Raw genomic sequence first — 52,611 nt, forward strand, 5'->3', positions numbered from 1 at the left:
TCAATGAACTTGCCTTTACGAGCACCCAGGTTCATCAAAACACCCAGAGTAAAGAAACCCGCTACAGCATGTACAACGCCAGAAGCACCGACATCGTGATAACCGAATTCGGTTAACAACCAGCCATCTGGATGCCACCCCCATGCGCCTGCCATAATCCAGACAACACCACCTAGGAAAATAGTCAGTATCAGAAATGCACTGACCCTTATCCTTTCAATAACCGCCCCGGAGAGTATTGACCCGGTTGTGGCCCCGAATAAGGCAAATGCTGCCCAGAAAATCCCAGTCCCCATATCCTGAACATCAGGACCCATGCTGGCAGCCCATGGTAAAGCAGCCGCTGCTTCAATCGGTACAAAACCATTAGGAAATGCGTTATAAATCCACCAGCCAAACAAATAAAAGGCTGGAATAATCAATGCGATAGCAAGAATATTCTTGATACCGGCAGCGAGTGCGTTTTTACTTCGTGAAGCGCCCATTTCATAGGCCAGAAAGCCTGCATGTATCATTAACATGATGGCAGTACACCACCAGTAAAAAACTTCTACATTCATGGCCTGATGCATTTCGAATACAGCTTGCTGGGCATCTAACGCTGCCTGCAAGGATTCTAGTGTTGGCGAGTTTTCCATCTTACTATCCTCATTTTAGTTAAAGTCATTTCCCGTTTACCCCTTTTCGGTCAACTTTGTTGTCCAGCAAAAAGCTGGTTTGAACGGCGCTGCTATCAAGGATCTTTTCAGTCGATCGATCCTTGATAGCAACACCAGAACACTGGAGCCTGCGAGCTTCACTCAGCAGATAAAGGCATTTGTGTGCTGCAGTAGCGTAGGAGAGCCCTGCTTGCCGCACGTTGGAGATACAATTTCGTCTGTCATCGGTCAGGCCACGTTTGGGCGACCAGGTCATATATAAGCCAAGACTGTCCGGTGAACTAAGACCGGGGCGTTCGCCAATCAGCATCAATACCGCCTTGGCATTCAATGCTTCACCGATATCATCACCAATGGCCACGCGGCCTTGTTTAACCAATGAGATCGGTGCCAGAGAAAAGTTCTCAATTCCGTCGATCAGGATTGGTAGCAAACAGGTAATAAAGGGCACGACATTTTGATGAATGGCGGTGGCTGACAAGCCGTCAGCAATGACCAGCGCCAGGTCATAAGGCGGTTTTGAGTAATAGGGTTTCAGGCTGGTAAAACTTGTCTCATCCAACTGTCGTCCATAATCAGGACGTTGCAGATAGGTCACCCGATCGATGGCCCGACTGTGTAATACCAATGGCGGTTGAAGATTGATTTGTGGAAAATCCTGCTGCAACTCGATTAGCTGCTGTTGCAAGGATTCGACATCAAGCTCGGTATGCACCGCATCACGAGCCTGGGCATGCGCCAGTTGAAATTCAAGAGATTCCCGTGTTGGCGTACTGACCCCGGCGCGACCAAGACCAATACGTGCCGCCGTAAACTGTCTGAGCTGACGCCATGGGTTATGCGTCACCATGTCATCATCAGCCTTGTATTCATCGGCTATCAATATGTCTTTATCCTCAACCACGGTAATACCTCACGGCTGAGCTGTTCAGTGAACCGGCGAAGGCTGGGGGTAAATGATTGGTCAGTTGAGCCAATCCTGCATTAGTCATGATCTGCATTTTTTCCAGCCATGCTTCAAATTCCGGAGCTGCACCCAAACCCAACACCCGGCGAGCATATAAAGCATCATGGAATGAGGTTGTTTGATAATTGAGCATGATGTCGTCTGAACCGGGTATGCCCATCACAAATGAGCAGCCGGCTGTACCGAGTAAGGTCAGCAGGTTATCCATATCATTCTGATCGGCTTCGGCATGATTGGTGTAGCAGACATCACAGCCCATCGGCAGACCTAATAACTTGCCACAGAAATGATCTTCCAGACCGGCACGAATGATTTCCTTACCATCAAACAGATATTCGGGACCGATAAAGCCGACCACAGTGTTGACCAGTAATGGGTCAAATTTACGGGCCACGGCATAGGCTCTGGCCTCACAGGTTTGCTGATCAAGACCATGATGTGCATTGGCAGAAAGGGAGCTGCCTTGTCCGGTTTCAAAATACATCACGTTCTGGCCAACTGTGCCTCGCTTGAGCGATAAGGCCGCTTGTTGGGCCTCAGCCAGGATCGCCAGATTAAAGCCAAAGCTGCTGTTGGTTTTTTCGGTTCCGCCAATTGATTGAAATACCAGATCGACCGGAGCACCGTTTTCAATACATTCCAATGTATTAGTGACATGGGTCAATACGCAGGATTGAGTTGGGATTTCATACAGGGAAATCACTTCATCCATCAACGACATTAATCGAGTGGCCTGAGCGACATTATCAGTTGCTGGATTAATACCGATAACTGCATCACCTGAACCATATAACAAGCCATCCAGCATGCTGGCCGCGATGCCATTGACATCATCGGTCGGGTGGTTAGGTTGTAGTCTGGTAGACAGGCGTTTAGGTAAGCCGATGGTGTTGCGAAATGCTGTTATCACTCGACATTTTTGGGCCACCAGAATCAAATCCTGGTTGCGCATGATTTTGCTGACGGCAGCAGCCATTTCCGGAGTAATGCCAGCACTGATTTGTTTCAGGACTTCGGTGCTTGCGGTATCGGTAAGTAACCAATTCCGAAAATCGCCTACCGTCAGATGAGAAATCACTGAAAATGCTTCTGCATCATGTTCATCAATAATCAAACGCGTAATTTCATCGTTTTCATAAGGTATTAACGTTTCATTGAGAAACGTTTTTAAAGGTACTTCAGCTAACAGCAACTGAGCGACTGCACGTTGTTCTGCTGATTCAGCAATAACTCCAGCCAATCGGTCTCCTGAGCGGGCAGGGGTCGCCTTCGCCATCAATTCAGCTAAGTCTGTGAATTGATAGGTTTTGCTGCCCAACTGATATCGATAGCTTTGGCCCATAAACTGCTTTAAATCCATATAGATGGAATAAGAATTGCACCTGAATAAACAAAGTTTACAAACTATGAATGCGATATCCATACCTGCCGAATATCGAAAATCGGCAAAATAATATTGGGTTTATATTCAGTTACTTACTTAGGCAGAGCCGGCATTATTATTAAAACAGGTAAAGCAGATGACAGATAATCTTGAAAATTTTGCACCTAAACAAAGCGGTACTGTATCTAAATGGTGCGTAATGGAAGCTTCAGATGCCGATGAGCAGGCTCATAATCTGAAAAACTGGCAACAACAATATGACCAGATAAGTAATGGACGCTTTTACGGCAAAATTGAAGAAGTATTGTTTGATTCAGTACATGCTTTTCGCGAACACACCAGTCAAACCGTAAGACAACAATGTAATGTTTGGCCTAATGCAATCTGGCTGGGGTTTTCAGCTGATCAAAAATCCTGCCGTATCAATGGTCATCAGGTGAGTAGTGATCATCTGATGATTCGGCCTGGCAATACCCAGTTTGAACTGGTTACACCAGAACAGTTTAATATTTTTGGCATTGTGATTAATCAAGCCACATTAAATGCTGTCGCTCGTAAACAGGGAATTGAATTGGACAACAGTTTGTTTTATTCGCCATTAAGATTCTGGCAGTCCGATAAACTGAATTCACTACGTTACTTGTTAAATGAGGTTTTGAAGCCACAACAAGACCATCTGATCAGGCAACATCAGGAAGATATTTTAATTATGGCGGTGCTGGAGATTCTGCAACAAAACGAGCAGCAGATTCATGAAAAACCAAGTTTTGTAAAACGCCGTGCTGTGGTAGATAAGGTCACAGCGTATCTCGACTCCCACCCTGATAAACCTCTCACAATTACGGATCTTTGTGATCTGGCACACGTCAGTCGTCGAACCCTGCAATACTGTTTTGAGGATGTACTGGGAATAAGCCCGCTTAAATGTATGCGGATTTCAAGGCTCAATGCGGTAAGACGGATTTTGCTAAACGGATTAGAGGACGATCAGACCATCTCGATGATTGCCCAGCAATGGGGCTTTTTTCATGCCGGGCAGTTTAGCCATGATTACACTAGTCTGTTTGGTGAGAATCCCTCAGTTACAGCAATGCGCCATCAACAAGATTCGGCGGAAAAACAGATTATTCAAAGCTGAAAGGGGTGAGTATTTAATCGTTAAGCAATGACAGCTTTCGCATAACTTTCAGTATCAATATCCACCGTTTCCAGCGTTATCGTAGTACTTTTTAATGAAAGCTTTTCCAACTGCCGTAATACCAGCTTGGTTAACTGTTGCTTCTGTTGTGTGGTGCGGCCGTGATGCAGACGGATAGTGACATGGATAAAATCGTTATAATCCTCCGCCAGTCGAAAATGCTCATAAGCCAGTGCTCGGGTTTTTATATGAGATGGCTCAAATAAAGCCGATTCCATTACGCCATGGTGAACGGCTTCCACCAATAAGGCTGGTGAGATATCCAGTGAGCTGGAAAATTCAATAATGCAATGTGGCACAGCAATCTATCTCAATAGCAGATAAATACATATCAGCACGGATATTGCTGACAAACCTAATGAAAGAAATAATAGATTTCGATACGTTTTAACCTGCTTTTTGGCTTCTTCAGCAGCGGTTTCAAAGCCGCTAATCGCTTGCTGCATATTTTCGGCCAGCACATGAATGGACTGAGCGTTCTGCGTTGCTGCTTTCTGCAGTTCTTCTATCTGTTTAACCAACACCGGATCGGCTTTGACCGCTTCGGGTTTGGCTGTAAATGCCGGAATTGCATAGGCTGCAACCTGAGCAACATAGGGCGCAACAGCTTTGATAATCGGTAGAAATTGAATGGCCATAAAAACTCTTTTTAGGGGTAAACAGTAAAATTTAATTTTGATATATACATAGCAAATAATTCAGGAACCACCAAGAGTAGCGACACCCTCAAAGCACCAAAACCGGCTGCAAAAGTCGAGATAATAAAGCTGACTCATGCGCAGACCAGGCTGCTTGAAATGGTAAAACAAAAAAACTTCAATATGGGGAAAGAGCATTTCCACTAACCCAGTTCGCTTCCGGGCAAGCCATCCACTAATTTGATAAGCTATCCGACTATTCTATATCTGTACAAAAAATTCATCGTTAATGAATTAAAATCCATCTAAATGTGACTTTGTCGATTTGCGTTGGTCTATTGACCTCCAGAGCAGAAGTAAAGCTCATAGCGAATCATATCCAAACCTGCTTTCAACCATTAGATCTCATACGAGGAGACATCGTGAACAAGGCACTCATTTCGGTTCTTGGTAATGATCAACCCGGCATTATGGCTGCGGTTGCCACCGTCATCACTGAACACGGCGGTAATATTGAAAACCTCAGCCAAACACTGCTTCAGTCGGTATTCGGCGCATTATTGATGGTTTCCATGCCAGAAGATGCTCAATGCAAGGAGTTACAACAGGCACTGCAGCAGATAGGGCAGAAAATGCGTTTGTCGATCCACGTGGATCCCTGGGATGAGCAACCCACACCTTGGCAGGAAAATCCGCCGGAAGTGCAACCCTACATTCTGACCGTAATCGGCCCGGATCGTCGTGGTCTGGTTGCTGAAGTATCCACCCAGCTGGCACGTCATGGGGTGAATATCACCAATATTCAGGCTATCTTCAAAGGAGGTAAGAATCCGATGGACAATCTGATGGTGTTTGAGGTTGATGTACCGCGTTCAACCGTCATGCAGGATTTGCGTGATGCACTCCATGAAGTCGGCCAGAGACTGGATATCGAAATTGATACGCAACATCGCAAGATTTTCGAATCCGTGAGCAACATCAGTAACTAAGGAACCTCTCATGCTCAACGAAAAAGACATTATTTCCACCCTGATGATGGTGCGCGAACAAAACCTGGATCTACGCACCGTAACTGTTGGCATCAACCTGACCGATTGTGTCAGTCATGATCTGGAAACATTTAAACGTAAAATTTACGACAAAATTACTCGTTACGCTGGCCAATTGGTCGCTTCCTGTAATCGCATTGAAAGACGTTACGGTATTGAAGTTGCCAATAAACGTATTTCCATTAGCCCCATTGGTGTTGTCGGTGCACCTTTCAGTTCTGAACAATTAGTTGAGGTTGCCGTTACGCTTGATAAAGCGGCCCATGAACTGGGTGTCGATTTTATCGGTGGTTTCACGGCATTGGTAGAGAAGGGCATGAGTAAAGGCGATCAGGCTTTGATTGAAGCGATTCCTCAGGCTCTGACGGAAACGCAACGAATCTGTTCATCAGTAAATGTTGCCAGTACCCGTGCCGGTATCAATATGGACGCCATCCTCAAGATGGGAGAAATCATCAAACAGGCAGCCGAACTCACAGCCGATGATGATGGCCTGGCTGCTGCGAAGCTCGTCGTATTTGCTAATATTCCTCAGGATGTGCCGTTTATGGCAGGTGCTTATTTAGGTATTGGTGAAGCAGATGCCGTCGTCAGTGTTGGTGTCAGTGGTCCTGGTGTGGTTAAAGCGGCTTTGGAAAAGGCCCTGGCCGAAGATGAAAATATGGATCTCAGTCGTGCGGCAGATGTTATCAAACAAACTGCTGCCAGATTAACTCGTGCCGGTGAACTGGTTGGCCGTGAAGTTGCCCAATTACTAAATCTGCCATTTGGTATTGTCGATCTGTCTCTGGCGCCAACACCGAATCGTAATGACAGCGTGGGCGAAATCTTTGAAGCGATTGGCTTACCTGCTTTTGGTGCACCAGGTAGTACCGCTTTTTTGTCGATGCTGAATGATGCCGTTAAAAAAGGTGGCGCCTTCGCAAGCTCACATGTCGGTGGTTTAAGTGGTGCATTTATCCCCGTGTGCGAAGATTTAACCATTGCTGAATCTGCTGCGAATGGCACTTTGAATCTGGAAAAACTTGAAGCCATGACCGCTGTCTGCTCAGTTGGTCTGGATATGGTGGCTATTCCTGGTGATACCACAGCGGAAATGATTTCAGCGATTATTGCTGATGAAATGGCAATTGGTGTCATCAACAAAAAAACCACAGCCGCGAGATTGATTCCAGCACCGGGCAAAAAAGCTGGTGATATTGTCCGTTTTGGTGGTCTATTGGGTGAAGGCCCGGTTATGGCTGTCAATATGGGTAGTCAGGAAAACCGCTTTGTTCGCTTAGGCGGCCGTATCCCGGCACCGATTCAAAGTCTGGTGAATTGATTCAATGCCCCACGTCAGCGATGTTGGCGTGGGCATTTTCCAAATCTTATTTGAATGAAAAAACTTGTTTTACAGTTCATCATCCATCAGTGGGATAAATCCCAACTCACAGAACATCATGAACAACAAAGACAGGCGCTACCTGATCGTTATCCTATTGGTAATGAGGCATTAGCATTATTTGATGATCGGGTGCTGTTGGAACAATTTGGCGATGACGTTTCCGGTAATCGTCTTCAATACCAGCTGCTCGACAATAACTTGTTAATTGATCGTTTTCGGTTCGACCTTCAAACCCAGATTGTTGAATTCAAACGACGATTAAAGGCTGATGAGCCACCGATATCACTTACTTCGATCGAAGCAGGCTGGATACAGTGTCAGTACAAGTGGCGCTACCGGATAGATGAAGGCGGTTATATTTACTGGCTTTATGAAAAGGTAATCGTAAATGTCTGCTTCACAGAAATAAACGAACCGGATATTTTTGTGGACTCATCTCCTTCCCAATGTTTTAACTTTCTGCTGACCTGAATCAGCAAGCTCCCACAAAAATCATAAAGCCAACTCGCTATCAGTTCATGCTTGAAGATGAGAGGAAGAGCACAGGTTTTATGAGACTAAATCTCTATAATCGCGTCAAATTTCTACGGGAAAAATTATTTTGATTCCTTGGAGTCAATATATATTACCGGTAAGGTAAAAGTCCCTGGTTTTAGTGAGAATTACCCCTTGTAATAGAAAGGTAATATGCCTAAGATGCCCCGGCATTTTGACATCATTAAAATCAATTAACAGTTCTGTTTAAAAATTTTTAATTGCATGTTCTGAATCAGAAAATCCTTGAAATTATTTCAAATTATTCACTAAGTAAAAAACAGACGGGGTATTGACCATCTATCTAATGACCACCTCTCCCAAACCAAGCCCAAAAGTCTATCGTGAATAGCTATCTAGCCGATAGCTCGCCGGTGGTCATAGTAAAGTTTTGTCTGCAATCAGAGCAGCAGATGGAAATACTCGACAGCACATCTTCCATAGTTGATATTTTTGGCCTTACCGCAACACAAATTATTGAGGATCCCTCCGCTGCCTGGATGAGCATTGATTCTGAGGACCGCGTCACAATTCTGCAAAAAATGGCTGATTCAGCCAAAACAATGCAACCTCTAAAATTGGTATGGCATGTGATGCACCCTCAGAAGGGTAAGGTATTAGTGGATTGCAAGGCCATGCCTGAACTAGATTCAGACAAAAAAACTGTGTGGCATGGATCTTTTCAGAATATCACCGACCTGAAACGCACAGAGCAGGAAAATAAAACTCATCTATGGTTTCTCGAATGTCTGGATCAGGTCAATCGAGCTATTCAGGGCACAAATGATCTTGAACAAATGATGAGTGATGTGCTTGAAGCTATTCGTAATTGTTTCGAATGTGATCGTGCATGGCTGATCTATCCTTGTGACCCTGATAGCGATTGGTGGAGTGTTCCGATGGAACAAACCCATCCTGATTACCCGGGGGGACGGGCAACAGGATTGGATTATCCTATGTCAGATGTTTTAGCTCAGGTAATGAGAGCTTATATGAAGTCGGAACAGCCAGTGGCTATGGTTCCTGATTTCGATAGCCCCGACACGTCCGAAATGATCAGGAAATACCAAGTCCGATCACAAATGGGTACAGCTCTCTACCCAAAAGTTGGCAAACCATGGATGTTTGGGCTACATCAGTGTGCCTATGCGAGAATCTGGACACAGGAAGAAAAGCGTTTATTCAGTGAAATAGGTCATCGTCTGTCTGATGGATTAACCAGTTTACTGATATATCGCGAGCAACGTGAGAGTGATGAGCGCTTTCGACAGGCATTTGAATTTGCTGCGATTGGAATGGGGGTGTTGTCCTTAAGTGGTCAATGGTTACGGGCTAACCATTCCCTTTATGAAATGGTCGGCTATTCCGAAACTGAACTATTACAAATGACCTTTCAGGAAATGACCCATCCTGATGATTTGCAAAACGGGCAAGCAGAGCTCAATCAACTGATTGCTGATCAAATTCCCTATATGCAGATTGAAAAACGCTACCGGCATCAAAACGGGCACTATTTCTGGGCTAGACTCACAACCAGTATTGTTAGAGATACAAACCACCAACCGTTGTATTTTGTTTCTCAGATAGAAGATATTGAAGAGAGTAAGAAATCTGAACAAAGTATTGCTTTGTTAAATTTTGCTATCAATCAGGTAAAAGAGTGCATTTATCTGCTGGATGGAAAAGGACGTATCCAATATGTAAACGATGAAACCTGTCATAACATGGGATATAGCTACGACGAATTATTAACTATGTCTGTTCCTGAGATTGATCCAGCCACATCTCAACAGAATTGGGATGAACATTGGCAAGAACTCAAGCGAGAAGGTTCAGTTCGTTTGGAAACCTTGCATAAAACAAAAAATGGCAGACTCATTCCAGTCGAGGTGAATGCCAACTATTTCGAATATGGCGGTATTGGCTACAACCTGGCATTGACTCATGATATTTCGGAAAGGAAAGCGGTTGAATATGCTTTGCGGGAGCAGGAAGAACGATTTCGTCAATTGACAGATAATATTGAAGAAGTCGTATGGCTGACAGATATTGCCATGGGGAAACTACTTTATATTAGCCCAGCCTATCAACATATTTGGGGGCGCAATTGTGAAAGTCTGTATGAAAATCCGGTTTCCTGGTTGGAAACGATCCATCCTCAAGACATAGATAACGTTCGGCAGGCACTTGCTCAGGGCAAGGTAACTGGTCAATACGATATTGATTTTCGAATTATTCGCCCTGATGGCACCATACGTCATATTCACCAGAAGGCCTTCCCCATACTGAATGAGGCTGGCGAACTGTATCGAATAGCCGGGACAGCACAAGATATAACCAAACGAAAAGAGCAGGAGGCACACATTGAATATCTTGCCTATCACGACTCATTAACCGCTTTACCAAACCGTTTATTGACAATGGATCGCCTGGAACAGGCCACAACACAAGCTATCCGCCATGAAAATGTACTGGCTGTTTTATTCCTGGATTTGGATCGCTTTAAAACCATTAACGATTCACTTGGCCATCAGTCGGGTGATTTGCTGTTGCAACAGGTCGGGTCACGCTTACTTGGTGTATTGCGGGAAGAGGACACTATTGGCCGTGTCGGGGGAGATGAGTTTCTGATACTGCTTTCAACGATTCATTCGCCTGACGATGCGGCACATGTCGCCAAAAAGCTTCTCGATGTATTGTCTCCACCGTTTATGGTAACGGGCCGTCAATTACATGTTAATGCCAGCATTGGTATCAGCATGTGCCCCCGTGATGCCGTAAATACCGAAACATTAGTGAAATATGCTGATACAGCCTTATATCTGGCGAAAGAGCAGGGTCGGGGTGTTTTCCGGTTTTTCAGCCCCGAACTGGATGATCGTGTTCATGCACGACTGCAATTGGAAAATGATTTACGCAGCGCAATGGATAAGAACCAGCTGTATTTGCATTACCAACCGTTAATGGATTTAGCGTCAGGAGAATGCATTGGTACAGAAGCGTTACTGAGATGGAATCACCCTGAAATCGGATTTATCTCGCCAGCAACGTTTATTCCTGTCGCAGAAGAAACAGGGCTCATCTTGCCCATTGGCGACTGGGTTCTCCGAACCGCCTGTCTTCAGGCCAAAAAATGGTTTGAGGCCGGTAAAACGAATTTTCGAATGGCAGTTAATTTATCACGGAGACAACTGGACTATGCCGGGTTAGCCACTGATATAAGACGCATTCTGGATGAGACAGGATGTCCGGCCCATTTATTGGAATTGGAGGTGACTGAGTCCAGTGCCATGCAGAGTCCCGAACAGGCGATTGTTATCTTAAATTCGCTTCATGAAATGGGCATTTGCCTGGCGCTTGATGATTATGGGACCGGCTATTCGAGTCTGGCCTATCTGAAACGTTTCCCATTCGATCGGCTCAAGATTGATCGGTCATTTATTGATGGGATCCCGGATGACGCTGATGACATGAGCATTGTGCAGACCACTATTATAATGGCACGACAGCTAAGACTCAGTGTCATTGCAGAGGGTGTTGAAACCCAGGCCCAGTGCGATTTTCTCAAGGAACATAAATGTGAGGAAATTCAAGGATATCTGTTCGCAAAACCGATGTCGGCTGAAGATGTCGAAAACCGTTTTGGATTTATCAAACCATCACTTAACTGATTTGTTTCACTGATTACCTGCATTGGGATCGGACTCTCTCTATCTCAGGCATTTTTAAATGCAACTATTTCCATCTCACTGTTGAGTTCAGGATTATTCGCACAATTATTCATCCGGCCATCAATAGTTGAAATCACATGATGTTTAGCGCAACCGGGCAAAGCCAATAAGTAAAAAGCCAAAAATCACTGGAGTAAATGCTTTCGACATAGCGAACGCCGTGATGATAAAAATAGACTCCTTATAATTACGACTATGCCAACAATCACGGGCTGTAAGAGCACTTTCCTGACTTTTAGGTGAAAAATTCTGTCCGATTATGGATAACTTCCCTGATAGATGAAACGAAATGGTTGATACGTTGTTGTCTGGCAACGCGTGAGAAGCTTGTCAGATGCCCGACAACACGTAAGAATATGTTATGGACAAACCTCTTCTTGATTCCTTTAGCGAATATGTAGACTTACTGCTCGACGCCATTTGTGCTGTAGATGAAGACAGCCGCATTATCTATGTCAGCAATGGATCACATCGCGTTTTTGGTTATCTGCCTGATGAATTGATTGGCAAAAGAATGCTGGATTTTCTGCATCCGGAAGATCATGACAAAACCGAGCAAAGCATTAATAGTGTCATGCAGGATAAGCAGATTCTGGATTTTGAGAACCGCTATATACGCAAAGACGGACAAGTCGTGCATCTGCTTTGGTCCACCAGCTGGTCTGAGCAACATAAAATGCGCTTGGGCGTTGCCCGTGATATCACCCGTATTAAAGCCGCTGAGGAAATGCAGAATTCGTTGATTGCGATATCAGACACTGCACACCGAACCAACGGTATCAAACAGATCTGTCAGCAAATCCTGTTTCATCTTGATTCTCATATTTCCATAGCAACCTTCGGCGTTGAAGTCTCGCCCATAAATGATACTAAATGGCACACTATCTTTGAGAGTGTAGGCGATTGTATGAGCATGTTGAAAAATGAGGTGAAGCTTCACATTGCCAATGATAATCAAATCGTTCTTGAAAAAATTGATGGCAAATTAATGTTGCTGGTGCCGCTGGTGTTTGACGAAGAGTTTCACGGAATTATTGGCCTGGCTTTAATGGAACAGGACTATTCACTGAATGAAAACGATAGAGCGTTATTAACCTTTACGGCATTACAGGTTGCCACTGCAATTGAGCGTCATCAACGATTTGAACGACTACAACATCTGGCTTTATATGATGCGTTAACCGGCTTGCCCAATCGGGAATTGTTTCAAGATAGGGTGCAACGATCATTATTAAGAGCCAAGCGTGAACAAACCCACTTTGCTCTGATGTATATGGATCTGGATAAATTCAAAGAGGCTAATGATACTTATGGCCACGCGGCCGGGGATCATCTGTTAAAGGAAGCAGCAGGACGTATTACCGATTGTGTGCGAGAAACCGATACCGTTGTAAGATTTGGTGGGGACGAATTTGTCGTGCTGTTGGATACAGTGGAAAATCGCCAAAATGTATTAGGAGTAGCCGAAAAAATCCGTTTGGCATTATCAGAGCCCTATGAATGGCAAGAGCATGAAATAGAACTATCGGTCAGTATTGGTATTGCGCTGTTTCCTGAGCAGGGAGAGCAGATTACCCAACTTATCGCCGCTGCCGATGAAGCCATGTATAAAGCCAAAAAGCGTGGTAAAAACTGTATTCGTTGAATTGAATCAGAATTTTTTCTTGTTCCCGCGTTCAGGTGTGAATATAAATCTGCTGGACTCTCTACCACAACGCCAACTCACCCAGATATCAACATTAATTTGTTGCAAGCCCTTAAAAATTAGACTATTTTCAACAAAAGACAAAATAATGTGTTTTTTAAACGAAGGGTGGGGGGAATGTTATGGCAGCTAAATTTGAAATCTATGCAGACAAAGCGGGCGAACATCGTTTCAGGCTCAAAGCCGGTAACGGTGAAATCATCTTAAGCAGTGAAGGTTATTCATCAAAATCATCATGTAATAACGGTATTGAATCTGTGAAAAGTAATGCACCAGACTCCAGCCGATACGAAAAGAAAGAATCAACAAGTGGTAAATTTTCATTCACATTAAAAGCTGCCAATCACCAGGTCATCGGCACTAGTCAAAGTTATCAGTCTGCTTCCGGCCGGGATAATGGCATTGCATCGGTCATGAAAAACGCTCCTGATGCCAAAGTGGAAGATCAAACACAATAATAATTAAAGGGCCTGCGGGCCCTTTTTTTTGTATTATTTTTATTTCTTATCTTGGTGCGCGGGAAGCAATTATCCTAGGCTTAGCGCATCAATGAAAAGTTGTAATGAGTTTTTGGGTAGTTATCCTATGATGCCCATCCAGCTAAGAACCGCAATGGCAGCGCCGATTATGACACCTAAGAAACCCAGAATTAAGTCACTGTATGGTTTGTCTTTTCTGGGGCCAGGGATCAATACAGATTCAGAGGGATTTTTCGGGTTGTAATAAATTTTGATATTACTATTAACTGGATGTTGATTGGCAAACTCTAGAGTTTCCGGGTACATCAACGTATAAAAGGTGGGTAATGTTCCAGTGTAGTTCTGGCCATTAATTTGATAGTTATATTCTACATTCAGCTTTTCAACTTCTTTTATTTCCCCACCTATATTTCGTGACCCCCAAAGCAACACATCAGTTAATTGCCCGGTAACACTTGGCCAACGTTGGCTTGCCAACGCTTTCTGATAATTGCTCAAAGAATGCTTTAACAAATAAATGCCAAACAGGGTTAACGCCAATCCTGCTAATAAAGCTATGTTCATTGTTATAACTCATTAATGTAAAACGTCATGCTCAGCCCGGATTTTTATTAAAAAGATCATAAGAAATCATAAAAAATATAAAGTTAATAATCATAAGAACTAATGATATAAAAACAGCATAAATCCTGAATTTTGACCATAACGCAATCATATAAATAGCAGTTAAAACAGGGTAAATCAAAAACAAATCTATTCTGATATTGCCGGAAGTTTTACTTTCCCAGTACCAATACAACAATGTAACAACTGCTGTGAGAGTAACACGCCATTTGATTGAGGTATCTGCATTAGTATTCATCAGCTTTTTTCCAGATTGTTCTTAATGTTTATTCAAAAATAAATACACCTTTGCAACCATTTATCTTTCATTGATTGATTTATTAGCTCTCAGTTAATCCTCAGCGAGGATTTAGGTTGCGTTACACCTTTCACAAACTCATCGTTTAACAACTAATTTGAAAGGTAGCAATCCTTTATGGTCTATGCAAATTTGCTAATCAACACGCTTTATGCAATTGATAATGATTTAGATTAAGTTTAATATGTTGAGCTTTTGATATTCGAACGGAGAAATTGATGCCACGGAAAAAGCTCACACAACAAATGTTGTTTTTGTTACCAACGCTATCCTTATCGGTCGGGGTAATGGCCGATGAAGATGCTGTTAAACTGGACGAACTGACCATCACTTCAACCCGCTCGGACACATTGCTAAAAGATTCTCCACAAGTCGTTACTGTTATTAGCCAAGATCAAATACAGCAACAAATGGAATTTTCCAGTGATACCTCTCAGGTGCTCAGCAGTTTGCTACCATCTTTTTCTCCCAGCCGACAAAAATTGAGCAGTGCAGGGGAAACCTTTCGCGGTCGATCTCCACTTTTCCTGATAGACGGTGTTCCACAGTCCAATCCATTAAGAGACTCACAACGCGATGGACATACTATTGATTTATCAATGGTTGAGCGTATTGAAGTGATTCATGGTGCGAGTGCTATTCACGGTTTAGGTGCCACCGGTGGCATTATCAATTTTATTACCAAGCGACCTACGGCTAATACACTAAAGCAGCGTATGTCGGTTTCGACCACCATGCCGACCAATAAAATTGATGCTGAAACCATGGGCTATCGGGCTGACTACAGCTTACTGGGAAGCCAGAATAATTGGGAATACAGTCTGGGCTTGAGTTATGAAACGCAAGGCCTGTATCTGGATGATGATGAAGACCCTATCGGCGTCGATAACACGCAGGGTGATCTGATGGATTCACGCAGTTACGATGTCTTTGCCAAACTCGGATATTGGTTTGATGATAACCAGAATCTGGAGTTGTCCATTAACCGTTTCCAGCTGGAAGGTAATAATAACTACACCAGTGTTGATGGCAATTTGGCCACCGGTACACCCACAACTTCCGTCAATGTGACCCCAATGGGCGATGCGCCGAGAAATCGGGTATTAACCACCAGCCTTACCTATAAAAACTTTGATCTGGCCGGAATGGAATTCACCGCCCAGGCTTATCGACAGGAATTTGAAGCATTATTTGGTGTGATTGATTCTCCAAGTTTTGTTGATCCGGTTCTGGCCCCAGAGGGATTTGACCAATCACAAAATGAATCCGATAAAAACGGTGCCAAATTTACCTTAATGAAAGATGGCTTATTTGATGACAAACTCAAACTGACAACTGGTATCGATATTCTTGAAGACACCACCGAACAGCGATTAATGCTGACCGATAGAAGTTATGTGCCAGAGACACAATTCAAAAATTACGCGCCCTTTATTCAAGCGCAATTCAAGCCAATGGAATCTGTTGTTTTCAACACCGGTTTGCGTTACGAAAAAGCCAAGTTAAATGTCGATACATATCAAACCGTGGCGAGCAGAAATGGTGTAACAGTGGAGGGCGGTAACCCTGAATTCAGTGAAACGTTATTTAATATAGGAACAGTAGTCCGCCCAACCTCATGGTTAAGTGTATTTGCTAATTACTCAGAAGGTTTTGGTATGCCCGATGTTGGTCGAGTATTACGTGGAATTAACACACCCGGATTGAATGTCGATAATTTCCTGGATTTACAACCGATAGTGACGGAAAACAGTGAAATTGGCTTGCGTATTGACTGGCAGCAAGTGGACTTTGAAATCAGCTATTACCAATCAGATTCAGATTTAGGTTCCAGACTGCAGCAGGTTGGTGATGACTTTTTCATCCAGCGTGAAGAAACTGAAATCAGTGGTGTAGAAACGACGTTGGGGTATCAGGTAAATAAAGCGAATCATCTCCAACTCAGCTATTCACATATTAATGGTAGATCGGATAGTGATGGCGACGGCCAGGTGGACAGAGACCTGACGGGTGCCGATATTCCGCCAAATCGTCTAATTGCCAGCTGGTCAGCAAACTGGACGCCTAAATTAAGCTCTTTTATCCAGGCTAGTCATAACTTTACTCGCCGGTTTGATGAGAACCCGGAATTGGATTTTGATAGTTACACATTGGTGGATGCATCATTCGGTTATAAATTACCCGCGGGTAAACTTAATCTGGCGTTTGCTAACCTGTTGAATAAAGATTACTTCACCTATTATTCCCAATCTGCACAGGCCAATCCAACCCGTTATTTTAAAGGTCGTGGCCGAACGGTAACGTTGGGTTACTCACTGGATTTTTAACAGCAGATTATGTTGGGCTTCTTGCCTCAGCGCCAACCTACCATAAACCCTCGTTCCCACGCTCCTGCGTGGGGACGAGCGTGTTTAAATTAAGTCCTTGATGTCCTTAGGATAAGGCAATAACACCTACTTTAAATATTCATATGAACCTATGAAACACGTTTTTCTCTACCCATATTAACTAACCCGCTTTAATTACAAGCCGATAGTGTAATTTACGTAGGCGGTAGCAGAGCCTGTACTTTGAAATGGCAATTGCTGATAGTAAAAGTCAGCTGAGATCCGTTGGTTAATGGCAGGGCTGAAATATGCACCAATGCTTGCCACTGGACGTGTTCGGCTAAGACTGTCATTAAAGTTCTCACTGGTTAAACCACTGACGCCCGTCGCTGTTAAGTCATCTACGGAGTGGGAAAGATCATGTTCAATACCCAAACTACCGGTGAGATTCACTTTTTCTGTCAGTTTCTGATTGAGCTTCATACCCACTAAAGCGACGGTTGAACGGTCTTCAAGAGCGGCATAGGTCAAAGGCGAAAAGATAGAACCTTCTTCTGTATAGGCATCCTGTTTGATTCGGGTATAACGCAAAGCGGCATATGGCCTGACTAAGGTTCTCGCTTCATTCACCAGGAAGCTGTAACTTAATTCACCCACATAGCTTTGGGTATTGATGGACGTGTCACCAACACCGGCTTCTGAGGTATTCATGATCTCGCGAGTAGTTGTTAAATTTTTATCCTGATAAGCATTGGCAATTTTAAATTGATAGCCCAAGTGGTCTGCATTTTGGTTCCAGACGATAAATATTCCCATCAGTGGATTTGCATTTGAAATATCCACACTGTCGACGGTATCAGTATTGAAATTGTGGTTTAAAAAGCCACCTAAGCGAAGGGTTGGTGTGGCTTTGTAGCCCACTACGATTACGGCAGAAGTCTCATGCGTGCTGGGATTATCCACATAGGTCTGTTGGCCACCCACAGAGACACAAAAACCTCTGGTATCAAACAAATCACAGTCGTAAGTATTCATGTTGGCAAAGTTTGTAGCAATAAGCTGCTGTGAAAATCCGCCGCGTAGGTCTGATGCTAGAGATTGAACAGAGGCTTGGGTATCAATAGCCGATGGACCGGCAAATTTAAATAATAAATCCCAGGCATTTAACAAGCTTTCATTTGCCACCAGACTGTAGTTAAAACGACCATAAGTACCAGTGGTGTCTGAAATATTGTTGAGGGTCGGAAAATCCTGCAAAACTTCCAGGTATCTTCCCTCAGATACAACAGAAGCATCCACCCCGGAAACAAGTGTTGTGCCCAAATTACCGTATATGTTGAACGCCATATTTCCATTGTTTGCAGCGGAAATTTGAATATTACCGGGTGCGAAACTTAAAGCTGAGAACTGACCATATTGCGTTGGACTTTTAATAATGATGTTGTAATTTTCAGGTAAGTTACCACGAATATTTAAGGGCCCAGTTGTATGCGAACCTTGAAAGTTATTAAGGATCTGTAATGAGGCACTTGCATTTCCGATGCTGGCAAATCCACCTTTAATACTGCCAATATTAGTTAAGGAGGTGATTGTTGATTGATTACTAATGCCGTATCTGACTACACCGGTGATTTGACCAAAGTTAACCACATCAACTTTCCCGCCTGATTTGTTCCATACACCCCATTGATTATTAGTATAAATTGATCCGTTATTGACAAGCTTGGCTGAAGTTGCTGTTTCCAAAATAACCACTGACCGGCCATTCACACCAAACGGCGCATCATTTGACACCGTTACCCCTGAAGCGATGGTGACATCGGTTCCGGTATCAAGCGTCAGTCCCTTCACATTGCCCCCATTACAACTGGCCGTCACTTCCAGGGTAGTTGTGACTGTCACGCCGCCATTACACAGGGCAAACGCAGGTAGAGTAAACAATACCAATAAGATGGAAATAATTAACTTCAACTCTGTTACTCCAGTGAGCTAGGCTTAATACTGCAAATTTTTTTGGTTGAGCAGCGGAAAGTAAAACTACGTTTTTTATTGAGATTACTAATCGCTTAGAGTCGAAGTAGATAAGTAACTTATTATTTCAATTGATTAAATTTATTTTGCTAAAGGCCTTTGGATTTCATTTTTGAACACTTCAATTACGGCACTCAGACCAAGCCTTTAGGAAGTTTTTAAAGGTTATCACTTTTTAAATAACGCGGTTAAATTGTTTATAAAGTATTACAAATTCATCATAAATAATAATTAAAAAAGAGAAAAATTCGTTTTGCAATTATCTTGTAACTCAAAAATATAATTAATGCATATAGAGAAAGATAAATATTAATAGCAATGTTTATATTTTTATCTTATAAATAGAAATCAAAGCAAATCCATTCGTCGAAGATAAATTTGAGTGATAGGGATAAAAACCATTCCTAAACTTTTCTGAACGATTTACACAATTACTGTCAAAACAGTAACTGACTAATCAATCAGAGGAGTTATTTTGTCGATTAAAGGTATGCGTCCACTGCTTTTTGGTGTGGTCACCATTTTATTAATCCCTGCTTGCTCAAGCGAGTCTCAACGAGCCAACCAAAATCTGACAGCACCAGCTGAAAGTGGAGTTTTACACGTTGCTACACGTAACGGTTCAACTACTTATTTTTTAGACCGTCATGAAAATCCGACCGGACCTGAATATGCATTAATAACAGAGTATGCTGCCGCTCGTGGCTGGGAAGTGGAGTGGACAATGTATGACTCAACCTCAGCGGTAATCAAAGCCCTCGACGATTCTTCAGTGCATCTGGCCGCAGCAGGCCTTACCCTTAACACACTTCGTAATGCAAAATACGCTAAGGGTCCAGCACATACCGAAGTGACCGAACAACTGGTTTGTCATCGGGAGCTGCGTCCATTACCTGATTCATACGATGCTTTAAGTGACTTTGAGATTGTGGTGACGGAAGATTCCAGTTACGTAGACACTCTCAAAGAAATTCATGCTGATCTTGCTGACATACAGTTTCGTGAAGACTCACGAACCAGTGAGTTGATTCTTACCGAAGTGGCAGAAAAAAACATCCCATGCACAGTGGCTGACGCCAATATCGTTAATATTATGCAACGGCATTTTCCTTATCTGGAAGTTGCCATGGATCTTACCGATGGCCGTAATCTCGGCTGGTATGCACCTAATAAATTCAGAGCCATTGCTGACGATGCTCATGAGTGGATGAACAGCCGTGAAGGTGATCAAGCCATTGGTCGGATGGAAAGTCGTTATTACAGCTACATCAGCGAGTTTGATTTTGTTGATTTACGTGCACTCAATCGTAGTATTGATAAACGCCTGAAACGTTATATCGATGAATTCGAAACAGCAGAAGAAAGCACTGGCATGCCTGCAGACCTGCTGGCCGCCCTGGCGTATCAGGAATCAAACTGGAATCCAAAAGCCGTATCCCCAACAGGAGTGCGGGGCATCATGATGCTTACCCAGGCAACAGCCGAAGAACTGGGCGTGGAAGACCGTACTGATCCGGAAGAAGCCATAGAAGCTGGCGCACGTTATCTTGCTGATCGTCATGAACGCTTACCTGAATCAATTCCCGAACCCGATCGAACTTACCTGGCACTTGCCAGCTACAACATTGGTCGAGGGCATTTATTAGACGCCCGGCAGCTGGCCCGGGAGTTAGGTAAAAACCCGGATTCCTGGTCAGATATGCGTGAGGTACTGCCACTGAAAGCAGACAAACGGTATTATCCCAGTACCCGTTATGGCTATGCTCGTGGCTATGAACCTGTTCATTATGTGCAACGTATTCGTAACTACCGTGACGTGATTAAGCCGGTCTTTACAGACTGAGTATCCACCATAAACTCTCGTTACCATGCTCTTGTGTGGGAATGTAATTGTTGGGCTTCGTGTCTCAGCGTCAACCTACCATGCACCTTGTTCCCATGCTCTTGTGTGGGAATGTAATTGTTGGGCTTTGTTCCTCAGCGCCAACCTTCCATACACCTTGTTCCTACGCTCCTAAATGGGAACGGACTTAAGCTGTAATTCTTACTGACGGAGTTGTAAAAAGTTCATTTTCTGAGAAGCTGAAAAGTTGGGCTGGATACCAACAATCACGACTAGTAACGGTCTCCGCGGTATATTTTCAACTGGCATTGTCCTTGCGTTTAATTCTGGTAGTTACCTTCAGCGCTTAAAACATAATTGTGATTAGCGCTCAACTTATCAGGAGGCCAAACCAATGCAAAATTCAGCAACAGAAAATAGAAAGTCCCTGGAAGGCAAAACAATTGCGTTTCTCGTCACTGACGGCTTTGAACAAGTGGAATTAACGACACCCTGGGAGCAGATCAAGCTTGCAGGCGCCGAAACGGAATTGATAGCTTTGAAAGATGGCAAAGTCCAAGGCTTTAATCATCTCGATAAAGGCGATGCGTTTCAGGTGGATAAAACCGTCGCTGATGCATCAGCCGAAGATTATGATGGCTTGGTACTGCCAGGCGGCGTAGCCAACCCGGATGCGCTTCGCACGAACCAAAATGCAGTCGAGTTTGTTCGGGCATTTTTTACCGAAAAGAAACCCGTAGCTGTGATCTGTCATGGCCCTTGGACGCTAGTAGAGGCTGATGTTGTTCACGGGCGGAAACTCACATCCTGGCCAAGCCTGCGTACCGATATTCAGAATGCAGGTGGCAACTGGGTGGATCAGGAAGTCGTGGTGGATCAAGGGCTGGTGAGCAGCCGGAAACCTGATGATCTCGAAGCGTTCTGCAGCAAAGCCATTGAGGAATTCGCCGAAGGCAAACATCAACGCCAGCGGACCTGATTAGCCGGATTAGATATCGAAAATGGGGCGGGTTTATTTTAGTTAATTAAATAAATCTGCCCTTTTTTTTAAGTTAGTTGATCCCCGGGTTTTTAAAAATAGGGTAGGTTGGGTTGAGTCTACGAAACCCAACAATCTCCAAAGGATCCCAAAATAACACAGCGAAATCATAAGCCTATAAAGCTGAATAACCGCCTGATTCTTGTAAATTCATCAAATTTTAGGAGAAAAATATGGCTATTCCAATTAAAGATAAAAATTATGATTTAATTAGCGTCGTCTACCATGCAGCTCAGGGAAGCGAGATCTGCAGACAATATATAGAAGATGCACAAAATGAGGGGGATGAAGCCCTTGCTCAATTTTTCAGAGAAGTTCAGGAGCAAAATCAGCGATTAGTAGAAAAAGGAAAAGAGCTTCTGAAGAAGAGCTACTGAAAAGAACCAGTAAATTCTCTATTTAATCAAAGAGGCCAGACTTTTTTGAATTTAAATAGGCATTATCTGTATTTCAAATGCGTCTGACCTCTTTGTTAAATTTTGAACTTATTCCTAAAAACCGTGTAGGGGGGAGTTTACGAAACCCAACAATTAGATAACGTTGCGTCATTTATGAAATATTGGGTTTCATGCTTCAACCCAACCTACGGGATCGGTCTCTTTTTATTGTTGATCGTTTGATGTATCCGTCAATTTATGTTCAATACCATGTAACTAATAACGACATAACGCAGAAATTTACCCGCAGTCACCAAGATAAGAAACCACTTTAAGCGAACCCGCAAAACACCTGCCATAACGGTTAATGGGTCACCGATTATTGGAACCCAGGCAAAACACAACGCAAACATGCCGTATTTAACAAAACGCTGTTCTGCTCGCACGAAATCATCTTCCGACATCCTTAACCACTTTTTTACCACAACCAAGCTAGCCCAGTAACCTAGAGCATAGTTTGTGAGTGAACCCAAAACATTTCCTATTGTGGCAATGATGACTAGCGTAATAGGTGATAAACCACTCAGCAATAAAGCACTCAAAACAATTTCTGAGCTTAACGGTAAAATCGTTGCAGCTAAAAATGCAGAGATGAAAAGACCAATATGTCCGAGTTCTAAGAAATATTCCATGATGCTTAATGTCTGTAGCAAGGGAAAAAATTGCAATTAATGGCGTCAGATACCATTGATTGTTGTGAAGTGAATTTCAATCGAGTTGATCCCTTTGATCTCTCTGGATTTATAAATAGGGTAGGTTGGGTTGAGTTTACGAAACCCAACAATCTCCGGACTTTCAAACATCCTGACCCCATTGATTTTTGAGGCGTAACTTAACAATATACTGAGTTTCAATATTGTTCACTAGAAATGTGGCTACATGTTGCGTAACGCGACAAATTGTCGCATACTCTTGCCATAAATATTCATCGTATTGATGAACCCAAAACATAGAGATGAAAGGTATTAAATATGGCTACTAGCGTAAGACTGGATGATGAGTTTGTTACTGAGGCCAGAGTTCATGCAGAAGCAGAAAGCCGCTCCTTACCTAAGCAAATAGAGTATTGGGCAAAAATTGGCCAAATCATGATCGACAACCCGGACTTGTCGTATGAATTTGTACGTGAATCTTTATTGGCGACCGAAGAAGTCAAACAAGGATTAGTTAAACCTTATGTCAGAAGAACAAAACGAAATTAATGTTTATGAATCGCGACGATTTGAGAAAGCCATTAAAAAGCTGACAGAAGCGCAACTCAAAGTGGTTGAAGATGAGATAGAAAAAATCATTGAAGACCCTGAAATAGGGGAGCAGAAAAAAGGCGATTTAGCTTTTTTGAGAGTGCACAAATTCCAACTTGATAAACAACTGGCTCTTTTAGGTTACTCGTGGATCGAAGACAGGCTTGAGATATACCTGCTTCAACTAGGTTCTCACGAAAACTTCTATAAAAAGATGAAAGGGCAGCGAAAAGTTGATCAGAAACTGATTAAATCTTAGTAAATCAATGCTGATGAAGGAGACAGTTAGAGTCGGACTAATTGATTAGATATATCCACTATTTTTTCAAGTTGGCTGACCCCTTGAACCGCATAAATGAGGTCAGTTACCATTGATAGTTGTGAATTTAATTTGAATCGACTCTGATCCCTTTGATCTCTCTGGATTTATAAATAGGGTAGGTTGGGTTGAGTTTACGAAACCCAACAATCTCGTGAGCAATTAATCAAGCGTGGAAATTGAATCTGCCCCTTTTGATTTGAATATTTTCAAGTTTGCAAACGTCTTCATTTTCCTAAATTACAACTGCTCCCTAAAGTTTAAATAGGCTCTCAAATAACGCCTGCAGCTTATTGTGTCCCAGACTATTCATTAGTGCCACGTTTCGTATTGGAATTTGATCGACATCAGGATATTCCACAATAGCTCGCTCAAGACTCGCCTCCCGAATAAGGTGCAACAAGGGGTAGGGAGAGCGGTTTGTATAATTCTCAGCATCGTCCGGATTTGTGCCGCCAAATTGGTAATCTGGATGAAAACTGGCGATCTGATAGGTACCTTCCAGTCCCATTTCCAAAAGGAGGTTATCGGCATTACTCAAAAACTGATTGTAGTCATAAAAGTCCTGCAATACATTTGGGTGAATCAGCAGCGTAGTTTCAACTGACGGATCACTATTGAGCAGTTCCAGCTCGTCTTGCAGTGACATCAACAATTGCTCTTCCGTAATCGCTCTTGTGGTAGCAAATCGCACCCGATTGTTCAGCATCTCATACTTAGCAAATGGGCAAAGATTCATTTCCATCACAAAAGTGTTAACCCACTGCTGGACCGATATAACAATTTCCTCGTCATTTCGGATCTCACTTGGTCGTGATAATTTCTTCATTCGTCTTTCATATATCGTCATCCAAAATCAAACACTCTGACACTATTGATTCATTGTTTTCAAGTTGGCTGACCTCCTTGATAACTTTGATGTTTAGAACGGTATATCATCATCGTATTAATCTGGTTCCACTTGAGCTTTAGGCTGAAGTGTATCTTCGTTTTTCAATAGTTCATCAACACCCAGCTCAGTGATTGAATATGAGTAATAATCATAACCATCCTGTGGATCAGTTTCTATGGTTTTGCTTATTAGGCCCATACGCTCGAGTTTAATAGATGATATTTGAAGAATAGATTCGCTTACGCCCCTAAAGTTATTAGATATTCTATGGAATGGAAGCCCAACTGGGTCTGCAACGTGACTTTGTAGACAAGCAGCCAAAAATTTGTAGTCTTGTTCTTTTAGTTCATAGTTGGCTGGATTAGCAATTAGTGCTCTGGATTCGGAAAGACTAGCGTGGTTTATTAGTCCTATGCGTATTAGTTCCGCTTTAATTAACGAGCAGGCCCTATTAGTTGCCGAAACCAAATCGCCATCAGATCGGTTCGCATCATAATCAGCCGGAGTCACGCCCAACAGATCAGTTGGTAAGTGCATATCTGTATCACGAGGCTTAAGCACAAAAGACCTGGACTTTCCAATTGCGCCTACAAATAGCCCCATTTCAAATATTACGTTATCCCTAACAACATGTTCTTTTCGATTTCTGATTGTTGTAATGTCGTCAGGCGCAAAAATAAACAGTGCAAAATCTACAGTGGAGGATTTTTCTACAAGATCCTCGATTGTTGAGGAGGAAAGTTTGAAAGTCCCACTTTTCCAGATGGTAACCTCAAAATCGTGGTCTAAATTGACATTCACGGCCTCGGCTATTGGAAGACTCTCAAGCGAGGACGCTATAAATAATCGTGGTTTTCTCAACTCATGATCTCCGTACTTGATTGAGTGTTATATATCATCGCTACGTCAAATTAAGACAGCCGAAATAATCGAAAGAAATACAGAATAATGCATCAAATTTTTTTAGCTTCGTTCTTAGACTTTTTAATTAAGTCTTTTCGCCACTCCGAGAGCAAAAAACATAAATTACTGTACCCAAGCTCGTTTTCAATAATTTCTTGAACTTCTTTTAGCGGGAATTCATTTTCCGAAGTAATTGAATAAGTTGCCAAAGTTTGGCTCGTTAAGTTATTGGGCCAGAGAGCACCCCATTCATCACGGTGCTTAAAATAATTCGCAGCAGCATTTATGAGTTCGATAGCTGAAAAATTATTCCTTGAAGAACTATGATCTCGATATGCTTCAATTTTGCTAAGTGCTTTAAGTCCAAAATCTTCTCGAATTTTATTTATATCGTTTAAGCACCCTACACAATATGCCTGACATGCAACTAAGAGGGAACCAAAAAGGACTTCACCATATTCGTTCAACCAAAGTCCATCAAACCAAGGCTCGTTTTCGTTTCTCTCAACGAGCTTATTTAGCCCTCCCATGAGAATGTCTTCTACATCAGTCAAGGGGCCTAAGCCGTAATCAGCTTCTAACATATGATGCATCTCATGCCCTCTAAAAACTTACTGCAAAGTTAGGAGCGCTGCCCGCTGATAAGCACGTTTATAATGAATTCAGAGTAAAAATTAAAATTTTCAAGTTGGCTGACCCCTTGATGTGTTTTAGTTCTTTAACTTATGCCTAAGCGAAATATGAAGTGCAGCGGAAAACTTGTCCGACAGCAGCGCTTGTTAGCCGACGGTTACTCCGTTGACCGAATAAATGTTCTATATTCCAAATAGTCAAAGTCTTCCCCTAGAACTTCATCACATCTTTCTTTGATTAACCTATGGTCATATTTTGCCCCTCGCCTATCATACGTCTGCGAGTTGTTCTGTGCTTTTACCATGAAGTCAGTTAGTGCTTCTTGATCATAATCCTTAATGTAATCTCTTATTGCTTTATAGAACCTAGTATCCGCATCATCATAATCTACGCTAGTGGCGTAGTATGAATTAAGTATTTTTTTACTCAGCAGACTCCATTCAGGTGAGTCAGACATATTAATTAAACTTGATATGTCTGAGTCTTGAAGCGTTGGATACGCATCACTTACAATCCATCCAATTAAATCATCGCAATGCTGCTCAATGGACTCTTTTAGAAAATAGCAAAGGCATCTTGAGCTGCTATTGTTTTCGCATATGTGAGCTATAATCATTTTTGCTGCATCATTAAGTGCAGTGTGGATCACTGGCTTCCTTGACAGGAAGTAAATCAAAAATGTGGCAGGCGTCCCAGAATTAGCAATGTTTGCGTAGTAATCTTTATCAGACTCAATATCAGTTAATATTTTCTCATATGACCTCTCATAAATTATTTCTAGAGCCCAGTAGTTAATTGCTCTGTTCTTTTCACATTCTTCATTTTGCACACGAAAAACAAGCTTCCATAGCGACCTGAATAAGCTCATCTCAACATTGATATCAATTCGAGAAAGATACTTACTTTCGAGATATTTCTTTAGTTTCTCTTTATCAATAAGTACAGCAGAAGAGGCGGATATATCATTTATAAACTCTTGAAATATTTGTCGTGTATATATAGGAGGCTTAATCAAAACACCATCAAGAGTGTTTCTTATAAGTGCGCGGACTGTTTCCCTATTTGGTCGGTGTAATTCATACCCTTGCGTCAAAACAGGGTGTGCCGACAAATGCCTTTGGCGCTGCAAGTGCATAAGGTTTTCAAAATCTGAAATATCAATAATTGCAGTCTTTTCTTTTACTAGTTCTACGAGCTTTATTTCCCAGTCAGAAGAGCGTTCATTAGCTGACTGCATCGCTTTAACTTCATCCAAGATTGACTCGGCTATGGTGTCAGAGTACATGTCGACCATGTGTTTAACTTTAAATAATAAGTCACATACAGCAACAGACCAAAGCATAACAACAGAAGATCTATAGCTGCCATCCCTATAGGAGGTAACCACCTCTGAAAAATACTCTTTTGTTTTTTTGTGATATATCTTTTCTTGCTTTGACTCAATTGAATATTCGTCCATCGATCCTTCCTGTCTAATTTGACCGGCTAACGTCATGCTTTGCGGCAATTTTGTAACCGCGAAGCGTGTAAAAATTGTCCGGCAAGAGCGCCTTGTTAGTTGTATTTCTCAAGTACATCTGCTGCCTTCATCAAGTCTTCAATTTCGTTCTTTAAGTCAACAGCGACTTGGTATTGATTGCATGTATTATTAAGCTTTCCAAGTTTCAAAAGCTCCAAGATGGAACAGTATGCAACCTCTTCTGTAGTGAGCTCGCGTTTCACATTCATCAATGAATCTGTTAGTTCCGCAAGCTCATCGCAATCCTTCTTATCGGGACTTAGGTTAACCTTGCAAACGTTTTCATGAAGTTGAGATATCCAGGTAAATTCCGCTCTTAGCTGGTGTGCTGCCAAGAGACTTATCAGCGTGACAACAAAAATCAAGCCGACTAACCAATAGAGACCTTTTATATATTTCATGTACTTCTCGAACAAAGCCGATGACAACTAACAGCATGTTAATTAAGGCCTTCGGCCTCATAATAATTATTATCAAGCGGCCATCTAATTCTGACTCCGCCATTGTTGGATTATCTAACTGTTTGAATAATAGTTAAATAAATCATCCCAAGAAAGCCTAATTAAAATTAAAAGGCCAATGGCCCGAAAAATATAAAATAAAAAGGCGATTTATAAACTTACTTCTCAAACTGCCTCTTCAACAAAACATACAAAGCCCCAGTCCCACCATCTTCAATCGTTGCACTGCAAAAGGCCAATACGGAATCACTTTGCCTGAGCCAGTGATTGAGTTTGCTTTTTAAAACGGGTTTGTTCTCACGTGATCCCCAGCCTTTGCCGTGAATGATTCGAATGCATCTAATCTTTTCTTGCTGACATTGTTCGAGAAAATGGGAGAGGGTGGGTTCGGCTTTGGCGAGGGTGAGACCGTGTAAATCAAGTTCGGCTTCGAGATGCACTCTGCCACTTTTCAGTTTGGCGAATTGGCGGTTTTGAATGCCGTCCCCACGATATTCCAGATATTCTTCATTACCCACGGTTTCGGGAGCGAACAGGCTGGAAAACTCGCTTTGATCATTCACCAGATCACTAGGGATATGCTTTCTGACTTTGGGTTGAGGCGGTGGTTTTATATGCAGTAATTTATCGTGTTTGATAGGCTCGGCGTCGCTCATTTCAGCACGAAATAATTCCAGTTCCTCATCAATGTTTTTATCTTTGCTCATATCAATATCTGTTTTTTGAGAAACGGTTCGTTAATCAGCCTAATCGCTTACATCAAAATCATAACATCTGGGATACGATTCAAACGTTATTGATTTTACTTATTAGCTCTGATGAGGGATGAGATATGGGCTTACAGGATCGGGATTACTACTGGGAAAAACAGCAAAGTACAGCTAAGGCTAAATCTTCGCGAATAAAACGCGCCAGTAAACCTATTGGTACAGCAAACCAACCGCCGGATTTGCTGGACATGCTGTCGGGGATTTCTTTTGCAAAATACTTTTTTATTCTTGTTGTTCTAGGCTGTGCGGGCTTTTTTCTCTATCCCATGCTTTGATTTTTTCAATCACTGATTTGCTTAAAGGCAAATTAGTGGATTAAGATAATTTCCACTTGTCGGGGTGCCACTCTGAATTTTCAGAAATGGCTGAGATGAAACCCGTTGAACCTGAAGAGGCTAGAACCTCCGTAGGAAACAAGCCGGAATGCCGGTACGTCTGATTGTCTGACTGTAGCCGCCGTGTATCTCCATCACCTTGTTCGCGAAAGCGCAACGTCTTCATTTCCCCCGACCTTTTTATTCTAATCAGGGGAAAGCACATGTCATCAGCCAGTCCAAAAGTCATTGATATTACGGGCCGTAGCGGCATTACTACCAAGCCGTTACCGGGTTCTGAAAAAATCTATATTACCGGTAGCCGTGATGATATCAGGGTGCCATTTCGTCAAATTTCTCTGACCGATACTCCGAACCGTGATCCGAATCTGCCGGGTGAGCCGAATGATCCGGTCATGGTGTATGACACGTCGGGTATTTATACCGATCCCACTGAAACCATCGATCTGGAAAAAGGCTTAACGCCGATTCGTCAGCAGTGGATTGAAGAGCGTGACGATACCGAAGTGTTACCGGCGTTCAGTTCTAACTTTACCCGTGACCAGGATGATCAGGAATTTGATATTCCGCTGTTCACCAATCGTCGTCTGCCACGCAAAGCCAAACCAGGTAAGAACGTCAGCCAGATGCACTATGCACGTCAGGGCATCATCACCCCGGAAATGGAATATATCGCCATTCGTGAAAGCATGGGCCGTGCAGCATTGCAGGCCAAAGGCGAATTGCCAGCTGATAAACCGAATCACATCACCCCGGAATTTGTCCGGAAAGAAGTCGCTGAAGGTCGGGCGATTATTCCAGCCAATATCAATCACCCTGAAGCTGAGCCGATGATTATCGGTCGTAACTTTCTGGTGAAAATCAACGCCAATATCGGTAACTCTGCCACCACATCTTCGATTGAAGAAGAAGTCGAAAAAATGGTCTGGAGCACCCGTTGGGGCGGCGACACGGTAATGGATTTGTCGACTGGTAAACATATTCACCAGACCCGTGAATGGATTTTGCGTAATTCACCTGTGCCAATCGGCACCGTGCCGTTGTATCAGGCATTGGAAAAGGTCAACGGTGTGGCCGAAGATCTGACCTGGGAAGTATTTCGTGACACCTTAATTGAACAAGCCGAGCAGGGCGTCAGCTATTTTACGATTCATGCCGGTATCCGTCTGGCACATATTCCGCTGACCGTTAACCGTACTACCGGTATTGTGTCGCGTGGCGGTTCGATTATGGCAGCCTGGTGTCTGGCACACCATGAAGAAAGCTTTTTGTACACGCACTTTGAAGATATCTGCGAAATCATGAAAGCCTACGATGTGTCGTTCTCGCTGGGTGATGGTTTACGTCCTGGTTCACAAGCTGATGCCAACGACGAAGCCCAGTTTGCTGAACTGCGTACTTTAGGTGAATTAACGCATATTGCCTGGAAACATGATGTACAGGTAATGATCGAAGGGCCGGGTCATGTGCCGATGCACAAGATCAAGGAAAACATGGATCTGCAACTGGAAGTTTGCCACGAAGCGCCTTTCTATACCTTAGGGCCATTGGTTACGGATATTGCTCCGGGTTATGACCACATTACCTCGGGCATTGGTGCGGCGATGATTGGCTGGTTTGGTACGGCAATGCTGTGTTACGTGACGCCTAAAGAACATCTGGGTTTGCCGAACAAAGATGACGTTAAAGTCGGCATTATTACTTACAAAATTGCTGCCCATGCTGCTGATTTGGCCAAGGGTCATCCAGGTGCAAATGAACGTGATGATGCGATTTCCAAGGCACGTTTTGAATTCCGTTGGGAAGATCAATTCAATCTGGGGCTGGACCCGGATACAGCAAGGGCTTTCCATGATGAAACCCTGCCAAAACCCAGTGCCAAAGTAGCGCATTTCTGTTCCATGTGCGGACCGAAATTCTGCTCAATGAAAATTTCACATGATGTGAAAGAAGCGTTTGCTGAAAAGTCGGAAGAGTTTAAGGCGGCTGGTAGCAAAATCTATCATCAGGTTTGATTGGGCTGGATTTAGAAGGCTATGAAGCATTATCTGATTATCGGTAGTGGTCTTATCGGACGCCTGACAGGCTGGCGCCTGATTCAGGCCGGCCATGCCGTGACGATCCTGTCATCAGACGATAAAGCCGGTACTGACAGTGCCGGTTTTATTGCAGCTTCAATGATCGCGCCGTTTACCGAAGCAGTCACGGCAGATCGGTCGATTCGTGATCTGGGCATTCAAAGTCAGGCGCTGTGGGATAAATGGCTGCCAGAGTTTGATAAGCCGGTGTTTTATCCGAAAACCGGAACACTGGTGGTGGCACATGAGGGGGATAAGGCTGAACTGTCACGTTATCAGCGTCGTGCTGCGCATATTTTGGAGGTGACTGATTATCAGCAAATTGATGCTCAGCAGTTACAAAACCTGTCACCTGAATTGGCAGAAAACTTTCAGTCAGCATTGTATTTTCCGCAAGAGAGTTGTCTGGATAACCGCCAGTTTTATCAGCAGGTTGGTGAGTTTCTAACCGAACACGCCAACTGGCAAACCATTGAACCGATTGAAACGTTAACTAATGCCACATTGGAACAAGTGTGTCAGCAAACTTTGGGACATTCGCTGGATAGATTTACCTCAGTGATGGATTGCCGGGGAAATGGCAGTAAGTCAGATATTAGTGATTTACGCGGAGTTCGTGGTGAGGTGCTGCGAGTCTATGCACCGGAAGTGAATCTGCAACAGTGCGTGCGGTTAATGCATCCACGTTATCCGCTGTATCTGGCGCCACGACCTGACCAGCAATATGTGATTGGCGCAACGGTGATTGAATCGGAAGATCGGTCACCGGTCAGTGTGCGAAGTGCCATGGAATTGCTATCCGCGCTTTACAGCATTCATAAAGGTTTTGCTGAAGCCCGGGTATTGGAAATGCGGGCACATTGCCGACCAGCATTACCTGATCATTTACCAACCATTCGCCAGCAGGAGTGGGGGTATCAAATCAACGGATTGTACCGGCATGGTTATTTGCTGGGCCCGGTGATGGTCGATCAATTACTGACAAAATTATCAGAACAAACAGATTCGGGAGTGCGTTATGCAAGCTGAGTCGATTCAACCTGTTTCACTTATTTTGAATGAACTGCCAATAGAAACGACAAACACAAATTTGCAGGCTTTTCTGGCTGAGCATGGCTGGGAGCAGGGCCGGTTTGTGGTGGTGATTAATGACAATATTATCGCCAAGTCGGCACATTCAACCTTTCAATTATCAGCTGGCGATCGCATTGATGTGCTGTCGCCGATCAGTGGAGGCTGACATGCAGGCATCTGACTGGACCGTTTACGGGCAAACTCTCAGCAGTCGTTTATTTATTGGTACGGCGCTTTATCCTTCACCGCAGGTTATGTGTGATGCCATCAAAGCGTCAGGTGCTCAGGTGATTACTGTATCTCTGCGTCGGCAAAGCGCCGGGCAAGCCAATAGCGGTCAACAATTCTGGAATATGATTGAAGCGCTGGGCTGCCATTTATTACCCAATACAGCGGGTTGTTACAGTGCTGCCGAGGCGATTAAAACAGCCCATATGGCTCGCGAGTTATTTGAAACCGACTGGATCAAACTGGAAGTATTAGGCGACAGTTTTAATCTGCAACCGGATCCGTTTGCCTTGCTGGAAGCCACCAAAACCCTGATTGCTGATGGTTTTAAAGTGTTTCCATATTGCACCGATGATTTGGTGCTGTGCCAGAAACTGGCAGACGCCGGTTGCGAGGTTTTAATGCCCTGGGGTGCACCAATTGGTACTGGCCAGGGATTACTCAACCCTTATGCATTGAGAATATTGAGAGAACGCCTGCCGGAAATTACCTTACTGGTCGATGCGGGCATTGGCAAACCTTCTGATGCTGTGCAGGCCATGGAACTCGGTTATGACGGAATTCTGTTAAATACCGCCGTGGCCGAAGCGCTTGAACCGGCGCTGATGGCCGAAGCGTTTAAACAATCCATTAATGCCGGACGCCTGGCATTTGAAGCGGGCATTATGCCAAAACGTGATTCCGCCAAGCCCAGTACACCGACATTAGATCAACCTATCTGGCAGCAACATGGCTGAGCAAAAAACTCAAACTGCAATCTTATTAATTGGTGGACTGGATCCTCAGGGCTGTGCCGGACTGACGGCGGATATTCAAACTGTCAGCCATCATGGTTTTCATCCGGTGCCATTGGTGACCTGTGTGACCGAACAGACCCAAAATGGTATGCGGGCGCTGAATCCGTTATCTGCTGAGAAATTTCTCAAGCAATACGAAAGCAGCGTGGCTGATTTTGACATTGCAGCAATCAAAATTGGGTTGATTCCAAACCTTGAAATTGCCCAGGCCATTGAACGTATTCTGACAAACCATGATGTGCCGGTGGTGATGGATCCGGTGATGGCTGCAACAAGTGGTGGTCAACAAGCATCACCTGACGTACTGGAGTTTGTTCGTAAGTCAGTTTTACCAAAGATCACATTGCTCACCCCAAATCTGCCAGAGATGCAGTACATAACCGATAACCCTGATTGGTCGATTGAAAAACAGGTGCGTCATCTAATTGAAGAAGGGTTATCCGCTTGTCTGGTCAAAGGTGGTCATGGTGATCAAAGTTTCGTTTCAGATTATTTTGCCAATGCGTTTAGTCAATTTTATTGTTATCAGCGACGACTGAATAAAAATGTTCGCGGTACCGGCTGTGTGCTGGCATCCAGTCTGGCGTGTTATCTGGCGCAGGGCGAAGATATCCGTGATGCGGTGATTTTATCGCGTAGTTATATCAATCGCGGGATTCGTGAATCACAGTCTCTGGGCCCTTATCAGCTGTTCTCTCACCAACGACAGCCCTTTGAACTTCGCGATATCCCCAGGCTGAGTTACACCCCGGATCTCATTGGTAAGAGTTTCAGTTTTCCGGAATGCCCGGAGCGACTGGGGGTTTATCCTGTGGTCGATAGTGCGGATTGGGTTAATCGTTTATTAACCATTGGTATCAAGACCCTCCAATTACGTTTAAAACAATCAGATAGCGCTTTTCTTAATGCAGAGATTGCCAGCGCGGTAGATATCGCCGAGCAGCATGGTGATATTCAGTTTTTTGTGAATGATCACTGGCGTATGGCGATCGATAATGGCGCTTACGGTGTGCATCTTGGGCAGGAAGATTTGCATGATGCTGATTTGCTGGAAATTGAACAGGCCGGATTGCGGCTGGGGATTTCAACCCATTCATATTGGGAACTGGCCAGAGCGTTGGCGGTAAACCCCAGTTATATTGCTTTAGGTCCCATTTTCGAAACAGACAGCAAACAGATGCCGTGGCAGCCACAGGGTTTTGATCGGTTAGCTGAATGGATACGCTTATTAGATGGACATACGCCGCTGGTAGCCATTGGCGGTATTGATTTGCCGCGTGCCACAGCGTTACATAAAACCGGTGTGGGTTCAGTGGCAATGATTTCGGCGATTACCAAAGCAGCTGATTATCAACAAGTCACCCATGATTTATTGACTTTATGGCGTGATTCAGCGAATTAAACGTAATTCCGTACGGCGGTTTTGGGCGCGACCCTCAGGTGTTTTGTTGCTTGCAATAGGTTTGTTATCACGATAAGAATGCGTTTCGATAATGCCTTCGTCGATTTCAGCCTGTTCTATCAGAAAGCTTTTCACCACTTGCGCCCGTTTATCAGACAGCTCGGTATTCAGTTCACGGCGACCAAAGCTGTCGGTGTGCGATTCAATAATGATTCGCGAGATACTTTCATCCACTTTAAGGTACTCAGCCAAACGTTTCATCCGTTGGGAGGCGCTATTGTCGAGGATGGCTTTTTCCGATTCAAAATAGACACTGAATTGCTGTAAATCGTTAAAGCTATCGGGATGCATTTTGTCTGAGCATTCCTGAAACTCACGCATGGCTGGCAGGAATTGCACATTAGTCAGAATTACACTGACCGGTTGAATACTGCTTTGTGAGGCATACTTTAGTTGAACAAACTGACCTTGCTGCAAGGCCGCCAGGGCTTTTCTCGCTGCATTGCCTTCTACGATAAACTCGCGTTGTCCATAAGTTACTGGCAGAGTCATTAACTTTTGGCTGACCTGGTCGAATTGCCACGGCGTGTTAATGATCATCAGCTCAGCAGTGTTCTGGGAAGCACGGTGATCTGCAGTGGATATTGAAAGTTGAAGCGGCTCACCATTTTCGCGGTGAAAAACGGTTTTACCAAAGTCAGTGATATCATGACTTATCGTGCAGGAAAGCGGGGATGCTTCAGTTTGCCATGTTGCCTCGTGCACAGCCGATTGATAGACCGTGTCAGCGACAACGGGAGAGGCAAATAATAAAAACAGTAAAAACTTCATCAGTATTGGATTACGCTGTGTATGTTAACGTCAGTCAGTAAAGAACGGCCATTCAGTCCAGTGATTTCCATCAGGAATGCACAGCCAACTACATTACCACCCAGTAATTGGATTAATTCACAACTGGCCTTGGCGGTGCCACCGGTGGCCAGCACATCATCAACAATTAAAATATTGTCATTTTCAGCCAGCGCATCGGCATGAATTTCCAGGCTGGTTTCACCATATTCCAATTGGTATTCGACCTTATGGGTAGTGTGAGGAAGTTTGCCGGGTTTGCGCAGTGGAATGAAACCGACCTCCAGCATTGAGGCAGCGAGTGAGCCAAAAATAAAGCCCCGTGCTTCCATTCCGGCAACGGCAGTTATATTGGAATGTCGATAGGGTGCAATCAGCAATTCAACGGCCTGACGCAGCAAGACAGGGGATTGCATTAACGGTGTGATGTCTTTGAATAAAATGCCGGGTTCAGGAAAATCTGCGATATCGCGGATCTTGGTTTTTATCTCGTCCATCTGACGCCTAAATTATTTGAGAAGGGATAGTCACCACCAGTATTATAACGACACTAATTACAACAACTGTAATGCAATTTCCCAGAAATTTTTTCAGGAGTACAACATTTCGTGATTCACAGATGGCAGAGAGTGCTGGTTTTTGTTCTGTTCAGTTTATTGACCGGTTGTTTTGGCTTTGGTGGTGGAGATAAAGAAGCTGAAGATATGCAACCGCGTTTTTATATCGTTGATGTCGATCGAGGTAATGTTGCTGCGCAGTTTGCCCAGAACAGGGTTTTGCGTATTAAACCCATTCGTATAGCACCCCATTATCGCACCGAGAATATTGTGTTTCGTATTGGCGACAATGAATATCAACCACAGGCGGGGCATTTGTTACTCACTGATCCGCAAGTGATGTTTACTTCCCAATTACAACGCTGGTTATCCAAGAGTGGTTTATTCAGTGAGGTGATCACCGATGATTCTCAACCAGCCGATTTGGTACTGGAAGCGGCTGTCACCAAACTTTATGGTGATGAGCGCGCGGAGTATCCGCCGCAGGCTGTTTTAGAAATGCAGTTTTTTATAAGTCCGGGCGATGCTGACCGCAGCAAGATGCTGTTTCAAACCGGTTTTCGTGTAGATGCATCTATTGATCAAACTACCCCGCAAACCGTTGTAACTGGCTGGCAAAATGCGCTTGAAGAAATTCTCGCGACGTTGGAGCAGGATTTGAGCGATTATTTTGATAAAGCTGGTGCACCCTAGCAGTATCTTATAAACGTGCAGGAAATCGCTCAGAGTGGTAGGATTACTCCTTTGTGATGGTTAGCATCTGTTCGGGTTTTGACAGCAGAAATTTTTGTCAGAAACTTCAACAAGCTAGGCTTGCTTTTGTTCATTTTGGAAGAATATTAAATGTCTGAGATTGCTCTGGAACTGGACTCGATCAGTATCGAAGATGAAATGAAACAGTCCTACCTCGATTACGCAATGAGCGTTATCGTAGGACGCGCCTTACCGGATGTCCGGGACGGCCTGAAACCTGTTCACCGTCGTGTTTTATATGCCATGCGTGAATTAGGAAACAGCTGGAACAGCCCATACAAAAAATCTGCTCGTATCGTCGGTGACGTTATCGGTAAATATCATCCGCATGGTGATACTGCTGTTTACGACACGATGGTTCGTATGGCTCAGCCGTTCTCGATGCGTTATATGCTGGTAGATGGTCAGGGTAACTTTGGTTCAGTCGATGGTGATCCACCTGCAGCGATGCGTTATACCGAAGTGCGTATGGCGAAAATCGCCCACGAAATGCTGGCCGATCTCGACAAGGAAACGGTTGATTTCATCCCTAACTATGATGAATCCGAATCCGAGCCAGCTGTTTTACCCACTAAATTCCCAGCGTTATTGGTCAATGGTTCTTCCGGTATTGCCGTTGGTATGGCGACCAATATTCCGCCACATAATCTGACTGAAATTCTGAATGCCTGTATTGCGATTATTGATGATCCGAGTGTTACTACCCGTGATCTGATGGAATTTGTTCCAGGCCCGGACTTTCCAACAGCCGGTATTATCAATGGTGCCAATGGTATTGCTGAAGCCTATGAAACCGGCCGTGGCCGTGTTTACATGCGTGCTCGCGCCGAAATCGAAACCAATGAAGCCACTGGTCAGCAAAGTATTATTGTTCACGAGCTGCCATATCAGGTGAACAAAGCACGTTTGCTGGAAAAAATCGCCGAACTGGTTAAAGAGAAAAAAATCGAAGGTATTTCTGCACTGCGTGATGAATCTGACAAAGATGGCATGCGGATGGTAGTGGTCATCAAACGTGGTGATGTGCCGGAAGTTATTCTGAACAATCTTTATCAGCAAACCCAGTTACAAACGGTGTTTGGTATCAATATGGTGGCGATCGTTGATGGTCAGCCACGCACCTTGGGCCTGAAACCGATACTAGAAGCCTTTATTCGTCATCGTCGTGAAGTGGTGACTCGTCGTTCGATTTATGAACTGCGTAAAGCCCGTGATCGTGCCCATATTTTGGAAGGTCTTGCCACAGCTCTGGCCAATATCGATGAAGTTATAGAGCTGATTAAAGCTTCACCAAGCCCGTCTGAAGCCAGAGAAGCCTTGCTATCTCAAGGTTGGCGCAGCGAAATGATTCTGGAAATGCTTGGCGCTGCTGGTGCCCAGGCTTCACGTCCGGAAGATTTAGCCGCTGAATTTGGTTTGGTGGAAGGTCAGTATTACTTATCACCTGTTCAGGCCCAAGCTATCCTGGATATGCGTCTGCATAGACTGACTGGTCTGGAACAGGACAAAATCCTGCAGGAATACCGCGAAGTTCTCGATGCAATCCGCGACTTGTTGGCTATCCTGAGCGACCCTGACAATCTGATGGCTGTTATCCGTGGTGAGTTGGTTGCGATTAATGATGAATACGGCGATAACCGTCGTACCGAAATTCTGGATACACATCTGGATCTGACATTGGAAGATCTGATTACCGAAGAAGAAATGGTGGTCACCTTATCGCATGCCGGTTACGCCAAAACACAGCAATTGGATACCTATCAGGCACAACGCCGTGGCGGTAAAGGTAAAGCAGCCACTTCAATGAAAGATGAAGATTTCATTGAACATCTATTTATTGCCAATACACATGACACGTTATTGTGTTTCTCCAGTACCGGTAAGGTTTACTGGAAAAAAGTTTATGAATTACCACAAGGTGGCCGTACCGCTCGTGGTAAACCAATTGTGAACTTGCTGCCATTGGAAGAAAACGAACGCATCAATGCCGTCTTGCCTATCCGTGAGTTTGAAGCCGATAAATTTATCTTTATGGCAACGGCCAGCGGCACGGTTAAGAAAACGCCATTAGTCGATTATTCTCGTCCACGTGCCAACGGTATTATTGCGGTCGATCTGAAAGACGATGACAAACTGGTTGGTGTGGCATTAACGGATGGTGAGTCTGATGTCATGCTGTTTAGCAGCAACGGTAAAGTTATCCGTTTCCCTGAAACCGATGTTCGTTCAATGGGCCGTGTTTCTCGTGGTGTTCGTGGTATGCGTCTGGCTGATGGGGAGCAGATTATTTCGTTGATTATTGCGCAGCTGGAAGGTGCCATTCTGACAGCAACTGAGTTCGGTTACGGTAAACGCACCAACCTGGAAGAATATCGTGTCCAGGGTCGTGGTGGTCAGGGTATTATTTCAATCCAGACTTCTGCTCGTAATGGTCAGGTTGTAGGTGCCGTACAAGTCTGTGACGAAGATCAGATCATGTTGATTACCAATGGCGGTACGTTGGTTCGTACACCTGTTAAACATGTTTCTCTGGTAGGACGTAATACGCAGGGCGTACGTCTGATTAATCTCAGTAATGAAGAAAAACTGGTGGGTCTGGAACGCGTTATTGAAGACGAAGATCAAGATATTGAAGATCTGCCACACACTGATGATTTAACGGAAGAATAAGCACTTTGATAGCCTATAACTTTAGTGCCGGCCCAGCGATGTTGCCGGACGATGTAATGCTGACTGCTCAGCAGGAAATGCTGGACTGGCATGGCACCGGTATGTCGGTGATGGAAATGAGTCACCGAGGCCCGGAATATACCTCGATTGCTGAACAGGCCGAAGCCGACTTACGTGAATTGATGGGCATTTCTGATGATTATGCCGTGCTGTTTTTACAGGGCGGTGCTTCCAGCCAGTTTTCAATGATCCCGATGAATCTGCTGAACGGCAAAACACATGCGGATTACTTTAATACTGGCGCGTGGTCGGAAAAAGCCATTACCGAAGCCGGTCGTTACACAAAAGTAAATGTGGTGGCTGATGCCAAGCCTTCGCATTACCGGACCATACCGGATAAGGCTGAATGGCAGTTATCTGATAATGCGGCCTATGTGCATTACACGCCTAATGAGACTATTCACGGAATCGAATTTGCTGACATTCCTGAAGTAGGGGATACCCCATTAATTGCGGATATGTCGTCAACCATTCTGTCGCGTCCGGTTGATGTAAGTCGTTTTGGGCTGATTTACGCCGGTGCTCAAAAAAATATTGGCCCCGCAGGACTGTGTATTGTTATTGTGCGTAAAGATTTGATTGGTAAAACCTTGCCGGGAACACCTGTGATGTTTGACTACAAAATTCATGCGGACAATGGCTCAATGTATAACACCCCGGCTACTTACAGCTGGTACCTCGCCGGTTTAGTGTTTCAGTGGCTGAAAAAGAACGGTGGTTTAGAGGGCATGGCCGAAATCAATCAGCGTAAAGCAGCTAAACTTTATGCCGCGATTGATGGCAGTGATTTTTATGCCAATCCGGTTGATATACGCTATCGCTCATGGATGAATATTCCGTTTACACTGGCAAACAGCGATCTGGATAAACAGTTTGTCGCGGATGCAGCCAAAGAAGGTTTGTTAACACTCAAGGGGCATCGTGATTTAGGCGGAATGCGTGCCAGCATCTACAATGCCATGCCTGAATCCGGGGTTGATAAACTAATCGAGTTTATGTCTGAATTTGAGCGCAGGTTTGGTTAAACATGTCCGAGAAAAAAGCTCTTCAAACCGTTCGTGAACAGATTGATAAAGTCGATAAGCAACTTCAGGACTTATTAAACGAACGCACAGCATTAGCGCATCAGGTTGCAGAAATAAAACAGCAATCCGGCGAACAGGCAGATTTTTATCGCCCTGAACGTGAAGCAATGATTTTACGTCAGGTAATGGAACGTAATGTAGGGCCGCTATCTGACAAAGAGATGGCCAGATTATTCCGTGAAATCATGTCTGCTTGCCTGGCCGCAGAAAAACCGTTAGGAATTGCTTACCTTGGACCTGAAGGTTCGTTTACTCAAGCAGCTGCTTTAAAACATTTTGGCGGTTCTGCCGAGCTACATCCGGTGAGTACCATTGCGAACGTGTTTAGTGCCGTTGAAACAGAATATGCCTGTTACGGGGTAGTGCCGGTTGAAAATTCTACTGAAGGTATGGTCAATCATACTTTGGACAGATTTGTCAGTTCACCCTTAAAAATCAATGGTGAAGTTACGCTTCCGATACATCACTATCTTTTGAGCAATGCAGCGCAGCTATCTGATATTAAAAAGGTTTATGCTCACCCGCAGGCGCTGGCACAATGTCGTCAGTGGTTAGGTGATCAACTGGCTCAGGCTGAACTGATTCCTCTGGACAGCAACTCCGAAGCAGCAAAACGTGTTGCTGAAATGAATCACGATAGTGCAGCTATTGCGGCCAGCACGGCAGCAGAAATTTATGGATTGAAAGTCCTGGCCAGCAATATTGAAGATGAAGCGGGTAACACGACGCGCTTTCTGGTAATAGGCCGTCAGCATGTCGGTCCGTCTGGTGTGGATAAAACCGCTTTGTTGGTCTCCACAAAAAATAAACCAGGTGCATTACAAAACTTACTGAAACCTTTAGCTGACAAAGGCATTAGTATGAGTCGAATTGAATCCCGACCTTCACGTAAGGGTATCTGGGAATACGTCTTTTTTATTGATATTGACGGCCATTGTGAGGATCCGACGGTTGCCAGTGCATTACAGGAACTGGAGTCGGAATCTTCTGTTTTCCGCGTTTTAGGTTCTTATCCAAAGGCAGTGTTGTAAATGACCAAACTGGTATTAGCCAATCCACGAGGTTTCTGTGCCGGAGTCGATCGGGCCATTGAGATTGTAGAGCGTGCTCTGGAGTTATTCGGAGCACCGATCTATGTTCGCCATGAAGTTGTGCATAATCGCACCGTGGTCGAAGACTTACGCAACAAAGGTGCAATTTTCATTGAAGAATTAGCCGATGTACCAGATAACAGTACATTGATCTTCAGTGCCCATGGTGTTTCCAAAGCTGTGCAGGAAGAGGGTAAACAACGTGGGCTGAAAGTTTTTGATGCGACATGTCCACTAGTGACCAAAGTCCATCTTGAAGTCGCCAAACATGAAAAAGTGGCCCGTGAATGTATTCTGATTGGACATGCCGGTCATCCGGAAGTCGAGGGTACAATGGGTCAATATACTGCTGATCCAACAGCGATGTATCTGGTTGAATCACCGGAAGATGTTGCTAAATTAACAGTTAATGATCCCAATAACCTGTCATTTGTTACCCAGACCACTCTGTCGGTGGATGATACAAAACTGGTAATTGATGCTTTACGAGAACGCTTTCCGAACATCATTGGCCCTGGTAAAGATGATATCTGTTATGCGACACAGAATCGTCAGGATGCCGTAAAACGTCTGGCCGAAAATTGTGATCTGGTGCTGGTAGTGGGGTCTGTAAATAGTTCAAACTCCAATCGACTCAAAGAGTTGGCTACCAAACTTGGCACAGAATCTTATCTGATTGATGATGCCAATGAAATTGATATAAGTTGGTTAAAAGGTAAAAAACAAATCGGTTTAACTGCCGGGGCTTCAGCACCGGAATCTTTGGTTCAGGCAGTGGTGGATAAATTAAAAATGTTGGGTGTTGACGCGATTACCGAAGATAAAGGTCAAATCGAAAATATTGCTTTTTCTTTACCCAAAGCACTTAAAGTAGATATTTCCAGCCTCAGAAAATCAACTTAAGGACAGCCATGCCCTTTCTGCCGGTATTCCTGTGGACCGACATTCTGATTTTTCTTCTGCTCGCTGTTATTACTGCCGGCATATTCTATCTTCGTAGCAAACCACATTTACGTTCCCCCTGGGTAACGGTAATGCAACGTAAGCGTGGTGTTATCTCGATAATTATCCTGCTCAGTTACGTTATGATTGGCTTCCTGGACTCATTACACTTTCGAGTCGCGCTTGATTCTGAAACAGCCGAACAGCAACATTATTCATCTGAAGTGCTCAGTGTGCTCGACTGGATGGTTACTCCTATTCGAACTCAGGTTGAAAAAACCTATTCCGCACCCTTTGCTACACACCTTTTTGTCAAAGAAATGCAGATTATTCAGGGAGGACAGCTGGAGTACAGCTACCCAAAACTGAAATATTCTGCACAGCATCTGCAGTCTGAAACGGAGAAGTGGACAGACATCACTTCAAGTGTGGCAGGCAGTACAACCGCTGCAGTTGTGTTAACGCTGCTGATTATGGCCTGTTACATTTTTTATCGGAAAACACGTTACCAGCAGAATATTTTTGCAGAGCTGAAACGAATAATACGCGGCGATTCCGATTATCCGATACGTACCTTTTATCTGATGATTTTTTTGCTTAGCTGGCTGAGTATTACGTTAATTGTTTTAAGCCACAATTATCATGTATTTGGAACGGATAAAGTCGGTCAGAGCGTGCTTTATCAGGCATTGAAAAGTATCAGAACCGGCCTGGCCATTGGTACTTTGACGACCTTGATAATGCTGCCGCTGGCGATTTTTCTCGGTATCAGCGCTGGCTATTTTAAAGGCTGGATTGATGATGTTATCCAGTATATTTACACCACACTGAATTCCATTCCTGGTGTGTTATTGATTGCTGCAGCCGTTTTGATGTTGCAGGTTTATATCAATAATCATCCTGAAAATTTTGCTACCGTGGCCGAACGGGCCGATCTGAGGCTATTGTTTCTCTGTCTGATTCTTGGCGTCACCAGCTGGACCGGTTTATGTCGAATCCTGCGTGGTGAGACTTTGAAATTGCGTGAAGCTGAATATGTATTGGCTGCCCGGTCGTTGGGTGTCAGTGGTTTCAATATTCTGCATCGGCATATTCTGCCAAACCTTATGCATATTGTGCTGATTACCGTGGTGCTGGATTTCAGTGGCCTGGTACTGGCTGAAGCGGTACTGTCATATGTCGGTGTAGGTGTTGATCCTTCCATGATTAGCTGGGGCAATATGATTAACAGTGCCAGACTGGAAATGGCCAGAGAACCTGTGGTCTGGTGGTCGTTAACTGCCGCCTTTATATCGATGTTTATACTGGTACTGGCAGCCAATCTGTTTGCTGATGTGGTACGCGATGCCTTTGACCCACGAATGCAGAAAGCACGATGAACTCACCAGTCTTATTAGAAGTTACTGGTCTTAAAACCTGGTTTGATAGCAAAGATCAGCCGTATAAAGCGGTTGATGGGATTGATTTTCGTATTCATCAGGGCGAAACCTTTGCATTATTAGGTGAGTCAGGCTGTGGTAAATCTATCAGTGCATTATCTTTGATGCGGCTAAATCCATATCCAGCCAGCCGAATTGTGGCGGGTGAAGTCAAGTTAGATGGAGAGGATCTGCTTAAACTTTCTGAAGCGAACATGGAATCCGTTCGAGGCAGACGTGTTGCGATGATTTTTCAGGAGCCGCAAAGCTCTTTGAATCCGGTATTAACAATTGGTCAACAAATAGGTGAAACGCTGCGTTGGCATTTCAAACTCTCTTCACAAGAGGTGCAGCAGAGAAGCCTGAAATTACTGGATTCAGTAGGAATACCAGACCCATTACGCCGTTTGAAAGATTATCCGCATCAATTATCCGGTGGGATGAAACAACGCGTGATGATTGCGATGGCGCTGGCTGGTGAACCCGAATTACTGATCGCTGATGAACCAACGACGGCATTGGATGTGACAATTCAGGCGCAGATCCTGGATTTACTTAAACAAATCCAGCGTGATACCGGTATGGCGATTTTGCTGATCACTCATGATCTGGGTGTGGCAGCACAGATGGCCGATCAGATTGCTGTTATGTATGCCGGACAAATCGTTGAGCAGGCTGACAGACAGACGTTTTTTGACAGTCCTCAGCATCCTTATTCACAGAAATTATTTGAAGCATTACCCAGCGAACAGAAACGTGAACAACGGCTGACGGTGATTAAAGGCAATGTTCCGCCATTGAATCAGCATTTCATTGGTTGTCGATTTGCTGATCGATGTGATCATGCCTGGGATCATTGTCAGCAACATGAACCGCGTTGGATTGAGACCAATCAAGCTGGGGTTCGATGTCACTTATATGATTCCGCTGTGGTTTCATCACAAGTTGAAAAAATTAAACCATTACATGCCTCCCATCTGTCTGATGTGGTTCCTTCACAGGTGCATGCACTTGATGTCAGAGGACTGAAAGTGCATTTCCCAATTCGCAAAGGCATTCTGCAACGTCAGGTCGGTCAGGTTAAAGCTGTGGATGGGGTTAATCTCAGCATACATAATGCTGAGACACTGGCGTTAGTAGGGGAGTCCGGTTGTGGCAAAACCACGGTAGGAAAAGGTATTCTGCAATTAGTCAGGGTGACCGCAGGTGAAGTACGTTTTCAGGGAAAAGTATTAAACAGACTCTCACAACGTGAGTTAAAACCCTATCGTGGTGAGTTACAGATCATTTTTCAGGATCCGTTTTCGTCAATGAATCCCCGGATGACCGTTGAGCAGATTATTGAAGAGGCGATTAGTGCCACTGGGATTCGCAAAGATCCAAAGGCGAAATCCAGTCACATAGATTCCTTGCTGGAACGGGTTGGATTAAGGCCAGATATTCGTCATCGTTATCCACATGAGTTTTCCGGGGGGCAACGCCAACGGATATGTATTGCCCGGGCATTGGCTACCGAGCCTGAACTGATTATCTGTGATGAGCCAACCAGTGCGCTGGATGTATCTGTTCAGGCACAGATCCTGAATTTACTGCGCGATATTCAGCATGAGTTTGGCCTGTCATTTCTGTTTATTACCCATAATATCGGGGTAGTAGACTATCTCGCACATCGCGTTGCCGTCATGTATCTGGGTAGAATAGTAGAGCAGGGCAGTCGTCAGCAGGTACTGGATTCGCCGAAACATCCTTATACGCAGGCCTTATTGGCGTCGGTTCCAGAGATTGGCAAGCAGACCATGCAGGTTGCGGTTAAAGGCGAATTGCCTTCACCTGCCAACCCTCCCGCGGGATGTCATTTTCACCAGCGCTGTCCACATGTCATGCCTATTTGCCATGAGCAGTATCCACCAACTAGCTTGCTGGATAATGGGCATCAGGTTAATTGTTTTTTATATGAAGAGAATGAAGATGGACAAACAGACACAAACTGAACTGGAAGCCGCCGCTTTTCGCAGATTAGTTGCGCACTTGCAGGAACGAAAAGATGTGCAGAATATTGATTTGATGAACCTGGCCGGGTTCTGCAGAAACTGCCTGTCCAAGTGGTATCTGGCTGCGGCAGAAGATCAGGGCGTAGAAATGGATTACGATGCGGCGCGTGAGCACATCTACGGCATGTCTTATGACGAGTGGAAACAGAAATATCAGAAATAAGCTTTAGCAGTATATAACCAGAAGATTTATTAGGTTTTGCTGGTTTGCTCCCGCAATTGTTTCGCCAAATCTTTCACTTTGTCATCAACTACTATTGATTGATTAACCGGCATTAACCGAATGCTGGAAATGGTGGTTTTAAGCTGACGCAAATAGTTACGGCAGTTATGACACATAAATAAATGCATTTTAAACGCCATACGTTGCCGAAATGACAGATCTTGATCCAGATAGTCACTGGCAAGTTGTTCAATTTCGCGGCATTTAAGCATGTTAATCATTATCCTGATATTGAGCGATTTTCTGTTGGATTGCTGATCGTGCACGATGCAGCAACACTCTTGCATTGGACGCAGAGATGTCGAGAATATTACAAATTTCTGTCATTGATTCACCTTCCAGATCATAAAGGCTCAATACAGCTTGCTGTTGTGGAGGAAGTTGCTCGAAGGTCTGGCTGATGATGTCGCTGAGTTCACTATTGGCTAGAATGGCTTCTGGGGTTTCCAGTTCCCATTGAGCAACCGGTTCTTGCCAATGACCAGTATGATCAAAACGATCATCTGTTTCTTTTTTTTGCCAGTTTTCATCCAGTGAGACCTGACGTTTTTCTCTGCGAAGTCTGGTTTTGGCGGCATTGGCTGTAATTTGAATCAGCCAGGTATTCAGGCTGCTGCGACCGGCAAATTCACTCAACGAACGAATGGCGGATATCCAGGCATCCTGAGCAATCTCTTCTGCGAAAGCTTCCCCAATAATGGCTTTGGCAATCGTCACCATCCTTGGATGATAAAGCGCTACAGCCTTTTCAAAAGCGGTTGAGTCACCTTCAAGCATTGCCGCAATTAATGCAGCATCATTTTCGAAGTGGTGCGGATCACGCTTGTCGCTCATTTTTGTTAATGCATCCTGACGCCTACAACCTAGCCTAATGTCTCTAATGTATAGGCAATACAAATGACATTAATAAAGGATGCTTCTTAAGCCTGCAAGTAAAAAGTTTGTGGTCAATAACTCGAAGAGCATTTTATTTATGGCGATCTACTTACTGAAGTTTGATAGAGAAATGCAATAATCAACTAATGCTTTTTTACTGAAAAATCAGGTGTTTTTCAGAAAGTCGCATAAAAGTTTGTAACAAATGATTTGCTGGTCAGTCTATGTCAACAAGCCCGGTTATGAACGTCGGGTTAATAATGTGACTCAATACATAAGGAATTAAAACATGGCTATGAATAAAAAAACTTCTATCGCGTTGGCTGCCAGTGCAGCAATGACTGCAGGTCTGGCTTTTTCGCCCATTGCTGCTGCAGATAGCAACCCATTCCAATCAACTGAATTAAGTAATGGTTACATGCAACTGGCTAAACATCACGAAGAAGGCAAATGTGGCGAAGCCAAGTGTGGTGAAGACACTAAAAAAGATGCTGAAGGCAAATGCGGTGAAGCCAAGTGTGGTGAAGACAGCAAAAAAGATGCTGAAGGCAAATGTGGTGAAGCGAAATGCGGTAATAAATAATCCGTCATTTGTGATTCAAATTAAAAACAGGGGCTACAGGCCCCTGTTTTTCCTCTAGGGACAACCACTATGATCCAGTTATTAACAAGTTTACAGCGGTTATTGCATACCACGCGTAATGTGGATTTTTTGGCGCCTTTATTACTGAGAGCTTACCTGATACCGGTTTTCTGGGTAGCTGCCAATAACAAATGGAACCCATTCAATACTGAGAGTTCATTACAAAACACCATAGACTGGTTTGCCAATCCAGACTGGGGATTGGGCTTACCGTTTCCCGAGCTGATGGCTTATATGGCCTGGGGTGCTGAATATTTTGGTGCTATTTTATTATTGCTGGGACTGGCTGTACGCTGGGTCAGTATTCCATTGATGATTACGATGCTGGTTGCTGCGTTCAGCGTTCACTGGAAAAACGGCTGGCAAGCAATTCATGATCCGATGAGCGCTTTTGCTGCTGAGAACGCTGTTGAAGCTATAGATCGTTTGGATCGGGCCAAATCAATCCTTCAGGAACATGGAAATTATAGCTGGCTGACGGAACATGGCAGCTTTGTTGTACTCAATAACGGTATAGAGTTTGCCGCAACCTACTTTGTGATGTTGCTGGCATTGTTCTTTATCGGGGCTGGTCGATATGTCAGTGTTGATTACTGGTTAGCCAAACGTTATCTGCCAAATGAGGTGAATCATGTGGATTCGTAAAAAACATTCGTGGGATATTCCTGAGTCAGAAGTCACGGACTATCAGGTCTATTTAAATCGTCGACAATTTATTAATGGTGCAGCGGGTTTGGCTGCAGCAAGCGCAATGCCTTTGAGTTTTGCTGCTAAAGCCCCCTCAGGGGAAGCTTATGCTGACCTTCAACCCAGTGACTTTTCTACTGAAGAAAAACTTACGACCTATGAGTCTATTACCACCTATAACAATTTTTATGAATTTGGCACTGACAAGGAATCTCCTTCTGCGTTAGCCGCCGATTTTCCTGATCGTAGCAAGCCATGGATGATTACTGTTGATGGCGAGTGCGATAAACCGGGGCAATATGATTACAACGAGCTGATAAAAACGCAGACCCTGGAAGAGCGGATTTATCGGCTTCGTTGTGTTGAAGGCTGGTCAATGGTTATTCCCTGGGTAGGCTTTCCTTTAGCCGAGGTGTTAAAGCAGGCTCAACCCAACTCCAAAGCTAAATTTGTTGAATTTACAACGTTGTATGATCCTGAACAAATGCCAGGGCAACGTCGTCGCGTGCTCAATTGGCCCTACCGGGAAGGACTTCGTATGGACGAAGCCATGCATCCTTTAACATTGCTGGCTGTTGGTTTATATGGCCGCGAAATGCCGGGGCAGAATGGGGCGCCGATACGTCTGGTGGTCCCATGGAAATATGGGTTTAAAAGCATCAAATCAATCGTACGGATCCGCTTTGTAGAGGAAATGCCTTTAACTGCCTGGGTACAGGCCAATGCCGGTGAGTATGGTTTTTATTCTAATGTAAACCCAGATGTGAATCATCCACGCTGGAGCCAGCGACGGGAAAGACGCATTGGTGAATTCCTTAAGCGAGAAACGCTGATGTTCAATGGCTATGGAGACGAAGTCGCAGAGCTGTATAGCGGCATGGATCTTAAACGATATTTCTGATGCAAAAACATATCACCAGTCTGAAGAGGCTGGTTTTTATCATTTCGTTATTACCACTTAGCTGGCTGATTTATGCGTTGCTGACCGATAAGTTGGGTGCTAATCCCATAGAGGCGGTGACCCGTGACACCGGCGTATGGGCATTGCGCTTTATTATGGTGACGTTGCTGATCTCACCGTTACGTAAACTGACGGGCATCAACCACTTTATTCGGTTTCGCCGAATGCTGGGTCTTTTTGCTTTCTTTTATGCCAGCGTGCATATGCTGCTGTACCTCGGACTGGACCAGTTTTTTGATATACAGGAGATATGGCTGGACATTGTAAAACGTCCTTTTATCACCATTGGCTTTATCAGCTTTGTCCTACTGATTCCATTGACGATTACTTCTACCGACAAGATGATGAAAAGGCTTGGTGGCCGGCGCTGGAAAAAATTACATTATTTAATTTATCTTATTGTCGTGCTTTCTTGTTTGCATTTTTATATGCTGGTCAAGCAAGATAAAACTGAACCATTAATTTATTTATTCATTGCTATCCTGTTGCTTGGCTTCAGGGTCTTCAGCCAGCGCCGGCGTAGTCAATCAGCCGCTTCATAAAGCTTAATTAACCGGCTTTTACGGCAGTTTTTTGTTTTAAATTTTTTCCACAAGGTTTTGATTTTCTTGTCAGAATGGCGCTGTAGCACGCTTTTGTCGGCGTCCCTGAGTGTGAATTAAACAAAAACTGTTACAATGTGCGGCTGTAATTTATCGCGTTGAGATTTAAGAAGGTATATATGACTGATTTTGTCGATCACGATCCACAAGAAACGCAAGAATGGTTGGACGCTCTGGAATCTGTGCTGGAAGCGGCCGGTGACGAAAAAGCCCATTTCATTATTGAAAAACTTATTGATAAGGCCCGCCGTAGTGGGGTAAACCTGCCGTACAGTGCCAATACTGCCTATGTTAATACCATTCCGGTGGATCAGCAGGAACGTATCCCCGGTGACCAGGCAATGGAGCATAAACTACGCTCTTATATCCGTTGGAACGCGATGGCGATGGTGGTTAAAGCCAATATGAAACCCGGCGCAGTCGGCGGACATATCGCGAGTTTCTCATCTGCTGCAACACTATATGATGTCGGCTTTAATCACTTCTACAGAGGTAATGATCATGAAGACGGCGCCGATATGGTGTTTGTTCAAGGTCACTCTGCACCGGGTATCTACGCCCGTTCTTTCCTTGAAGGTCGCCTGACCGAAGAGCAACTGGATAATTTCCGTTTTGAAGTTGATGGCAAAGGCCTTTCATCTTACCCACATCCATGGTTAATGCCTGATTACTGGCAGTTCCCGACCGTTTCCATGGGCCTTGGTCCAATTCTGTCGATCTACCAAGCACGTTTCATGAAGTACATGCATCATCGTGAAATTGCCAAAACAGCAGGCCGCCATGTGTGGGCTTACCTGGGTGATGGTGAGATGGATGAACCGGAATCTTTGGGTGCAATCACCCTGGCCGGGCGTGAAAAACTCGATAATCTTATCTTTGTAGTGAACTGCAACCTGCAACGTCTTGATGGCCCGGTTCGTGGTAACGGCAAGATTATTCAGGAACTGGAAGCGTTATTCCGTGGCGCTGGCTGGAATGTATTAAAAGTCATCTGGGGTAGCGGTTGGGATCAATTGCTGGCGCGGGATACCGATGGCTGGTTGCTGAAACGCATGGAAGAGGTTGTTGACGGCGAATACCAGAATTACAAAGCCAAAGATGGTGCCTATGTTCGCAAGCACTTCTTTGGTAAATATCCGGAATTGCTGGATATGGTTTCAGATATGACTGATGAAGATATCTGGCACCTGAGTCGTGGTGGTCATGATCCACGCAAGATTTACGCAGCTTATAAACAAGCAGTAGATCATGTCGGTCAACCAACTGTTATCCTGGCTAAAACTGTAAAAGGTTATGGTCTGGGTCAGGCGGGTGAAGGTCAGAACACCACGCATCAGCAGAAGAAAATGGAACTGGAGCACATGAAACGCTTCCGTGATCGTTTCAATATTCCAATTCCAGACGATGAAATCGAAGAAATTCCGTATATCAAACTGGATGATGACAGCGCTGAGAAAAAGTACCTGCTGGAACGTCGTAAAGAATTAGGTGGCTTTATCCCTAAACGGAATCACAGCGCTCCGGCATTGGAAATTCCACCATTAAGCATTTTTGATGCAGTACTGAAAGACAGTGGCGATCGTGAGTTATCTACCACCATGGCCTTTGTCCGGATATTAACCGCATTAATTCGTGATAAGAAAATAGGTAAAAACATCGTACCGATCGTGCCCGATGAAGCACGTACCTTTGGTATGGAAGGCTTGTTCCGTTCGATTGGTATTTATTCATCTTCCGGTCAGATGTATGAACCGGAAGACTCAGGCAAGGTCATGTGGTATCGCGAAGACACCAAAGGTCAGATCCTGGAAGAAGGTATTAACGAAGCCGGTTCGATGTCCGAGTGGGTTTCTGCGGCAACAGCTTATTCCAACTACAACGTGAATATGGTGCCGTTTTATATTTACTACTCAATGTTTGGTTTCCAGCGGGTTGGCGATTTGTGCTGGTTGGCTGGAGATATTCAGGCCAAAGGTTTCCTGATCGGTGGTACAGCAGGGCGTACTACATTAAATGGTGAAGGCTTGCAGCATCAGGATGGTCACAGTCTGATTCTGGCTAATACCATTCCTAACTGCCTGAGCTACGACCCGACTTATGCCTATGAAATGGCGGTTATCGTTCATGAAGGTATGCGCCGGATGTACGAAAATCAGGA

50 protein-coding genes, 1 pseudogene and 1 riboswitch are annotated in these 52,611 nt (G+C 44.2%); of the genes and pseudogenes, 32 read left to right on the forward strand and 19 right to left on the reverse strand.

All coding sequences use genetic code 11. The features are described from left to right. From B3M51_RS07600 to B3M51_RS07610, 3 genes and pseudogenes are all read right to left on the reverse strand, one after another. A pseudogene (locus tag B3M51_RS07600) lies at nucleotides 1-638 on the reverse strand (ammonium transporter); the annotation flags it as partial. A gap of 25 nt (nucleotides 639-663) precedes the next feature. After that, nucleotides 664-1,563: an ethanolamine ammonia-lyase subunit EutC gene (gene eutC / locus B3M51_RS07605; protein ID WP_292758015.1), complete on the reverse strand. Its 900-nt coding sequence runs from the start codon at nucleotides 1,561-1,563 to the stop codon at nucleotides 664-666. Then, a complete protein-coding gene (locus tag B3M51_RS07610; RefSeq protein WP_349676720.1) occupies nucleotides 1,556-2,986 on the reverse strand; it encodes an ethanolamine ammonia-lyase subunit EutB in 1,431 nt (476 codons plus the stop codon). Before B3M51_RS07610 ends, eutC begins: the two co-directional genes overlap by 8 nt. Before the next feature lie 160 nt (nucleotides 2,987-3,146). Between B3M51_RS07610 and B3M51_RS07615 the strand changes: the two genes are divergently transcribed. Next, on the forward strand, nucleotides 3,147-4,148 hold the full coding sequence (locus tag B3M51_RS07615; RefSeq protein WP_292758019.1) for a helix-turn-helix domain-containing protein: 1,002 nt from the start codon (nucleotides 3,147-3,149) through the stop codon (nucleotides 4,146-4,148). A 20-nt stretch (nucleotides 4,149-4,168) separates the two neighbouring features. On the opposite strand, the gene B3M51_RS07620 is transcribed toward B3M51_RS07615, so the two are convergent. Beyond that, nucleotides 4,169-4,507 carry a 5-carboxymethyl-2-hydroxymuconate Delta-isomerase gene (locus tag B3M51_RS07620; protein WP_292758021.1) on the reverse strand — a complete coding sequence of 113 codons (339 nt, stop codon included), beginning with the start codon at nucleotides 4,505-4,507 and terminating at the stop codon, nucleotides 4,169-4,171. A gap of 6 nt (nucleotides 4,508-4,513) precedes the next feature. Continuing rightward, entirely contained in the window at nucleotides 4,514-4,846 is a 333-nt protein-coding gene (locus tag B3M51_RS07625) for a hypothetical protein (RefSeq protein ID WP_292482183.1), read from the reverse strand. Between the two features lie 422 nt (nucleotides 4,847-5,268). Between B3M51_RS07625 and B3M51_RS07630 the strand changes: the two genes are divergently transcribed. The 6 genes from B3M51_RS07630 to B3M51_RS07655 all read left to right on the forward strand — a co-directional run bounded on the left by B3M51_RS07630 (nucleotide 5,269) and on the right by B3M51_RS07655 (nucleotide 13,710). Then, nucleotides 5,269-5,835: a glycine cleavage system protein R gene (locus B3M51_RS07630; protein ID WP_292482181.1), complete on the forward strand. Its 567-nt coding sequence runs from the start codon at nucleotides 5,269-5,271 to the stop codon at nucleotides 5,833-5,835. Nucleotides 5,836-5,845: 10 nt separating this feature from the next. Continuing rightward, on the forward strand, nucleotides 5,846-7,219 hold the full coding sequence (locus B3M51_RS07635; RefSeq protein ID WP_292758024.1) for a PFL family protein: 1,374 nt from the start codon (nucleotides 5,846-5,848) through the stop codon (nucleotides 7,217-7,219). A 54-nt stretch (nucleotides 7,220-7,273) separates the two neighbouring features. Beyond that, the gene (locus B3M51_RS07640) at nucleotides 7,274-7,753 is read left to right on the forward strand and encodes a hypothetical protein (protein WP_292758026.1); all 480 of its coding nucleotides are present in this window, start codon (nucleotides 7,274-7,276) and stop codon (nucleotides 7,751-7,753) included. A 407-nt stretch (nucleotides 7,754-8,160) separates the two neighbouring features. Then, nucleotides 8,161-11,487: an EAL domain-containing protein gene (locus tag B3M51_RS07645; protein WP_292758028.1), complete on the forward strand. Its 3,327-nt coding sequence runs from the start codon at nucleotides 8,161-8,163 to the stop codon at nucleotides 11,485-11,487. 421 nt (nucleotides 11,488-11,908) lie between these two features. Beyond that, on the forward strand, nucleotides 11,909-13,192 hold the full coding sequence (locus B3M51_RS07650) for a GGDEF domain-containing protein (protein WP_292758030.1): 1,284 nt from the start codon (nucleotides 11,909-11,911) through the stop codon (nucleotides 13,190-13,192). 182 nt (nucleotides 13,193-13,374) lie between these two features. Beyond that, nucleotides 13,375-13,710, forward strand: a complete 336-nt coding sequence (locus B3M51_RS07655) for a YegP family protein (protein WP_292482172.1) — start codon at nucleotides 13,375-13,377, stop codon at nucleotides 13,708-13,710. Between the two features lie 120 nt (nucleotides 13,711-13,830). Here the strand turns inward: B3M51_RS07655 and B3M51_RS07660 are convergent, their stop codons facing one another. Both B3M51_RS07660 and B3M51_RS07665 read right to left on the reverse strand, forming a co-directional pair. Continuing rightward, nucleotides 13,831-14,295, reverse strand: coding sequence for a DUF3592 domain-containing protein (locus B3M51_RS07660; RefSeq protein WP_292758032.1), 465 nt, complete (start codon nucleotides 14,293-14,295; stop codon nucleotides 13,831-13,833). A 31-nt stretch (nucleotides 14,296-14,326) separates the two neighbouring features. After that, nucleotides 14,327-14,593, reverse strand: coding sequence for a hypothetical protein (locus tag B3M51_RS07665; RefSeq protein WP_292758034.1), 267 nt, complete (start codon nucleotides 14,591-14,593; stop codon nucleotides 14,327-14,329). A gap of 278 nt (nucleotides 14,594-14,871) precedes the next feature. Here B3M51_RS07665 and B3M51_RS07670 point away from each other — a divergent pair, with 278 nt between their 5' ends. Beyond that, nucleotides 14,872-16,980, forward strand: coding sequence for a TonB-dependent receptor (locus B3M51_RS07670; protein WP_292758036.1), 2,109 nt, complete (start codon nucleotides 14,872-14,874; stop codon nucleotides 16,978-16,980). Between the two features lie 195 nt (nucleotides 16,981-17,175). Here B3M51_RS07670 and B3M51_RS07675 read toward each other — a convergent pair whose 3' ends face one another. Continuing rightward, nucleotides 17,176-18,951, reverse strand: coding sequence for an autotransporter domain-containing protein (locus tag B3M51_RS07675; protein ID WP_292758038.1), 1,776 nt, complete (start codon nucleotides 18,949-18,951; stop codon nucleotides 17,176-17,178). Nucleotides 18,952-19,486: 535 nt separating this feature from the next. Between B3M51_RS07675 and mltF the strand changes: the two genes are divergently transcribed. The 3 genes from mltF to B3M51_RS07690 all read left to right on the forward strand — a co-directional run bounded on the left by mltF (nucleotide 19,487) and on the right by B3M51_RS07690 (nucleotide 22,270). Beyond that, nucleotides 19,487-20,854 carry a membrane-bound lytic murein transglycosylase MltF gene (gene mltF / locus B3M51_RS07680; RefSeq protein ID WP_292758040.1) on the forward strand — a complete coding sequence of 456 codons (1,368 nt, stop codon included), beginning with the start codon at nucleotides 19,487-19,489 and terminating at the stop codon, nucleotides 20,852-20,854. A gap of 394 nt (nucleotides 20,855-21,248) precedes the next feature. Next, nucleotides 21,249-21,833 (forward strand): type 1 glutamine amidotransferase domain-containing protein, encoded by a 585-nt coding sequence (locus tag B3M51_RS07685; protein WP_292758042.1) that lies wholly within the window; start codon nucleotides 21,249-21,251, stop codon nucleotides 21,831-21,833. A gap of 233 nt (nucleotides 21,834-22,066) precedes the next feature. After that, nucleotides 22,067-22,270: a hypothetical protein gene (locus tag B3M51_RS07690; RefSeq protein ID WP_292758044.1), complete on the forward strand. Its 204-nt coding sequence runs from the start codon at nucleotides 22,067-22,069 to the stop codon at nucleotides 22,268-22,270. A 251-nt stretch (nucleotides 22,271-22,521) separates the two neighbouring features. Here the strand turns inward: B3M51_RS07690 and B3M51_RS07695 are convergent, their stop codons facing one another. Further along, nucleotides 22,522-22,962, reverse strand: a complete 441-nt coding sequence (locus B3M51_RS07695; protein ID WP_292758046.1) for a YqaA family protein — start codon at nucleotides 22,960-22,962, stop codon at nucleotides 22,522-22,524. A gap of 339 nt (nucleotides 22,963-23,301) precedes the next feature. On the opposite strand from B3M51_RS07695, the gene B3M51_RS07700 reads away from it, so the two are divergent. Both B3M51_RS07700 and B3M51_RS07705 read left to right on the forward strand, forming a co-directional pair. Next, nucleotides 23,302-23,532, forward strand: coding sequence for a TA system antitoxin ParD family protein (locus tag B3M51_RS07700; protein WP_292482150.1), 231 nt, complete (start codon nucleotides 23,302-23,304; stop codon nucleotides 23,530-23,532). Next, entirely contained in the window at nucleotides 23,507-23,833 is a 327-nt protein-coding gene (locus tag B3M51_RS07705) for a type II toxin-antitoxin system RelE/ParE family toxin (RefSeq protein WP_292758048.1), read from the forward strand. Before B3M51_RS07700 ends, B3M51_RS07705 begins: the two co-directional genes overlap by 26 nt. A gap of 313 nt (nucleotides 23,834-24,146) precedes the next feature. Here the strand turns inward: B3M51_RS07705 and B3M51_RS07710 are convergent, their stop codons facing one another. The 6 genes from B3M51_RS07710 to B3M51_RS07735 form a co-directional block, all read right to left on the reverse strand. Further along, the gene (locus B3M51_RS07710) at nucleotides 24,147-24,722 is read right to left on the reverse strand and encodes a DUF1415 domain-containing protein (protein WP_292758050.1); all 576 of its coding nucleotides are present in this window, start codon (nucleotides 24,720-24,722) and stop codon (nucleotides 24,147-24,149) included. Between the two features lie 117 nt (nucleotides 24,723-24,839). Continuing rightward, a complete protein-coding gene (locus B3M51_RS07715; protein WP_292758052.1) occupies nucleotides 24,840-25,646 on the reverse strand; it encodes a nucleotide-binding protein in 807 nt (268 codons plus the stop codon). A 92-nt stretch (nucleotides 25,647-25,738) separates the two neighbouring features. Continuing rightward, nucleotides 25,739-26,272, reverse strand: coding sequence for a hypothetical protein (locus B3M51_RS07720; RefSeq protein WP_292758054.1), 534 nt, complete (start codon nucleotides 26,270-26,272; stop codon nucleotides 25,739-25,741). 206 nt (nucleotides 26,273-26,478) lie between these two features. Continuing rightward, on the reverse strand, nucleotides 26,479-27,780 hold the full coding sequence (locus tag B3M51_RS07725; RefSeq protein ID WP_292758056.1) for a hypothetical protein: 1,302 nt from the start codon (nucleotides 27,778-27,780) through the stop codon (nucleotides 26,479-26,481). 95 nt (nucleotides 27,781-27,875) lie between these two features. Further along, entirely contained in the window at nucleotides 27,876-28,241 is a 366-nt protein-coding gene (locus tag B3M51_RS07730) for a hypothetical protein (protein ID WP_292758058.1), read from the reverse strand. A 218-nt stretch (nucleotides 28,242-28,459) separates the two neighbouring features. Next, nucleotides 28,460-29,008 (reverse strand): Smr/MutS family protein, encoded by a 549-nt coding sequence (locus B3M51_RS07735; RefSeq protein WP_292758060.1) that lies wholly within the window; start codon nucleotides 29,006-29,008, stop codon nucleotides 28,460-28,462. A gap of 125 nt (nucleotides 29,009-29,133) precedes the next feature. On the opposite strand from B3M51_RS07735, the gene B3M51_RS07740 reads away from it, so the two are divergent. The 6 genes from B3M51_RS07740 (at nucleotide 29,134) to thiE (ending at nucleotide 34,985) form a co-directional block, all read left to right on the forward strand. Further along, nucleotides 29,134-29,346: a hypothetical protein gene (locus tag B3M51_RS07740; RefSeq protein ID WP_292758062.1), complete on the forward strand. Its 213-nt coding sequence runs from the start codon at nucleotides 29,134-29,136 to the stop codon at nucleotides 29,344-29,346. A 50-nt stretch (nucleotides 29,347-29,396) separates the two neighbouring features. Then, nucleotides 29,397-29,501: riboswitch (TPP riboswitch) on the forward strand. Between the two features lie 108 nt (nucleotides 29,502-29,609). Next, nucleotides 29,610-31,421 (forward strand): phosphomethylpyrimidine synthase ThiC, encoded by a 1,812-nt coding sequence (thiC, locus tag B3M51_RS07745; protein WP_292758064.1) that lies wholly within the window; start codon nucleotides 29,610-29,612, stop codon nucleotides 31,419-31,421. Between the two features lie 21 nt (nucleotides 31,422-31,442). Then, complete coding sequence (locus tag B3M51_RS07750; protein WP_292758066.1) at nucleotides 31,443-32,513, forward strand: NAD(P)/FAD-dependent oxidoreductase; 1,071 nt, start codon at nucleotides 31,443-31,445, stop codon at nucleotides 32,511-32,513. Further along, entirely contained in the window at nucleotides 32,503-32,724 is a 222-nt protein-coding gene (gene thiS, locus B3M51_RS07755; RefSeq protein ID WP_292482123.1) for a sulfur carrier protein ThiS, read from the forward strand. Before B3M51_RS07750 ends, thiS begins: the two co-directional genes overlap by 11 nt. A 1-nt stretch (nucleotide 32,725) precedes the next feature. Further along, complete coding sequence (locus B3M51_RS07760) at nucleotides 32,726-33,523, forward strand: thiazole synthase (protein ID WP_292482121.1); 798 nt, start codon at nucleotides 32,726-32,728, stop codon at nucleotides 33,521-33,523. Continuing rightward, nucleotides 33,516-34,985, forward strand: coding sequence for a thiamine phosphate synthase (gene thiE / locus B3M51_RS07765; RefSeq protein WP_292758068.1), 1,470 nt, complete (start codon nucleotides 33,516-33,518; stop codon nucleotides 34,983-34,985). The genes B3M51_RS07760 and thiE overlap by 8 nt, the downstream gene beginning before the upstream one ends. On the opposite strand, the gene B3M51_RS07770 is transcribed toward thiE, so the two are convergent. Together B3M51_RS07770 and B3M51_RS07775 are read right to left on the reverse strand one after the other, a co-directional pair. Continuing rightward, nucleotides 34,974-35,816: an OmpA family protein gene (locus B3M51_RS07770; RefSeq protein ID WP_292482117.1), complete on the reverse strand. Its 843-nt coding sequence runs from the start codon at nucleotides 35,814-35,816 to the stop codon at nucleotides 34,974-34,976. The two genes, thiE and B3M51_RS07770, sit on opposite strands and share 12 nt — an antisense overlap. Next, a complete protein-coding gene (locus B3M51_RS07775; RefSeq protein WP_292482115.1) occupies nucleotides 35,816-36,331 on the reverse strand; it encodes an adenine phosphoribosyltransferase in 516 nt (171 codons plus the stop codon). Before B3M51_RS07775 ends, B3M51_RS07770 begins: the two co-directional genes overlap by 1 nt. Nucleotides 36,332-36,442: 111 nt before the next feature. On the opposite strand from B3M51_RS07775, the gene B3M51_RS07780 reads away from it, so the two are divergent. The 8 genes from B3M51_RS07780 to B3M51_RS07815 all read left to right on the forward strand — a co-directional run bounded on the left by B3M51_RS07780 (nucleotide 36,443) and on the right by B3M51_RS07815 (nucleotide 46,624). Further along, entirely contained in the window at nucleotides 36,443-37,084 is a 642-nt protein-coding gene (locus tag B3M51_RS07780; protein ID WP_292758071.1) for an ABC-type transport auxiliary lipoprotein family protein, read from the forward strand. A gap of 150 nt (nucleotides 37,085-37,234) precedes the next feature. Next, a complete protein-coding gene (gyrA, locus tag B3M51_RS07785; RefSeq protein WP_292758072.1) occupies nucleotides 37,235-39,814 on the forward strand; it encodes a DNA gyrase subunit A in 2,580 nt (859 codons plus the stop codon). Nucleotides 39,815-39,819: 5 nt separating this feature from the next. Next, a complete protein-coding gene (serC, locus tag B3M51_RS07790; protein WP_292758074.1) occupies nucleotides 39,820-40,899 on the forward strand; it encodes a 3-phosphoserine/phosphohydroxythreonine transaminase in 1,080 nt (359 codons plus the stop codon). A gap of 2 nt (nucleotides 40,900-40,901) precedes the next feature. After that, entirely contained in the window at nucleotides 40,902-41,990 is a 1,089-nt protein-coding gene (gene pheA / locus B3M51_RS07795) for a prephenate dehydratase (RefSeq protein ID WP_292758076.1), read from the forward strand. Then, nucleotides 41,991-42,953, forward strand: a complete 963-nt coding sequence (ispH, locus tag B3M51_RS07800; RefSeq protein ID WP_292758078.1) for a 4-hydroxy-3-methylbut-2-enyl diphosphate reductase — start codon at nucleotides 41,991-41,993, stop codon at nucleotides 42,951-42,953. It abuts the gene before it with no gap. Between the two features lie 8 nt (nucleotides 42,954-42,961). Next, nucleotides 42,962-44,371 (forward strand): ABC transporter permease, encoded by a 1,410-nt coding sequence (locus B3M51_RS07805; RefSeq protein ID WP_292758080.1) that lies wholly within the window; start codon nucleotides 42,962-42,964, stop codon nucleotides 44,369-44,371. Further along, nucleotides 44,368-46,401: an ABC transporter ATP-binding protein gene (locus tag B3M51_RS07810; RefSeq protein ID WP_292758082.1), complete on the forward strand. Its 2,034-nt coding sequence runs from the start codon at nucleotides 44,368-44,370 to the stop codon at nucleotides 46,399-46,401. The genes B3M51_RS07805 and B3M51_RS07810 overlap by 4 nt, the downstream gene beginning before the upstream one ends. Continuing rightward, nucleotides 46,379-46,624, forward strand: coding sequence for a DUF1244 domain-containing protein (locus tag B3M51_RS07815; RefSeq protein WP_292758084.1), 246 nt, complete (start codon nucleotides 46,379-46,381; stop codon nucleotides 46,622-46,624). The genes B3M51_RS07810 and B3M51_RS07815 overlap by 23 nt, the downstream gene beginning before the upstream one ends. A gap of 29 nt (nucleotides 46,625-46,653) precedes the next feature. Here B3M51_RS07815 and B3M51_RS07820 read toward each other — a convergent pair whose 3' ends face one another. Next, on the reverse strand, nucleotides 46,654-46,896 hold the full coding sequence (locus tag B3M51_RS07820; protein ID WP_292482076.1) for a zf-HC2 domain-containing protein: 243 nt from the start codon (nucleotides 46,894-46,896) through the stop codon (nucleotides 46,654-46,656). Between the two features lies 1 nt (nucleotide 46,897). Beyond that, nucleotides 46,898-47,518: an RNA polymerase sigma factor gene (locus tag B3M51_RS07825; RefSeq protein WP_292758086.1), complete on the reverse strand. Its 621-nt coding sequence runs from the start codon at nucleotides 47,516-47,518 to the stop codon at nucleotides 46,898-46,900. 331 nt (nucleotides 47,519-47,849) lie between these two features. Here B3M51_RS07825 and B3M51_RS07830 point away from each other — a divergent pair, with 331 nt between their 5' ends. From B3M51_RS07830 to aceE, 5 genes are all read left to right on the forward strand, one after another. Beyond that, nucleotides 47,850-48,143 (forward strand): low-complexity protein, encoded by a 294-nt coding sequence (locus tag B3M51_RS07830; RefSeq protein ID WP_292758088.1) that lies wholly within the window; start codon nucleotides 47,850-47,852, stop codon nucleotides 48,141-48,143. A gap of 69 nt (nucleotides 48,144-48,212) precedes the next feature. Continuing rightward, nucleotides 48,213-48,848, forward strand: coding sequence for a DoxX family protein (locus tag B3M51_RS07835; RefSeq protein WP_292482069.1), 636 nt, complete (start codon nucleotides 48,213-48,215; stop codon nucleotides 48,846-48,848). Next, entirely contained in the window at nucleotides 48,835-49,791 is a 957-nt protein-coding gene (gene msrP, locus B3M51_RS07840) for a protein-methionine-sulfoxide reductase catalytic subunit MsrP (RefSeq protein ID WP_292482067.1), read from the forward strand. The genes B3M51_RS07835 and msrP overlap by 14 nt, the downstream gene beginning before the upstream one ends. Beyond that, nucleotides 49,791-50,393: a sulfite oxidase heme-binding subunit YedZ gene (locus tag B3M51_RS07845; RefSeq protein ID WP_292758090.1), complete on the forward strand. Its 603-nt coding sequence runs from the start codon at nucleotides 49,791-49,793 to the stop codon at nucleotides 50,391-50,393. Before msrP ends, B3M51_RS07845 begins: the two co-directional genes overlap by 1 nt. Before the next feature lie 179 nt (nucleotides 50,394-50,572). Further along, nucleotides 50,573-52,611: pyruvate dehydrogenase (acetyl-transferring), homodimeric type (aceE, locus tag B3M51_RS07850; protein WP_292758092.1), on the forward strand; the 2,039-nt coding region annotated here is incomplete at its 3' end.

This window comes from Methylophaga sp. UBA2689 (assembly GCA_002354555.1).
Taxonomy (GTDB): Bacteria; Pseudomonadota; Gammaproteobacteria; order Nitrosococcales; family Methylophagaceae; genus Methylophaga.

Coding starts and splice junctions, on each gene's coding strand:
- B3M51_RS07610 (WP_349676720.1), bottom strand. CDS start 2,986: ATGGATTTAAAGCAGTTTATGGGCCAAAGCTATCGATATCAGTTGGGC.
- B3M51_RS07615 (WP_292758019.1), top strand. CDS start 3,147: ATGACAGATAATCTTGAAAATTTTGCACCTAAACAAAGCGGTACTGTA.
- B3M51_RS07625 (WP_292482183.1), bottom strand. CDS start 4,846: ATGGCCATTCAATTTCTACCGATTATCAAAGCTGTTGCGCCCTATGTT.
- B3M51_RS07635 (WP_292758024.1), top strand. CDS start 5,846: ATGCTCAACGAAAAAGACATTATTTCCACCCTGATGATGGTGCGCGAA.
- B3M51_RS07640 (WP_292758026.1), top strand. CDS start 7,274: ATGAAAAAACTTGTTTTACAGTTCATCATCCATCAGTGGGATAAATCC.
- B3M51_RS07650 (WP_292758030.1), top strand. CDS start 11,909: ATGGACAAACCTCTTCTTGATTCCTTTAGCGAATATGTAGACTTACTG.
- B3M51_RS07655 (WP_292482172.1), top strand. CDS start 13,375: ATGGCAGCTAAATTTGAAATCTATGCAGACAAAGCGGGCGAACATCGT.
- B3M51_RS07660 (WP_292758032.1), bottom strand. CDS start 14,295: ATGAACATAGCTTTATTAGCAGGATTGGCGTTAACCCTGTTTGGCATT.
- B3M51_RS07665 (WP_292758034.1), bottom strand. CDS start 14,593: ATGAATACTAATGCAGATACCTCAATCAAATGGCGTGTTACTCTCACA.
- B3M51_RS07670 (WP_292758036.1), top strand. CDS start 14,872: ATGCCACGGAAAAAGCTCACACAACAAATGTTGTTTTTGTTACCAACG.
- B3M51_RS07685 (WP_292758042.1), top strand. CDS start 21,249: ATGCAAAATTCAGCAACAGAAAATAGAAAGTCCCTGGAAGGCAAAACA.
- B3M51_RS07690 (WP_292758044.1), top strand. CDS start 22,067: ATGGCTATTCCAATTAAAGATAAAAATTATGATTTAATTAGCGTCGTC.
- B3M51_RS07695 (WP_292758046.1), bottom strand. CDS start 22,962: ATGGAATATTTCTTAGAACTCGGACATATTGGTCTTTTCATCTCTGCA.
- B3M51_RS07700 (WP_292482150.1), top strand. CDS start 23,302: ATGGCTACTAGCGTAAGACTGGATGATGAGTTTGTTACTGAGGCCAGA.
- B3M51_RS07705 (WP_292758048.1), top strand. CDS start 23,507: ATGTCAGAAGAACAAAACGAAATTAATGTTTATGAATCGCGACGATTT.
- B3M51_RS07710 (WP_292758050.1), bottom strand. CDS start 24,722: ATGAAGAAATTATCACGACCAAGTGAGATCCGAAATGACGAGGAAATT.
- B3M51_RS07720 (WP_292758054.1), bottom strand. CDS start 26,272: ATGTTAGAAGCTGATTACGGCTTAGGCCCCTTGACTGATGTAGAAGAC.
- B3M51_RS07725 (WP_292758056.1), bottom strand. CDS start 27,780: ATGGACGAATATTCAATTGAGTCAAAGCAAGAAAAGATATATCACAAA.
- B3M51_RS07730 (WP_292758058.1), bottom strand. CDS start 28,241: ATGAAATATATAAAAGGTCTCTATTGGTTAGTCGGCTTGATTTTTGTT.
- B3M51_RS07735 (WP_292758060.1), bottom strand. CDS start 29,008: ATGAGCAAAGATAAAAACATTGATGAGGAACTGGAATTATTTCGTGCT.
- B3M51_RS07740 (WP_292758062.1), top strand. CDS start 29,134: ATGGGCTTACAGGATCGGGATTACTACTGGGAAAAACAGCAAAGTACA.
- thiC (WP_292758064.1), top strand. CDS start 29,610: ATGTCATCAGCCAGTCCAAAAGTCATTGATATTACGGGCCGTAGCGGC.
- B3M51_RS07750 (WP_292758066.1), top strand. CDS start 31,443: ATGAAGCATTATCTGATTATCGGTAGTGGTCTTATCGGACGCCTGACA.
- thiS (WP_292482123.1), top strand. CDS start 32,503: ATGCAAGCTGAGTCGATTCAACCTGTTTCACTTATTTTGAATGAACTG.
- B3M51_RS07760 (WP_292482121.1), top strand. CDS start 32,726: ATGCAGGCATCTGACTGGACCGTTTACGGGCAAACTCTCAGCAGTCGT.
- thiE (WP_292758068.1), top strand. CDS start 33,516: ATGGCTGAGCAAAAAACTCAAACTGCAATCTTATTAATTGGTGGACTG.
- B3M51_RS07770 (WP_292482117.1), bottom strand. CDS start 35,816: ATGAAGTTTTTACTGTTTTTATTATTTGCCTCTCCCGTTGTCGCTGAC.
- B3M51_RS07775 (WP_292482115.1), bottom strand. CDS start 36,331: ATGGACGAGATAAAAACCAAGATCCGCGATATCGCAGATTTTCCTGAA.
- gyrA (WP_292758072.1), top strand. CDS start 37,235: ATGTCTGAGATTGCTCTGGAACTGGACTCGATCAGTATCGAAGATGAA.
- pheA (WP_292758076.1), top strand. CDS start 40,902: ATGTCCGAGAAAAAAGCTCTTCAAACCGTTCGTGAACAGATTGATAAA.
- ispH (WP_292758078.1), top strand. CDS start 41,991: ATGACCAAACTGGTATTAGCCAATCCACGAGGTTTCTGTGCCGGAGTC.
- B3M51_RS07805 (WP_292758080.1), top strand. CDS start 42,962: ATGCCCTTTCTGCCGGTATTCCTGTGGACCGACATTCTGATTTTTCTT.
- B3M51_RS07810 (WP_292758082.1), top strand. CDS start 44,368: ATGAACTCACCAGTCTTATTAGAAGTTACTGGTCTTAAAACCTGGTTT.
- B3M51_RS07815 (WP_292758084.1), top strand. CDS start 46,379: ATGGACAAACAGACACAAACTGAACTGGAAGCCGCCGCTTTTCGCAGA.
- B3M51_RS07820 (WP_292482076.1), bottom strand. CDS start 46,896: ATGCTTAAATGCCGCGAAATTGAACAACTTGCCAGTGACTATCTGGAT.
- B3M51_RS07825 (WP_292758086.1), bottom strand. CDS start 47,518: ATGAGCGACAAGCGTGATCCGCACCACTTCGAAAATGATGCTGCATTA.
- B3M51_RS07830 (WP_292758088.1), top strand. CDS start 47,850: ATGGCTATGAATAAAAAAACTTCTATCGCGTTGGCTGCCAGTGCAGCA.
- B3M51_RS07835 (WP_292482069.1), top strand. CDS start 48,213: ATGATCCAGTTATTAACAAGTTTACAGCGGTTATTGCATACCACGCGT.
- msrP (WP_292482067.1), top strand. CDS start 48,835: ATGTGGATTCGTAAAAAACATTCGTGGGATATTCCTGAGTCAGAAGTC.
- B3M51_RS07845 (WP_292758090.1), top strand. CDS start 49,791: ATGCAAAAACATATCACCAGTCTGAAGAGGCTGGTTTTTATCATTTCG.